The organism is Streptococcus sanguinis, from assembly GCF_003943735.1.
Lineage (GTDB): Bacteria > Bacillota > Bacilli > Lactobacillales > Streptococcaceae > Streptococcus > Streptococcus sanguinis_E.
Window position 1 is genome coordinate 173,014 of record NZ_RJMV01000004.1, and the last position, 57,671, is coordinate 230,684.

Annotated in this window: 45 protein-coding genes and 2 pseudogenes (2 of these 47 only partly in view); 11 read left to right on the plus strand and 36 right to left on the minus strand. The window is 44.9% G+C overall.

The window, feature by feature from the left end:
- A protein-coding gene (locus D8877_RS06585; RefSeq protein WP_101771220.1) for a DUF1694 domain-containing protein crosses the window boundary here: on the plus strand, positions 1-316 show its 3' portion. The gene continues 134 nt to the left of window position 1, outside the view; only the last 316 of its 450 coding nucleotides appear in the window; its start codon lies off the left edge, out of view; its stop codon occupies positions 314-316.
- Position 317: 1 nt separating this feature from the next.
- Positions 318-656: pseudogene (locus D8877_RS06590) on the plus strand (nuclear transport factor 2 family protein).
- Here the strand turns inward: D8877_RS06590 and D8877_RS06595 are convergent.
- The 9 genes from D8877_RS06595 to D8877_RS06635 all read right to left on the minus strand — a co-directional run bounded on the left by D8877_RS06595 (position 653) and on the right by D8877_RS06635 (position 12,541).
- A complete protein-coding gene (locus D8877_RS06595) occupies positions 653-1,771 on the minus strand; it encodes a glycerate kinase (protein ID WP_125352788.1) in 1,119 nt (372 codons plus the stop codon). The pseudogene D8877_RS06590 and the gene D8877_RS06595 overlap by 4 nt on opposite strands.
- A gap of 9 nt (positions 1,772-1,780) precedes the next feature.
- Positions 1,781-2,428 carry a phosphoserine phosphatase SerB gene (serB, locus tag D8877_RS06600; RefSeq protein WP_125352790.1) on the minus strand — a complete coding sequence of 216 codons (648 nt, stop codon included), beginning with the start codon at positions 2,426-2,428 and terminating at the stop codon, positions 1,781-1,783.
- Positions 2,429-2,578: 150 nt separating this feature from the next.
- The gene (ezrA, locus tag D8877_RS06605) at positions 2,579-4,303 is read right to left on the minus strand and encodes a septation ring formation regulator EzrA (RefSeq protein ID WP_011836769.1); all 1,725 of its coding nucleotides are present in this window, start codon (positions 4,301-4,303) and stop codon (positions 2,579-2,581) included.
- Positions 4,304-4,389: 86 nt separating this feature from the next.
- Positions 4,390-6,339 carry a DNA topoisomerase (ATP-hydrolyzing) subunit B gene (gene gyrB, locus D8877_RS06610; RefSeq protein WP_125352792.1) on the minus strand — a complete coding sequence of 650 codons (1,950 nt, stop codon included), beginning with the start codon at positions 6,337-6,339 and terminating at the stop codon, positions 4,390-4,392.
- A 12-nt stretch (positions 6,340-6,351) separates the two neighbouring features.
- On the minus strand, positions 6,352-6,918 hold the full coding sequence (locus tag D8877_RS06615) for an HAD-IA family hydrolase (protein WP_312023226.1): 567 nt from the start codon (positions 6,916-6,918) through the stop codon (positions 6,352-6,354).
- Between the two features lie 235 nt (positions 6,919-7,153).
- Positions 7,154-7,702: a DJ-1 family glyoxalase III gene (locus tag D8877_RS06620; protein ID WP_125352796.1), complete on the minus strand. Its 549-nt coding sequence runs from the start codon at positions 7,700-7,702 to the stop codon at positions 7,154-7,156.
- Positions 7,703-7,771: 69 nt separating this feature from the next.
- On the minus strand, positions 7,772-9,004 hold the full coding sequence (locus D8877_RS06625) for an FtsW/RodA/SpoVE family cell cycle protein (protein WP_125341642.1): 1,233 nt from the start codon (positions 9,002-9,004) through the stop codon (positions 7,772-7,774).
- A gap of 12 nt (positions 9,005-9,016) precedes the next feature.
- The gene (locus D8877_RS06630; RefSeq protein ID WP_125352798.1) at positions 9,017-9,997 is read right to left on the minus strand and encodes a YeiH family protein; all 981 of its coding nucleotides are present in this window, start codon (positions 9,995-9,997) and stop codon (positions 9,017-9,019) included.
- A 99-nt stretch (positions 9,998-10,096) separates the two neighbouring features.
- Entirely contained in the window at positions 10,097-12,541 is a 2,445-nt protein-coding gene (locus D8877_RS06635) for a bifunctional DnaQ family exonuclease/ATP-dependent helicase (protein WP_125352800.1), read from the minus strand.
- A gap of 135 nt (positions 12,542-12,676) precedes the next feature.
- Here D8877_RS06635 and D8877_RS06640 point away from each other — a divergent pair, with 135 nt between their 5' ends.
- The gene (locus D8877_RS06640; RefSeq protein ID WP_125341645.1) at positions 12,677-13,315 is read left to right on the plus strand and encodes an MBL fold metallo-hydrolase; all 639 of its coding nucleotides are present in this window, start codon (positions 12,677-12,679) and stop codon (positions 13,313-13,315) included.
- Between the two features lie 68 nt (positions 13,316-13,383).
- On the opposite strand, the gene ftsX is transcribed toward D8877_RS06640, so the two are convergent.
- The 3 genes from ftsX to prfB form a co-directional block, all read right to left on the minus strand.
- On the minus strand, positions 13,384-14,310 hold the full coding sequence (gene ftsX, locus D8877_RS06645) for a permease-like cell division protein FtsX (RefSeq protein WP_125341646.1): 927 nt from the start codon (positions 14,308-14,310) through the stop codon (positions 13,384-13,386).
- Positions 14,303-14,995, minus strand: a complete 693-nt coding sequence (gene ftsE, locus D8877_RS06650) for a cell division ATP-binding protein FtsE (RefSeq protein ID WP_002895890.1) — start codon at positions 14,993-14,995, stop codon at positions 14,303-14,305. Before ftsE ends, ftsX begins: the two co-directional genes overlap by 8 nt.
- 44 nt (positions 14,996-15,039) lie before the next feature.
- Positions 15,040-16,135, minus strand: a protein-coding gene (prfB, locus tag D8877_RS06655; protein WP_097677707.1) for a peptide chain release factor 2 whose coding sequence is annotated in 2 segments (ribosomal slippage) — positions 15,040-16,062 and positions 16,064-16,135 — 1,095 coding nt in all. Because the reading frame shifts where the segments join, the coding sequence is not laid out codon by codon here.
- A 310-nt stretch (positions 16,136-16,445) separates the two neighbouring features.
- On the opposite strand from prfB, the gene D8877_RS06660 reads away from it, so the two are divergent.
- Positions 16,446-17,306 (plus strand): metallophosphoesterase, encoded by an 861-nt coding sequence (locus tag D8877_RS06660; protein WP_002900641.1) that lies wholly within the window; start codon positions 16,446-16,448, stop codon positions 17,304-17,306.
- On the opposite strand, the pseudogene D8877_RS06665 reads toward D8877_RS06660, so the two are convergent.
- From D8877_RS06665 to D8877_RS06675, 3 genes and pseudogenes are all read right to left on the minus strand, one after another.
- Positions 17,300-18,090 (minus strand): annotated as a pseudogene (locus D8877_RS06665) (DUF2785 domain-containing protein). The gene D8877_RS06660 and the pseudogene D8877_RS06665 sit on opposite strands and share 7 nt — an antisense overlap.
- 88 nt (positions 18,091-18,178) lie before the next feature.
- Positions 18,179-20,875: a cation-translocating P-type ATPase gene (locus D8877_RS06670; RefSeq protein WP_185760188.1), complete on the minus strand. Its 2,697-nt coding sequence runs from the start codon at positions 20,873-20,875 to the stop codon at positions 18,179-18,181.
- Positions 20,876-21,160: 285 nt separating this feature from the next.
- Positions 21,161-21,547, minus strand: coding sequence for a YwiB family protein (locus tag D8877_RS06675; RefSeq protein WP_185760189.1), 387 nt, complete (start codon positions 21,545-21,547; stop codon positions 21,161-21,163).
- Between the two features lie 115 nt (positions 21,548-21,662).
- Here D8877_RS06675 and D8877_RS06680 point away from each other — a divergent pair, with 115 nt between their 5' ends.
- The 4 genes from D8877_RS06680 to D8877_RS06695 are packed head-to-tail and all read left to right on the plus strand — an operon-like array spanning position 21,663 to position 26,239.
- Complete coding sequence (locus D8877_RS06680; RefSeq protein WP_125341653.1) at positions 21,663-22,964, plus strand: HD domain-containing protein; 1,302 nt, start codon at positions 21,663-21,665, stop codon at positions 22,962-22,964.
- 1 nt (position 22,965) lies between these two features.
- Entirely contained in the window at positions 22,966-23,775 is an 810-nt protein-coding gene (gene yidA, locus D8877_RS06685) for a sugar-phosphatase (protein WP_125341654.1), read from the plus strand.
- Positions 23,775-24,989 (plus strand): aminoacyltransferase, encoded by a 1,215-nt coding sequence (locus D8877_RS06690; protein ID WP_185760190.1) that lies wholly within the window; start codon positions 23,775-23,777, stop codon positions 24,987-24,989. The genes yidA and D8877_RS06690 overlap by 1 nt, the downstream gene beginning before the upstream one ends.
- 14 nt (positions 24,990-25,003) lie before the next feature.
- On the plus strand, positions 25,004-26,239 hold the full coding sequence (locus D8877_RS06695; protein ID WP_125352802.1) for an aminoacyltransferase: 1,236 nt from the start codon (positions 25,004-25,006) through the stop codon (positions 26,237-26,239).
- Between the two features lie 34 nt (positions 26,240-26,273).
- Here D8877_RS06695 and D8877_RS06700 read toward each other — a convergent pair whose 3' ends face one another.
- The 7 genes from D8877_RS06700 to pcrA all read right to left on the minus strand — a co-directional run bounded on the left by D8877_RS06700 (position 26,274) and on the right by pcrA (position 37,637).
- A complete protein-coding gene (locus D8877_RS06700; protein WP_185760191.1) occupies positions 26,274-30,455 on the minus strand; it encodes a GBS Bsp-like repeat-containing protein in 4,182 nt (1,393 codons plus the stop codon).
- A gap of 65 nt (positions 30,456-30,520) precedes the next feature.
- Entirely contained in the window at positions 30,521-31,279 is a 759-nt protein-coding gene (tpiA, locus tag D8877_RS06705) for a triose-phosphate isomerase (protein ID WP_002900651.1), read from the minus strand.
- A 280-nt stretch (positions 31,280-31,559) separates the two neighbouring features.
- Entirely contained in the window at positions 31,560-32,414 is an 855-nt protein-coding gene (rfbD, locus tag D8877_RS06710) for a dTDP-4-dehydrorhamnose reductase (protein ID WP_002900652.1), read from the minus strand.
- Positions 32,415-32,486: 72 nt separating this feature from the next.
- Positions 32,487-33,413 carry a glycosyltransferase family 2 protein gene (locus tag D8877_RS06715; protein ID WP_125341659.1) on the minus strand — a complete coding sequence of 309 codons (927 nt, stop codon included), beginning with the start codon at positions 33,411-33,413 and terminating at the stop codon, positions 32,487-32,489.
- Positions 33,414-33,574: 161 nt separating this feature from the next.
- Positions 33,575-34,855 carry an O-acetylhomoserine aminocarboxypropyltransferase/cysteine synthase family protein gene (locus D8877_RS06720; protein WP_125352804.1) on the minus strand — a complete coding sequence of 427 codons (1,281 nt, stop codon included), beginning with the start codon at positions 34,853-34,855 and terminating at the stop codon, positions 33,575-33,577.
- Between the two features lie 98 nt (positions 34,856-34,953).
- Complete coding sequence (locus D8877_RS06725; RefSeq protein ID WP_125352806.1) at positions 34,954-35,352, minus strand: NUDIX hydrolase; 399 nt, start codon at positions 35,350-35,352, stop codon at positions 34,954-34,956.
- Positions 35,349-37,637, minus strand: coding sequence for a DNA helicase PcrA (gene pcrA, locus D8877_RS06730; protein ID WP_125352808.1), 2,289 nt, complete (start codon positions 37,635-37,637; stop codon positions 35,349-35,351). The genes D8877_RS06725 and pcrA overlap by 4 nt, the downstream gene beginning before the upstream one ends.
- A gap of 257 nt (positions 37,638-37,894) precedes the next feature.
- Here pcrA and D8877_RS06735 point away from each other — a divergent pair, with 257 nt between their 5' ends.
- Positions 37,895-39,082 carry a cation diffusion facilitator family transporter gene (locus tag D8877_RS06735; RefSeq protein WP_125341663.1) on the plus strand — a complete coding sequence of 396 codons (1,188 nt, stop codon included), beginning with the start codon at positions 37,895-37,897 and terminating at the stop codon, positions 39,080-39,082.
- A gap of 81 nt (positions 39,083-39,163) precedes the next feature.
- Here the strand turns inward: D8877_RS06735 and lepB are convergent, their stop codons facing one another.
- The 4 genes from lepB to D8877_RS06755 form a co-directional block, all read right to left on the minus strand.
- The gene (gene lepB, locus D8877_RS06740) at positions 39,164-39,721 is read right to left on the minus strand and encodes a signal peptidase I (protein ID WP_125341664.1); all 558 of its coding nucleotides are present in this window, start codon (positions 39,719-39,721) and stop codon (positions 39,164-39,166) included.
- A gap of 180 nt (positions 39,722-39,901) precedes the next feature.
- Positions 39,902-41,407: a pyruvate kinase gene (pyk, locus tag D8877_RS06745; RefSeq protein WP_002919310.1), complete on the minus strand. Its 1,506-nt coding sequence runs from the start codon at positions 41,405-41,407 to the stop codon at positions 39,902-39,904.
- A 56-nt stretch (positions 41,408-41,463) separates the two neighbouring features.
- The gene (pfkA, locus tag D8877_RS06750; protein WP_002906871.1) at positions 41,464-42,474 is read right to left on the minus strand and encodes a 6-phosphofructokinase; all 1,011 of its coding nucleotides are present in this window, start codon (positions 42,472-42,474) and stop codon (positions 41,464-41,466) included.
- An 84-nt stretch (positions 42,475-42,558) separates the two neighbouring features.
- Positions 42,559-45,669 (minus strand): DNA polymerase III subunit alpha, encoded by a 3,111-nt coding sequence (locus D8877_RS06755; RefSeq protein WP_312023227.1) that lies wholly within the window; start codon positions 45,667-45,669, stop codon positions 42,559-42,561.
- 180 nt (positions 45,670-45,849) lie between these two features.
- Between D8877_RS06755 and D8877_RS06760 the strand changes: the two genes are divergently transcribed.
- Both D8877_RS06760 and D8877_RS06765 read left to right on the plus strand, forming a co-directional pair.
- Complete coding sequence (locus D8877_RS06760) at positions 45,850-46,557, plus strand: ABC transporter ATP-binding protein (RefSeq protein WP_002900663.1); 708 nt, start codon at positions 45,850-45,852, stop codon at positions 46,555-46,557.
- 14 nt (positions 46,558-46,571) lie between these two features.
- Positions 46,572-47,405, plus strand: coding sequence for a lantibiotic ABC transporter permease (locus D8877_RS06765; protein ID WP_125352813.1), 834 nt, complete (start codon positions 46,572-46,574; stop codon positions 47,403-47,405).
- 42 nt (positions 47,406-47,447) lie between these two features.
- Here the strand turns inward: D8877_RS06765 and D8877_RS06770 are convergent, their stop codons facing one another.
- The 10 genes from D8877_RS06770 to asp1 all read right to left on the minus strand — a co-directional run.
- The gene (locus D8877_RS06770) at positions 47,448-48,143 is read right to left on the minus strand and encodes an LrgB family protein (protein ID WP_002897855.1); all 696 of its coding nucleotides are present in this window, start codon (positions 48,141-48,143) and stop codon (positions 47,448-47,450) included.
- On the minus strand, positions 48,136-48,516 hold the full coding sequence (locus tag D8877_RS06775) for a CidA/LrgA family protein (protein ID WP_002900667.1): 381 nt from the start codon (positions 48,514-48,516) through the stop codon (positions 48,136-48,138). The genes D8877_RS06770 and D8877_RS06775 overlap by 8 nt, the downstream gene beginning before the upstream one ends.
- Positions 48,517-48,689: 173 nt before the next feature.
- Complete coding sequence (asp5, locus tag D8877_RS06780; protein WP_061592767.1) at positions 48,690-48,911, minus strand: accessory Sec system protein Asp5; 222 nt, start codon at positions 48,909-48,911, stop codon at positions 48,690-48,692.
- 1 nt (position 48,912) lies between these two features.
- Entirely contained in the window at positions 48,913-49,095 is a 183-nt protein-coding gene (gene asp4, locus D8877_RS06785) for an accessory Sec system protein Asp4 (RefSeq protein ID WP_061592766.1), read from the minus strand.
- Positions 49,088-50,440 (minus strand): accessory Sec system glycosylation chaperone GtfB, encoded by a 1,353-nt coding sequence (gene gtfB, locus D8877_RS06790; protein ID WP_125352816.1) that lies wholly within the window; start codon positions 50,438-50,440, stop codon positions 49,088-49,090. Before gtfB ends, asp4 begins: the two co-directional genes overlap by 8 nt.
- Complete coding sequence (gene gtfA, locus D8877_RS06795) at positions 50,424-51,944, minus strand: accessory Sec system glycosyltransferase GtfA (protein ID WP_125352818.1); 1,521 nt, start codon at positions 51,942-51,944, stop codon at positions 50,424-50,426. Before gtfA ends, gtfB begins: the two co-directional genes overlap by 17 nt.
- Positions 51,945-51,956: 12 nt before the next feature.
- Positions 51,957-54,338: an accessory Sec system translocase SecA2 gene (gene secA2 / locus D8877_RS06800; RefSeq protein WP_125352820.1), complete on the minus strand. Its 2,382-nt coding sequence runs from the start codon at positions 54,336-54,338 to the stop codon at positions 51,957-51,959.
- Positions 54,331-54,810 (minus strand): accessory Sec system protein Asp3, encoded by a 480-nt coding sequence (asp3, locus tag D8877_RS06805; RefSeq protein ID WP_061592762.1) that lies wholly within the window; start codon positions 54,808-54,810, stop codon positions 54,331-54,333. The genes secA2 and asp3 overlap by 8 nt, the downstream gene beginning before the upstream one ends.
- Positions 54,807-56,336: an accessory Sec system protein Asp2 gene (gene asp2 / locus D8877_RS06810; RefSeq protein WP_125352822.1), complete on the minus strand. Its 1,530-nt coding sequence runs from the start codon at positions 56,334-56,336 to the stop codon at positions 54,807-54,809. Before asp2 ends, asp3 begins: the two co-directional genes overlap by 4 nt.
- On the minus strand, positions 56,326-57,671 hold the 3' portion of the coding sequence (gene asp1, locus D8877_RS06815) for an accessory Sec system protein Asp1 (RefSeq protein WP_125352824.1). Its footprint extends 235 nt past the window's final position; the window shows 1,346 of its 1,581 coding nt (coding positions 236-1,581); the start codon falls outside the window, past its right edge; the stop codon is at positions 56,326-56,328. The genes asp2 and asp1 overlap by 11 nt, the downstream gene beginning before the upstream one ends.

Genomic DNA, 57,671 nt, shown 5'->3' on the forward strand with positions numbered 1-57,671 from the left:
GACCCTCATTCGCAGTCATTTCAAGGAAATGCTCAGCAGCATCATGAAAAACTGCCAACCTGTAATTGTTAAAATTTCCCCAGAAGTCGAGTCTGGCAATCAAATCTTTTATCTAAAAACCTCCAAGGAACTGGGCTGCGAGGCTACTATCGTCTCAAGTGATTACCAGTCTTCTCCATTTGGCCTGATTGTCCATAGCGACCATCTTGTCCAAGTAGATGACAAGGACATGAGCCAACAGTTTGCAAGCCTCCTTCAGCCAGCAGAAAAACCAGCAAAAGAAAAGCGCTCTCTCTGGAAAAAATGGTTTGGGTAAGATGACAAATTTAGAAAAACTTTTCGCCTTCTTTGAAGCAGAAAATCAGCGAGATTGGCAAACCTATCAGACCTTTCTTTCTGATCATGTTAGCTGGGAATTAGAAGGTGACACAATTGAAATCATCAAAGGTAAAGCGGACTACCTGACTAAAATTCAAAAAGTCTACCATAAGAACCCCGTCTAATTTTCTTGCACTTATTATCAGCTTAGTCCCGACCAGAATCGGATTGTGACCATTTTAGAAAATGACTTTGGTGACCTGTCTTGTGACATCTTCTTCTTTGAGAAAGGCATAATAGTCAAAGAAATTGAATATCTACTAAAAAAAGCGGACTAACCGCTTTTTTTCATTTTTAGTACATTGCCAATATTTCTGGCTGTGCGAATCAAATTTTGCTCCGCCTGCTCTAGAATCCTATCCAAACTATCTGCTCGCGCAATAATCGGAAAAGCTGCCTGGATATTCTCAACTGGGAAATCCGGTAAATCATCTGCCAGGCTGCCGCAAATAGCCAGTACAGGAATGCCTTCAGGTGTTCGTCTTGCGACCCCGACTGGTGCCTTGCCCGCCAAAGACTGACGGTCCAGCCGTCCTTCGCCCACTACGACCAAGTCCGCTTTTTTAACTCTGTCATCAAAATCCAGTAAATCTAGACAGGTTTCAATACCCGAAACAATTTTTCCTCCAGCAAAAGCAACCAGTCCTGCTGCCATTCCGCCTCCGGCCCCAGCTCCATCCATATCAATCACCTGAGAATCGACCAACTGATAGAAGCTTGACATGGCTTGATCCACTTGAGAGAATAATAAGGGAGCTAGACCTTTCTGACCTCCGAAAACAGTTGTCGCACCGCGCTCACCACAAAGAGGATTGTCAACATCCGTCAAAATCTCAATCTCAACTTCTTTCAAGAAAGCAGGAACCTGCTCAGCCGATATTCGAGCTACCTTTCCCAAAGACGAGCCAATGGGGCGCAGTCTATGGTTATCCGCATCGAAAAATTCATAGCCAAGGCCATCTGCTAGTCCAATCCCACCGTCGTTGCTGGCCGAACCTCCAACACCAACTAAAATCTTTCTGACACCGTCTTCAGCCAGACGCAAAATTAATTCTCCCAATCCTCTGGTTTCTATGGCCAAGGGATTTCTTTTTTCCTTAGGAATAGAGGCAAGTCCTACCAAGTCAGCCATTTCAAAAAGCGCTTGCTGACCATTTCTGGCGTAGGGCATTTTTACTGGCTGGCCAAAGGGTCCAGTCACAGTGTGATGAAATTCAGCCCAGCCCAAGGCCGCTGTCAGCGCAGCCATTGTCCCCTCGCCGCCGTCACCGACCGGTAGCAAGTCAAAGCTGGCATCTGGCATGGCCTGAGAAAAGCCCGTCTGCAGAGCTTGAGCAACCTGAGCCGCTGACAAACTTTCCTTGAAAGAATCCGGTGCAATTAGAATATGCATATTACTCTCCTATGCTTTTCTATTGTCTAAAAGATCAATGACCCGATAGAGATTACATTCTTGAATCTGATAAGGAGCCTGCTCTCGCACAATTGGCTTGGCCATAAAGGCAATTCCTATTCCTGCTGCCTGAATCATAGGCAGATCATTGGCGCCGTCCCCCATAGCAATCGTTTGATTTAATTCCAACTTATTTTCAGCCGCCCATGCTTTTAGCATGGCGAGCTTGGTATCCTTAGTGACAATCTCTCCTAAGACTCGGCCTGTCAAAAAGCCATGTTGAATTTCCAAACGATTTGCCTTGACGTAGTCAATTCCAAGCTGCTCAGCCAGTCTGTCCACCGTCTCATGAAAACCACCTGACACCAAGCCTACTTTATAACCACGTTTATGCAACTCATCGACCAGTTCCTCGGCTCCCGGAGTGAAGTGAATCTTTTCTGCAATTTGAGTAAAAATATCCTCTGGCAGCCCTTTTAAAAGACCGACCCGCTCACGTAAGGCAGCTTCAAAGTCCAATTCACCTCGCATGGCGCGCTCTGTAATAGCCGCAACCTGAGCACCTACACCCGCCTCCTCTCCTAGCAGGTCAATCCCCTCTTCCATGATTAAGGTGCTGTCTACATCCATGACTAATAAGCCTTTGACAGTTTTCATTGTCCGACCTCATTCTTTCTATTTTTTTGTATTATACAGGAAATTCTATTTCAAAACAAGCTGGGAAAAATTGAAGTCTCAGAATCCTTGTTACTGACTGTTCTCTAGCGTTCCCTTTGTAAAAGAAAAAAGTTCCCGAAGGAACTTCTTTTAAAAACGAATATTCTCGCGTGTTTTTTCATAGGACGTCACAAAGCGCTCTGTCACGCCTGGCTCGACAAGATCCAAAGCTTTTGAAATGATTTCCAAGGATTGAGCATAGTCGTAGTCATGTTCAAAGACATACAAGGACTTGTTGAAAGCTGCTTGTACATTATCATCAAAGGAACGATAGCGGTTTGAATACTGCAGCAGCTGCTCAGTCAAGGTAGCATCTTGGACGATACGATAGGTTTCTTCTTCCAATTGCTCCATATCATTTCCTAGAATTTCCAGCCAACGGTTAACTGATTCGATATTGACTCGTGTAGCTTCCAATTCCTTCACCAACTCTTCAATATTGTTGCTGGTTGAGAAGAAAATTTCTAAGAAAGAGTCTGGAATCCCTGGCAAATTGCGTTTTTCCATATATCTCTTAATGGTATGCAATTTGTTAGCATAGATATTGACTTTCTGACGAGCATTAGCATCATCTTTTTCAATCTCTGCCAGTGCTTCGCCAAGAGAAATCTGTTCATCTTCGATTTCTTTCAAACGCTCTTGGATAGCTTCCAACTCTTCCTGAACCACAGAATAAGCTTGCTTGGTTTCAGAAGAATCTTCTACCGCGCTAAGTACCACATCTTCCTGGGCAGAAAGCTCGGCCTGCAACTCCTTGACATGAGAAGTTTCTGTATCAGAGATAAGGAAGGTTTGGGATAAACGTTCTATCTCTTTTTGGAGTTGCTGGTTGTTTTCCTTTGTATGAGCCAGATAGCTAGGCAAGTTTTTAATCAGCTTCTCCACTACTTTGTGGGCTTCAATTTCCCGCGTAAAAATTTCATAGAGAGCGTTAATCTCTTCTTGCGCCTGCTCATTTTCATACTCAGCATTATCCAGCTCTAACGCTGAAATGTTGGCTTCATTGCGTTTGAGGCTTGCATGAAGCTGCTGGAAGCGAGACTCTATATCTGTTTCGATAAAGTGATAACCAGATTCCAAGAGCTTACGATGACCAGATTCTAAGTCTTCCAACTGATCTGGCAGTTTCACAGTCAACTCTTCAACAATGGCAGGAACTTTCTCAACGATATGTGTCAGAGCAAGGATATGATCCTCTGCCTTATCCAAGATTTCAGCTGCCTCAACCGGGTCGCCTGAAGAATTAAGGGTCACAAACTGAGAAAACTCTGACTGGATATTTTCCAGCTGTTTTTCAATCTCAGCTAGGGCTTGCCCATATGAGTCCGCATTCTCCGCAACCTGGGTTTGCAGTTTTTCAAACAAATCCAAGGCATGAAGCACACGACCGCTGTTTTTAGACTCTTGCTCTTTAAGATCTTCCAAGGCAGCACGAATCATCTTGATATCTTCTTCAATCAAATCAATCTGACTCTCAATATTGCCGATAGCATGCTTGGCTTTTATGAAACGAAAAGAATTATTGTAGCCTTCTGCTTCAAATAGATTATTTTCGATATCAGCAAATGAATTTAAGGACAGGTCTACCCATTTTTGATTCCATTCACGGAAGGCTACCTGACTCTGTCCAATCAAATGCATATTTTTTACTTCTTCAACTTCATCATTCACAGGGAGATTATAGAGTGCTTCTTTTCTCTCCTCCAAATTTTGAAGTAAAGCTTCATTTCTCTTTCTCATCAGAACTGCAGTACCATAGCCGACAACCAAAAGCAGAGCTACCACAGCAACGAGAATAACTAGTCCAATAGACATATAGAACTCCTTCACATTGTTACTATAAAGCAAACATAATGATTATATCATATTTTTGCCCATAATGGTTGATTTTTCTGATTTTTTTAGACGTCGAGCGTACTGTATACAGCATTTTCTTCGATAAATTCACGACGAGGTTCAACGCGATCCCCCATCAGCATGTCAAAAATCTTGTCAGCTTCCGCTGCATCATCAACTGAAACCCGTGCCATCAAGCGATGTTCAGGATTCATAGTCGTCTCCCAAAGCTGATGGTCATCCATCTCTCCGAGACCCTTGTAGCGTTGAATGGTTGGCTTGGAGCGACCTTCACTGTAACGAGCCAAAGCAGCTTGAAGCTCTTCTTCTTGGTTGGCACCTGGCTGGATGTATTCTTTGACTTCACTTCCGACCTTGACACCATAGATTGGCGGCTGAGCGATATAGACAAATCCAGCTTCCAGAACCGGCTTCATATAGCGGTAAATCAAAGTCAAGAGCAGGGTCCGAATGTGAGCACCGTCTACATCGGCATCGGTCATGATGACTAATTTTTGGTAGCGGGCCTTGCTGACATCAAAGTCAGCACCGAAGCCAGTTCCCATAGCAGTAAAGAGACTGCGGATTTCTTCATTGGCCAAAATCTTATCCATGCTGGCTTTTTCAACATTGAGAATCTTACCACGAATTGGCAAAATTGCCTGAAATTCACGGTTACGGCCGGACTTAGCTGAACCACCCGCTGAATCCCCCTCCACGATGAAGAGTTCAGTTTCCTGCGGATTATTGGACGAACAATCAGCCAATTTACCTGGCAGATTGGAGATTTCCAAGCCAGACTTCTTGCGGGTTACTTCCCGAGCTCGCTTGGCAGCAATTCTAGCCTTAGAAGCCAAAATTCCCTTCTCAACGATTTTTCGAGCCACCGCAGGATTTTCCAAAAGAAAATCTGAGAAAGCTTCACTAAAGAGGCGATTGGTAATCTTGACTACTTCACTATTGCCCAGCTTGGTCTTGGTCTGACCTTCAAACTGAGGATTGGGGTGCTTGACAGAGATGACCGCTGTCAGTCCTTCACGAACATCTTCCCCAGTCAGATTGTCCTCATTTTCTTTGAGAAGCTTATTTTTCTTAGCGTAGTCATTGATAACCCGTGTCAGGGCTGTCCGGAAGCCTTGCTCATGCGTTCCACCCTCGTGGGTATGGATGTTATTGGCAAAGCTCATGACTGTTTCATGGTAGCCAGTCGTATACTGCATAGCTACTTCAACTGTAATGTCGTCCATTTCGCCGTCGGTATAAATCGGCGTTTCAAAGATTACATCCTTATTTTCATTGATGTATTGTACATAGCTGGCAATCCCACCCTCATAGTGGTAGTCCTTGACCTGCTCCATTCCGTCTCGCTTATCGGTGATGGAAATTCTGAGGCCACGATTGAGGAAGGCCAGTTCTTGTACCCGCTTATTGAGCTTTTCAAAGTCAAATTCTACTGTTTCAGTGAAAATCTCTGGATCTGGTGTAAAGTGAACTGTCGTACCAGTACGGTCTGTCTCACCGATGATTTCTAAATCAGCGACTACATGACCGCGACGGTATTCTTGGTAATGAATCTGACCGTTCTTATAAACGCGAACATCCAGCTGAGTGGACAGGGCATTTACAACGGAAGAGCCCACACCGTGCAGACCTCCGGATACCTTGTATCCGCCACCGCCGAATTTTCCTCCGGCATGGAGTACAGTAAAGACGGTTTCTACGGCCGGCCGGCCTGTTTTCTCCTGAATATCAACCGGAATTCCCCGACCGTTATCTACTACTGTGATGGAATTGTCTTTTTCAATAAAGACCTGAATGTGGCTAGCAAAACCAGCCAACGCCTCATCAATTGAGTTGTCAACAATTTCCCATACTAAATGGTGAAGACCTTCCTTGGAGGTCGAACCGATATACATTCCTGGACGCATACGAACGGCTTCTAGGCCTTCTAAGACCTGAATCTGACTGGCATCATATTCTTGGGCCTGTATATCTTGTTGCTTTTCTTCTGTCATAGTGTTCCTTTTCTAATCAATATCTATAAATTCTTCAAGATGCTGCATATTATCAAAGAGATAGGTGTCAAAGCCAGCTGCCTGCCCTGCTTCAATATCCAGCGGACGGTCACCAATGACCAAGCCAGAGGCAATCTGATACTTGTCTTTTAGATAGAGCATGGAGTCTGGAGAGGGTTTCCTTGGAAAACCATTCGCCGATGTCACCACTTCTGTAAATGCTGATGCAATCGCAGTTTTCTCCAAGATTTCCAGCACTTGATTGTCCCGGTGGGAGACCAGAAAGTTCCGACCACCCTTGTCCACAATCCGCCTAAGCAAGTCTGCCGCTCCGTCAAATAAAACAGGGTGACTCAACTCTTCTGCTTCATTGGCCTTATAAAACTTTAAAAAGTCTTTTTCTTGGGGAGCAAACTGCTGGACTGCATAGTCCGTAGACACCTTGAGGGCCTTATAAACTTCGTCGTGACCAGCTTGCAGACCAAACTCTTTCAAGGTTTGAACAAAAGCTGCAGTCGAAGTTTCATAATTATCCAAGAGTGTTCCACCTAAATCCCAGATGTAATCTTGATAATTCATACCTTTCATTATACCATAATTTTCATGAAAAAGGGGCTAATATTTGCCCGAACCCAGCACTTTTCCGACTTTTTTCAACCCTTTTTCTAAACAAAATATCTCAAAGAATCTAAAATTTAAAAATGGCTGCTAATTTCGTCCATTCCAACATCTCTGAACCCGTTCCATATAGAGGAGCGCAAATGTAAATTATACTTCAAAAAAGCTGGGACACATTATGAATCCCAGCATATTTTTAATTCCCAAATACATCTGTGTATAGCATGGCATCAGCCAACTGGTCAGCGTCTCCGCCCAGCTGACGAACCAGCTCATAGGCGAAAGCCAAGGCAGTTGATGGACCGCGGCTAGTAATCAGCTTCCCATCAACAAGAACTGTTTCTTTACGGTAAGTTCCATTTTTAATATTGTCTTGAGCACCATCATAGCAAGTGAAATACTTACCAGTCAAGATACCTGCGCGGTCAAGAGCAATGGGAGCGGCACAAATGGCAGCGATGAATTTGCCCTCCTGCTGAAAGTCCTGCAAAAGCTGCATCAGGCGGTCATCATCGCGAAGATTAGCTGATCCCGGCATCCCCCCTGGCAAGATGACCATATCGTAGTCATCCAGTCTGCCCTTCCAGACCTGATCCGCCTGAACAGTGATAGCGTGAGAGCCAGTCACTGATTCATCAAAACCAATCATATCACAGACAAGACCTGCACGGCGCAAGACATCCACAACCGTCAGGGCCTCGATTTCTTCAAAGCCGGGAGCTAAGAGTAAAGCTGCTTTTTTCATGAAAATATCCTTTCTGATATGAGCCAATCACAAAAACACATCTGATTTGTGAGTCAAAAACTTGCTTTTTTATTTTAATTTCTTCAGTACGACTTTTTTACGGACAGCTGGAATTCGCTCCTTCTTTTCATCCGTCAGGCTGTTCTGATAGGAGACGGACAGTAGGAGACCAACACCGATAAGATTACTGATGATAGAAGAGCCACCCTGTGAGATAAAGGGCAGCGGAATCCCTGTCAGAGGTAGAATCCCTGTCACCGCTCCAATATTTTCAAAGATATGGAAGAGCAGCATCATGATAAAGCCAGTTGAGATATAAGTATAAAACTGATTATTGGATTTAATCGTAATCTTGAGCATGCGGTAAATCAGCAATAAATAGAGCATGATAACCAAGGTTGAGCCCAAAAAGCCAAAATCTTCTGCAATGACGGTGAAAATCATATCGCTTTCCCGAACAGGCACCAAGAGATTCGAAACATTAAAGCCTTGACCAGTCAGACCGCCGCTTCCGACAGCGATTTGTCCCTGTGCTTGCTGGAAGGTGGTAGTCTGAGCGTAGTCAAAGGGATGAAGCCAAGCCAAAATCCGATTGATTTGGTAGGTTGGCATGCCTAGATTATGCAGAAAGGCACGGCCGCCATCGGAAATAAAGATAAAGAGAAATCCTCCCAACAGCAGTACTCCCGTCAGAAAGACCGGCAGAATAATCTTCCAAGAAACACCTGACAGTAGAACGATACCGCCATATATAGCAACAAAAACTAAAGCTGTCCCCAAATCACTCTGAAGGGTTAACAGAACCAGAACAGGCACTGTGTAGAGCCCAAGCTTCAGAATCAGAAAAAAGTCTAAAGCCAAGGTTCGCTCATCCTGCTTGTGCTGCTGGAGAAAATGAACCACCAGCCGCGACAGCATGAGAATATATGAAATCTTCATGAACTCCGAGGGCTGAAAGAGGGTCACACCACGAATAGCAATCCAGTTTTTGGCACCAGTTGAGGCTACCAGAGATTGGCTGTAAAAAATCAGAGGCAAGACCATGAGGCCAAGACCAAAAACATAGAGATAAGGCGTAATTTTCCAGAGAAACTTGGTGTTAAAAAACATGAGGATAAAGCTGAGCAGGAAGCCCACCGCAATCCAGGCAATCTGCTGACCAACCATGGGCCAGGCATTGTCAGGATAATCATGACTAACAGCAATGTAAATAGCCACAACACCGATTGAGAGCAGCATCAAAACAGGCAAAATTAAACTATAATCAATCCGAGACTCAAACGTCCGTCTTTGATAGGGCATAGTCCCTCCTTTTTAGAAAAAATACTGGATAATCAAGCTAGAAACAGCGACGCAAAACCAAGCGAAGGCACCAGTCAGCAAAGGCGCCGCTCCTGCTTGCTTAAACTGCTTAAAGGAAACCTTCGCGCCAATAGCTGCCAAGGCCATAGCCATCAGCCACTGAGAAATGAATTTTGTATAGGGGATGACAGCAGCCGACAGAAACCCAAGACTGCTGATAAGTGAAGCTAGGACAAACCAAGCTATAAACCAAGGAAAAATCTGTTTCAAGTTTGTCTTTTGTGATGACTGCTTAGACTTGATATAGCGATAAGCTGCGAAGATCAAGCAGGCCGGTACAATCATCAGAGCCCGACTAAGCTTAACAATGGTCGCCAAGTCTCCAGCTGACGAGCTATATGTATAGCCTGCTGCCACTACTGACGAAGTATCATTGATGGCTGTTCCAGCCCAAGTCCCGAAAAATGCATCCGACATCTGCAGCAAATGCCCTAAAAAAGGGAAAATGAATACTGCTAAAATATTGAAAAAGAAAATAGTGGAGATAGACAGAGCGATTTCCTCTTCATCAGCTTCCAAGATTGGTGATGCGGCCGCAATGGCAGAACCGCCGCAGATGGCTGTTCCAAAACCAATTAAAATAGTCAAGACGCGGTTCATCTTAAAGAAACAGCCAGCCAGATAAGCCGCCAGAAAGGCTATCACAATCGTGATAAGACTGATACGAAGAGAAGAAATCCCCGTCTCAGAAACCTGACCTATGGACATAGAAAATCCTAAAAAGATAATGGAATACTGCAGCAATTTTTTCCCCGAATAGCTGAGTCCTTCCTGAAAAGCAGCCGGCAGCTTCATGCTGTTATTCAAAACAATCCCAAAGACAATAGCCAAAACACTAGAGCCTATCAAGGGAAACAAACCGCCTAAAAAGATAGAAACAGCCGCTATGCCAAAGGATAACAGAATTCCTGGTAAATATTTTTTCACGAACACCCCTTCTTTCCTATGCCTCTCATTATAACAAATTTTATCCTAAAAATCTGAATGAATTTAAAAAATCAGCCGATAAAACTCAGCTGATTTCAGATAGTTTCAGTCAAAAAAGTCTCGTAACTCCTTCATAATGGCTGCCTCCGGCAGAATATCCAAAGAAGCCAATTGTGACAGATGATGCTGAATCTGCTTGCCATAGCGTTTACTAGAAATGCGATTGTCCAAAAGAATAACAGCTGACTTCTGATGTTCATTGCGCCGGGTCCGGCCAATAGCCTGCTTAAGCCGTAAGATGGCAAGAGGCAGTTGATAATCATAAAAGGCATTCTTACCTTCCCCTTTCAGGCGGCTGTTAATCTTTTGAACAAAGAAATCCTTTGGATTGTCAAATGGAATCCGAGTAATCAGCTGAATAATCTGGTCTTGCTCAGCAAAATCCGCCCCCTCCCAAAAGCTGCCAGAGCCCAAAAGAATACCTGCCTCTCCTCTATCAAAACGCCGCTTGATATTGCCAGCATCGCCATTTTTATATTGGGCCAAATGCGGCAGAGCCAGCAAGTCCGAAACAGTCAAAAGCAAGTCTTTAGAGGTGAAGAGGACGACAATAGGCAGACCAAGTTCTGCCACTTCTTGCAGGCAAGTAACAATCTCTTGCGCAAAATCCTCAGTTGACAAATCCACTACTGCTGGAAAATTCTCATCTAAAAAGAGCTTCTGCAGTGGTTTCTTCTTGGTTTTCAGCTTGTAAAAGTGATAACTTTCAAAGCCTAGCAACTGCGCCAGATTGACCTTTGAGCTGATTTCCAGAGTGGACGAAACCAAGATAACCTTAGCCCTTTCAGTTAAAAAGTCTGTGAAATGCAGTAATTCTGAACGGCCAGCATGCAGTGTCATCAAGCGTTGGTCTGCCAAAACTTCATCAACCAACCAATAATACTGGTATTTGCCACTGAACAAGTGCTGCAGCTCAGGCAGGGCACTAGTCTTTAACTCGGACACATCCTGAAGCAGTCGGGCAATCTTTTCCGGACTTAGCTCAGATGCTTTCTTGCGATGCTTCTCTGCGGCATCAGCCAGCTCAAACTGAATGCTTTGCAAAAGCCGTTGCTGCAGAAGTTCCCCTTCTTCCTGAAGGAGATGATTTATCTGCTGCAGGGTTTTAGATAGATTTATACTGGACTGAGAGAAGCTTTCCAAGGCGAAAAACATCTTCTGGGCTTCATCAACTACCAGAATACGATTGTCCAGCAAAGACTGGTCATCCTCTAAACGCGTCAGCAGGTAAGCATGATTGGTAATCACGACTCGACTGGTGGCCGCCTTGACCTGTCCCAGCCGCCAAAAATCTTCCTCATAAAAAAGAGAATGTTTGCTTAGCTTGCCATCATGACGGATTTCATTGAAGTAGCTTGAAAAGCGATGAGCCTGCCCGATTTCACTCAAATCACCTGTTTTAGTTTCTGTCAGCCAGACTAAGAGTTGTAGCTTGCAGCGATTAATCAGACGGTTGTCATATTCCCTGTCTAGTGTCTGATAGAAATGGTCAAGCTTGAGATAATTCTCCGGACTCTTTAGACTGTGAAAGGAAATACCAAAGACTTCCTCCAACAATCGTCCTTCCTTTTGCAACAGCTGGTCCTGCAGAATCTTAGTCGGAACCGTCACTAGTACTTTTTCCCGGCCTCTAGACAGAATGGGCAGCAAATAGCCAAAGGTCTTGCCCAAGCCTGTCTGTGCCTCTAAAAAACTAGGGACCTGCTGGTCCAGAGCTTCCTCCATAAAACGAGCAAATTTGAGCTGTTCAGACCGCTCTTCTAAGCCCAGCAGGTATAGATTGGTGAGGAAATCCTGCGACAGTTTCTTTTCCGAAGTCAGCTTTTGGGGAAGTCGCAGGAAAATACCATGGCAGGATTGCAGTTCCTTATCTTGCTGATCCGGCATCGTCTGATAAACTTCCTCGATAGCCAAGCGAGACTCATAGATAATGCTGTCCGCCAAAGTTAGCATTTTCTCAACCAAGGCCTTGGATAGACTCTTGATTTTGTCTTGTATTTTTAAAAATAGCTGAGCCGTTGCTTGAGCATCTGCCAGAGCAGTGTGGGCATTTTCCAAAGAAATATCCAGCAAATTACAGAGATTGCCCAAGGAATATTTATCAAAGGTCGGGTAAAAGACCTGAGCCAACTCCACCGTATCCACACGCGGTGTCAGCAAGTCAAACCCTTCCCAGAAAAGAGACTCTGCTAGTAGATTGGCGTCAAACTTAACATTATGAGCGACAAAAATCGCGTCCTGAATCAGCTCATATACCTCAGCTGCTACCTGAGAAAACTCCGGGGCTTTGCCAAGCCGCTCATCATTCAATCCCGTCAGCTCTTTGATATGCTCATCCAGTTCCTCATGAGGATTGACATCTGTTTCATAAGTCTTGGTAATGATTCCATTCTCAATCAGAACAATGCCAATCTGGATAATCTTTGCACTGCTGCCCGTTCCTGTAGCCTCCAAGTCCACAACGGCATACTTATAATCATTTTGTGTCATACTGCTATGATTATATCATAAAAGCCATTCTGAGACATCTGAAAATTTTCAGCCATAGTCTATGAAGCAATTCTGTGCAAAAAATTCTCTTTTCTGTTACACTCAATAGCAGAATACATTTTCCGAGGAAATCAAATGAAGATTCATAAAATTATCAACCTTGTTGCATTTGAAAACACCTATATATTAGAAAATAATCAGGGCCTCCTAGTCGTCGATCCTGGCAGTGACTGGAAAAAGATTGAACGCAAGCTAGAGGAATTAGCTAAGCCTCTGATTGCTATTCTCTTGACCCACACCCATTATGACCATATTATGAGCTTAGAAAAGGTTCGAGAGCACTATGCGGCCCCACCTGTCTATGTGGCTGAGAGCGAAAGCAGCTGGCTCTATACACCGACAGATAACCTATCTGGTCTGGCGCGCCATGCTGATATGGATGATATTATCTGTCGACCAGCAGAAGAGTTTTTCTCCTACGAAACAGACTATGATCTTAGAGGCTTTCACTTCTATGTGCTTGCAACACCTGGCCACTCCATCGGAGGTGTCTCTCTAGTCTTTCCAGATGACCGCCTTGTTTTGACAGGTGATGCCCTCTTTCGGGAAAGCATTGGACGAACGGATCTTCCTACAGGAAACATGGAGCAATTACTGACGTCTATTCGTGAGAAACTTCTGGTCCTACCTAAAGACTATGCTGTTTATCCTGGACATGGTCATGATACCACTATTTCACATGAAAAAATCTTTAATCCATTTTTAGCTCAGTAGCTATTAAAGCAATTACCTATAACAAAAACAGAGTTTGAAAATCTTCAAACTCTGTTTTTTATGATTTGTTAAATCTTCAAGAAGCGTCTCATAGAGATGATAGATCCCAATGATCCGATAAGAATTCCCAACACAAAGAGTGCTGCTATCATAATTGGACTAAAGAGTTTTGGATCAATCATAGAAAGCCCTTGACCTACCAAGCTCTTATTCATAGTCTGGAAGGCTATACCATATGTCAAATATACTACAAGTGACGGAACTGTTGCTCCTAGCAAGCCAATCCATGCTCCTTCAAACAGGAATGGTCCACGGATATAGCTATTCTTGGCACCAACCAAGCGCATGATTTGAATCTCGCGACTGCGGGAAATAATGGTAATCCGAATAGTATTGGAAATGAGGAGGATAGCAATGAAAATCAGAAGCGCTGTCCCAATCAATCCCCATGTTTGGATGAAATTAGAAAACGCAAAGAGATTTTTGGTATTGGTACCACCATTTTGAACCTCAGAAACACCATCAATCTTACGAGCATCTTTTGTAACAGATTCAACATACTTAGGTGCCTTGGTCTCAACAATATAAGCATCGTAAAGAGGATTATTTTCTTCATCAAAAACATCCCACTCACTACCCATGGTCTCTGTTAGCTTATTATACTGCTCTTGCTTGCTAGAAAAAGTAACCTTCTCTACATTTTTCATAGAAGTCAGAGCATCATAGACCTTGTGGTAGTCTTCATTCTGAACTGTTTGGCCTTCTTTTACAATCGTTTCGCTATTGTCGGCAACATCCTTACGCATGTATACCATAACGCGGACATTATTGGAAATATCATTTGCCAACTTGGCTGTATTTAAAATTACTGAAGCAAAGACAGCCACTAAGCTCAAGGTAATCATAACCGAGCTGACAGCCGCTACAGTCATCCAACCATTCCGCGTAAGACTCTTAAGCGACTCAATCAAATGACGAAAAAATCTTCTAATCATCGTATCCGTATTCTCCTTCCGCTTCATCACGTACCACACGGCCATTTTCAATGGCAATAACGCGGTGACGCAGAGTATTTACAATCTGGCTGTTGTGGGTTGCCATCAGGACAGTTGTTCCCTGAAGGTTAATCCGCTCCAGCAGGTTCATAATCTCCCAAGAATTATCTGGGTCCAAGTTTCCTGTCGGCTCATCCGCAATCAGGACTTTAGGGTTGTTGGCAATCGCACGCGCAATGGCAATCCGCTGCTGCTCACCACCGGAAAGCTCATTAGGGAATGAACGAACCTTGTGCTTCAGACCAACCAGATCCAGCACTTCCATAACCCGTTTTTTAATATTGCGGCGACGCTCACCGATAACTTCCATGGCGTAGGCAATATTCTCATACACTGTCTTTTTAGGAAGAAGTTTATAGTCTTGGAAGACGACTCCAACCTGACGGCGCAGCATTGGAACATCACGCTTCTTAATCTTAGCTAAGTCAAAATCAGCTACTTTCAGACTTCCCTTATCCAGCTTTATCTCCCGGTAAAGCAAACGAATAAAGGTTGACTTTCCTGCTCCTGAAGGACCTACAATATAGGCAAACTCCCCAGGTTCTACATTAATAGACACACTACGAAGGGCAGTGGTCCCGTTGCCATACTTCTTGACAACATCTTTCATTTCAATTATTGACATCTATTGAAATTTCCTTTCAATCTAATTCTAATCTCTTACATTTCCTAGTTCAAACGCCATTTCAAATAAGCGTCGATGAAACCATCCAAATCTCCGTCCATCACCTTGTCCACCTGTGCTACTTCGTAACTGGTCCGATGGTCTTTAACCATGGTATAAGGCGTAAAGACATAGGAACGGATTTGGCTGCCCCAGGAAATTTCCTTCTTATCTCCCTTGAGTGAATCGACTTCAGCTGCTTGTTTCTCTTGCTCTAGCTGATAAAGCTTGGCCTGCAGCATCTTCATCGCCCGATCACGATTTCCATACTGGGTCCGGTCAACGGTAGACTGCACCACGATTCCTGTAGGAATATGCGTCAGTCGCACACCAGTCGAAACTTTATTGACGTTCTGCCCGCCGGCTCCTCCCGAGCGGAAAGTGTCCATCTTAATATCGTCATCGCGAATTTCCACCTCAATGGTGTCATCCAGCTCTGGCATGACCTCTACTGAGGTAAAAGAAGTATGGCGACGCTTAGCTGAGTCGAATGGCGAAATCCGGACCAAACGGTGGACTCCCATTTCTGACTTGAGCAGACCATAAGCGTGCGGTCCTTCAAATGAAAGTGTAACCGACTTAATGCCTGCTTCATCTCCAGCTTGATAGTCCAAGACCTCAACTTTGAAGCCCTTGGCATTGCCAAAGCGTGTATACATACGCAGCAGCATATCTCCCCAATCCTGGGCCTCTGTACCACCAGAGCCCGGGTGAATTTCAAGGATGGCATTGTTATTATCATAAGGCTCAGATAGGAGCAGGGTCATTTCATAGCTGGTCATCATTTTCTCGAGTTCAGCCAGCTTTTCTTCCAACTCACCCTGAACCGACTCATCTTCAGCCAGAAAATCAAGCAAGATTTCCGATTCATCAAAAAGCTCGGTCATTTGATGGAAATTTTCATAGGTTTGCTTGAGTTCATTTAGCTCTTGAGAAGTCTTCTGGGCTGCAATGTTGTCATCCCAAAAGTCGGGTTCTGTCATCTTATTTTCTAAGATGGCAATTTCTTCTTCCAGACCTTCTAAGTCAAAGAGACCCCCTGAAAGAAGCTAATTTTTCACGATTTGCGTCAATCTTTTGACGAATTTCTGAAATGTCCATAAATACCTCTTTTCACATATCGTTTAATTATAACATAAATTAAACAGTTTGCCTAATCTCACATTCAGCAGCTTACATTTTATCGGATTTTCCCTAGCTAGGCAAGACAAGCGACTCCTTGTCACTTAATTGTTAGAAAAGTAATATAATGACATGGGGTTGGAAGAATTATTTCAAGCCTTCCTAGACTTCATCTATGGATAAACGAAATACAAAATTACGATAATTTATGAGGTGTTTAGATAAAAGGGAGAAACTCCATAGGACCTTAAGCATTTTCAAGTTTTGAAAAATATGCTAGACTAAAATTATGACAAGAATCGGATTTATGAGCGACCTCCATCTGGACTCCAACCAGTTTGGAGATTTTGAGCGGCAAGTTCTTCGCCAGCTTTTAAAAGAGGAAGGGATTGACCACCTACACATTGCAGGAGATTTGTCCAACGACCTGACCAAGATCAGTTTGCCCTTTCTTGAAACTTTGAAGCAAGAGATTCCCCTCTCTTTTAATCTGGGAAACCACGATATGCTGGGACTTTCTGAGCAAGAAATTTCAAACTATGATTTTCAGATCCAGCAATTTGGCCAGACCAAGCTCATCAGCTTTTCTGGCTGGTACGACTACAGCTTTGGTCCAGAAAAAAGCAAGGAAGAGCATCTGAGAACCAAGACTAATTTCTGGTTTGACCGCAGATTGGAGCGTCAACTCGACGACCCTAGCATTACAGCTCAGACACTGCAAGAGTTAGAAAAACTGCTGATGACTTTAGATGGTCCCATTATTGTTGCTCTGCATTTTGTCCCCCATCAAGACTTTCTATACGACCATCCCTACTTCCAGCGCTTCAACGCCTTCCTAGGAAGCCAAGCTTTTCATCGGCTCTTTGTCAAATACAGGGTGAAAGAAGTGATTTTTGGTCATCTCCATCACCGCCACCAAAGCCGTGTTATCGAAGGTGTCCGCTACCATATGCGTCCTCTGGGCTATATCCGCGAATGGGAACTGACTCGAAACTTTTTTAATGACTTTCCTCAGTATAAAATTCCCCAGATGTACCGCCTGCACAAGCGTTATAATGCTGTTAAAGATTTAGCCGAATTTCGAGACTATAAGAAAAAACACCTAGCAGACGAACTGCGAGATGCTTTAATGGTGATTGAAGTTCAGTAATGGAAATGTTGAATTGCAGCTCTCAGCTCATCTGAGAGCTGTTTTTGCTGTCCAACTGCACATAGACTTCTAATAAACAGGAACGAAAATTGGAAAAAGCAATGAAATCTTGGTTGTTTTCCAATGGAAAACTCTGTGATTGAAGCCACAGTCTAAGTTCATGCTGCGACAGTTTTTTCTTTAAGACAGCTTGATAGAGCACCTGGGCTAAGCGCCAATCCTCATCATTTCCGAAACGGACTGAAACTCTTTTAAAAACTTGATGAATGACCTCTAAAACCTCTGGCATCCTACTGGAGAGAAAGTCCGGATGACAAGCCACTTCTGTCAATAAGTCTGCTCCATGAGCGAAGGCATGAACCCAACCGTATTTTCTAGAGTAACCTCTTGTGTCTCTTTCTACTGACAAGTAGATTAGCCCCTTATCTAGTAAATATTTTCTTTCTTGCACTGATAAAGCTTGATAATACGAAGAGTTTGGATTGCCATCACAGTTTAAGAGATTGGCATAAAGTAAAGCCGTGAAGGAACGTGTTAAGGTAGCTTGCCCATTTTTATCACTCTCGTAAAAAATTCCTTGTCTTTTGACTGCTTCTTGAGCCAAGAAACGAAACTGTTCAGCTGAAAACAGGCCAGCCTGAAGTCCCCTCGCTAAGGACGAAAAGACTAACTCATCACGGATTGTCGCTTCTGGATGACCAATATGATCCAGTAACCATAAGATTTCTTCCTCATAATATAAAGGAGAAGCTTCTTCCAACTTCTTTCGTAAGCTTTGATACATACTTTCACCGTCCTTTCGAGTTGCTTTCTTTGAATTTGATTATACCGCCTTGTACGCAAAAAAGCCATCCGAAGATGACTTTTTGCTGTTAAATAGCATTCTTTTCCATACCTAATTTACGTTGGATGAACTTAACAATTTCAACAATGACAATCATGGCAAAGCTACCAATCAGAACAACTGTCCATTGTGACAAGTCCAGCTTGGTCACATGGAAAATCTTTTCCAGTGGATCAATTACAATGGTTGAAATCAATAGGATGAAAGAAACCAGGATAGACCAGTTAAAGGTCTTAGACTTGAATGGACCAACTGTAAAGATAGACTGGTAAACAGATTTTACATTGTAAGCATGGAAGAGCTGGATGAGACCAAGCGTTGCAAAGGCCATTGTCAGAGCGTCCGCATGGATAGCCTTGATATCACCGACATGGACGGGATTAGAGATAGCATAACCATAAACCGCCAGAACTAAAGCCCCTTGCAGGACACCCTGATAGATTATAGAGCTCATCACTCCACCTGAGAAGAAGCTAGACTTACGGCCACGAGGTTTATGACTCATGACACCTGGCTCAGCAGGTTCAACCCCCAAAGCAATGGCAGGGAAGGTATCCGTTACTAGGTTAATCCAAAGCAGATGAACTGGCTGCAGCACATCCCAACCAAAGAGGGTTGCTAAGAAAATAGTCAGCACCTCAGCTGTATTAGCTGAAAGGAGATACTGGATGGTCTTTTGAATATTAGAGAAGACCTTGCGTCCTTCTTCCACGGCTACAATGATGGTCGCAAAGTTATCATCTGCCAGAATCATGTCAGAGGCACCCTTAGATACTTCTGTACCTGTAATACCCATACCGATACCGATATCGGCTGTCTTCAAAGCTGGTGCGTCATTGACACCATCACCTGTCATGGCTACTACCTTACCTTGGTTTTGCCACGCTTTGACAATCCGTACCTTGTGCTCAGGAGAAACCCGGGCATAGACAGAGTATTGGCCAACAACCTTTTCAAATTCTGCATCAGAAAGCTCATTGAGCTCTGCACCAGTCAGGACATGGTCTTCAGTATCTCCTTCTTCGATGATACCCAAACGCTTAGCGATAGCTTCAGCTGTATCCTGATGGTCACCAGTAATCATAATCGGACGAATACCAGCTTCTTTAGCGACGCGAACAGCTTCTGCTGCTTCTGCACGTTCTGGGTCAATCATACCGATTAAACCAGTAAAGATTAAATCGTTTTCTAGACTTTCAGATGTCAAGTCAGTCGGAACTGCATCAATAATCTTGTAGGCGCCAGCCAGCACACGCAGAGCTTGGTGAGCCATGTCTGAGTTGTTAGACTTAATCAGCTGTGAAGTAGCGTCATCAATCGATGCAACATCTCCAGCCTTATCACGGGCAACACAGCGTTTCAATAGTTGATCTGGTGCACCCTTGACTGCCACAAGGAATTTCCCATCTGGCAATGGATGGACAGTAGACATGAGCTTACGATCTGAATCAAAGGGCAGCTCAGCTACTCGAGGATATTTCTCTAAAAAGGCCTTCACATCATAGCCCTTGTCCAAAGCATGCTGGATAAAGGCTGTTTCTGTTGGATCACCAATCAGCTTCCCTTCTTGATCAATCTTGGTATCATTGGCTAAGACAACTGAACGTAAGAGAGGCAGCTCCAAGCCAAGTTCAATATCTTGTCCAGCTTCATTCAGGACCCCGTCATAAAAGACTTTTTCGACCGTCATCTTATTCATGGTCAGGGTACCAGTCTTATCTGAAGCGATAATCTCAGTTGATCCCAAAGTCTCAACAGCCGGAAGCTTACGGACAATCGAATTCCGCTTAGCCAGAACCTGAGTTCCCAAAGCCAGCACGATGGTAACGATAGCAGGCAGACCTTCTGGAATAGCCGCAACTGCCAAGGCTACAGAGGTCATCAGTTCATCCAGTGGATTTTTCCCTTGAATGAAGACACCGACTACAAAAGTCACCGCAGCGATCACCAAGATAGCATAGGTCAGAACCTTAGACAGACTATTAAGATTTTGCTTGAGCGGTGTGTCCGTTTCATCCGCATCCTGCAACATACCCGCGATGTGACCGACTTCCGTATACATCCCTGTATTGACAACCAACCCAACCCCACGACCATAGGTCACATTTGAGTTTTGGAAGGCCATATTCACACGGTCTCCAATACCAGCATCTGCAGCTACCTCAACAGTCAAATCTTTCTCAACCGGCACAGACTCACCTGTCAGAGCCGCTTCTTCGATTTTCAGTGAATTAGCTTCTAAAAGTCGCATATCAGCTGGGACAACATCACCGGCTTCCAATCTAACGATATCACCAGGTACCAAGTCCTTAGAATCTACTTCTGTGACATGACCATCACGAAGGACACGCGCAGCCGGGCTGGACATAGATTTGAGTGCCGCAATTGCTTCTTCAGCCTTGCCTTCCTGATAGACACCGAAAATGGCATTGATGATTACGACTGCTAAAATGATTAAAGCATCTGCAATGTCTTCACCACCTGATGTGACAACAGACAAGACAGCTGCTACCAACAAGATGATAATCATCAAATCCTTGAACTGCTCCAAAAACTTCATTAAGAGAGATTTTTTCTCCCCTTCATCCAGTTCATTGCGGCCATAATCAGCTAAACGCTTGGCTGCTTCTTGACTGGACAAACCTTGCTCTGAAGCGTCCAAAGTTTTGAAAATTTCCTCAGGACTCTGGGTATAAAAAGCTTGGCGCTTTTGTTCTTTTGACAATGTATTCCTCCTCTTGGTCTCTTTTATTTCTGAAGTTTTCTGACCACTAGGACTCATCATCTCAAGCCGCACCAGCCATATCCAAAAAGTCAGAAACAAAAAAGAGACCTGTTTATTAACAAGTCTCGCTATTTCATACAAGGCCGGAAATTTCTTTCGTATTGACGACCTTGTAACGGTTATTCCGTTAGCTACTCCCTTGAGTTAGAAACTATTATACCAAATTTTCAAGCTTTTGCAAGGGGAAACATTATGATTTTCAAGAGATTTCTCAGAGAATTGCAGCTAACCCCAGCTAATCTCCATTTCATAGCTGGCAAAAATCTGCTCTCCGTCAACAGTTTTCAGCTGATAATGAAGTTGCAGAACCTGCTTGGTAAAATCAACCTTATAAAAAGGAGTATCGGTCACAAACTGCTGCAAGCCCACAGGTGTATGGATGCCAACCAACGCCTGCCCTTGACTGATGAAGCGCATGATGGACTTAGGCTCAGAAAAGCGCGTCATAACCAACTCTTTATCGTGGAACTTCAGAACTACTTTCTCTCCTTCTTCATTCTTATATAGCAGATAATGATAGTCTCCTTTTTGCGTCCAGTCCGTATCGTAGACCTGATCGATGAGCTCGGTATGCCCGTCCAGCTGGATTTGATTTTTTATTCTGATTTGCATCTTCATCTCATTTCTGTTTTTCTTTCCCTATTTTATCAAAAAAAGGACAAAATTGCTCTTCTTTCAGTTATAGCTTTAATTTTTTTCCTACTATGATTTATGGTATAATGGTAGCATGATTGAAAAAGTATTTCGGGACCCGGTTCATAATTATGTTCATGTGGACCATCAGGTTATTTATGATTTAATCAATACCAAAGAATTTCAACGGCTGCGCCGCATCAAACAGCTGGGCACTTCCGGCTATACCTTCCACGGTGGGGAGCACAGCCGTTTTTCGCATTGTCTGGGAGCTTACGAGATTGCTCGGCGCATCACCAAGATTTTCAATGAAAAATACCAAGACAACTGGGATAGCCATGAAAGCCTGCTGACCATGACAGCCGCTCTCCTGCATGACTTGGGGCACGGAGCTTATTCACACACTTTCGAGCGCCTCTTTGACACCAATCACGAGGACATTACGCGGCAAATTATCACCAGTCCTGAGACGGAGATTCATCAAGTACTGGTACAGGTTTCGCCAGATTTCCCAGAAAAGGTGGCTAGTGTCATCAACCATACCTATCCCAATAAGCAGGTAGTTCAGCTGATTTCCAGCCAGATTGATGTGGATCGGATGGATTATCTCTTGCGAGATTCCTTCTTTACTGGTGCTTCCTATGGGCAATTTGACTTAACCAGAATTTTACGAGTGATTTGTCCAGTAGAAAACGGCATCGCCTTCAAGCGCAATGGCATGCATGCGGTAGAAGATTACGTTGTCAGCCGCTACCAGATGTACATGCAGGTTTATTTCCACCCGGCCAGCAGGGCTATGGAAGTTTTGCTGCAAAATCTGCTCAAGCGGGCCAAGTTTCTCTATCCGGCTCAGAAGGATTATTTTGCGCTGTCATCTCCCAATCTCATTCCATTCTTTGAAAACAGAGTGACCCTGCAGGATTATCTGGCCTTGGATGATGGTGTTATGAATACCTATTTCCAAGTATGGATGACTAGTCCAGACAAGATTTTATCTGACCTGGCTCAGCGTTTTATCAACCGCAAGGTCTTTAAGTCTATCGTCTTTTCTCAAGAAAACGAAGCGCATTTGGATATCATGCGAGACCTAGTTGGACAGGTTGGTTTCGACCCTGATTACTATACTGCTATCCATCGTAATTTTGATTTGCCTTATGATTTCTACCGGCCTGACGTTGAAAAACCTCGGACCCAGATAGAAATCCTGCAAAAAGATGGCAGCTTAGCAGAACTGTCCAGCCTGTCTCCTATCGTTCATTCGCTAGCCGGAACTAGACAAGGCGATAATCGCTTCTACTTCCCCAAGGAAATGCTAGCAGAGACCGGACTTTTCAGCGAAAAAAATCAGACTTTTATGCACTATATCAAAAACGACCAATTTACCTACGGAGAATAATATGTCTATCAAATTAGTTGCCGTCGACATTGACGGCACCCTTTTAAATAACCAAAAAGAAATCACTCCTGAAGTCTTCAGCGCTGTTCAGGATGCCAAGGCTGCTGGTGTAAAAATCGTTATTGCAACCGGCCGTCCTATTGCGGGTGTTCAAAAGCTTCTCGAGGAGCTAGAGCTTAATCAGCCAGGCAACTATGTCGTTACCTTCAATGGCGGACTTGTGCAGGATACTGTTACAGGTCAAGAATTAATCAAAGAAACACTGACCTACGACGACTATCTGGATATCGAACTGCTCGGGCGAAAATTAGGCGTCCACATGCATGCCATCACCAAGGACGGCATTTATACTGCCAATCGCAACATCGGCAAGTACACTGTTTACGAGTCCAATCTGGTCAGCATGCCTATCTTCTACCGCACACCTGAAGAAATGACCAATAAAGAAATCGTCAAGTGCATGTATATTGATGAACCGGAAATTCTGGATGCGGCCATTGCTAAGCTGCCACCAGAATTAGCCGAAAAATATACACTGGTTAAATCAACTCCTTTCTATCTGGAAATTGTCAAAAAGACTGTCAATAAAGGGGCTGCTATCCTTCATCTGGCTGAAAAACTTGGCTTGAGCAAGGAGCAGACTATGGCTATCGGTGATGAAGAAAACGACCGTGCCATGCTGGAAGCCGTCGGCTCTCCTGTTGTCATGGAAAACGGCAAGGAAGAACTCAAGAAAATCGCCAAATATATCACCAAATCAAACGACGAATCCGGCGTAGCACACGCCATTAGAGAGTGGGTTTTAAAATAATGTTTAATTACAAAATTGGAATTTCAGCTCGGGAACACGACGATTTTGTCACGGCTCATCCGCAGGCCAATCTTCTGCAGAGCTCAGCCTGGGCTCAGATTAAGGATAACTGGGCCAATGAGCGCTTGGGCTTCTATAAAGATGACCACTTGGTTGCCGCAGCCAGTGTCCTGATCAAACCACTGCCCTTGGGGATGACCATGCTTTATATCCCACGCGGCCCTATCATGGACTATGGTGACAAGGAGCTGCTGGCCTTTGTTTTGGCGTCGCTCAAGAAATTTGCCAAGGAGAAAAAAGCGCTCTTTGTCAAGTTTGACCCTAGCCTCTTTCTGGCAGAAAGCAAGATGGGTGCTGAATTGCAAGACAAAGCAGAGACAGTTGAGCTGATTCAACAGTTGCAGCATGCTGGAGCCGTCTGGGTCGGACGGACTGAGTCTCTAGACGAAACCATCCAGCCTCGCTTGCAGGCCAATATCCATAAAGAAGATTTTAGCGAGGATCTGCTTTCTAAGAGTACTCGCCAGGCTATTCGTACAGCCCGTAACAAAGGCATCCAAATCCAATTTGGCGGAGCAGAATTACTGGATGACTTTTCAGCCCTGATGAAGAAGACAGAAAACAGAAAAAACATCCACCTACGAGGCAAAGACTATTACCAAAAACTCTTGGATACTTATCCTGAGCACTCCTATGTCACCTTGTCCAGTATTGATCTAAAGGCACGATTGGAAGACTTGCAGGCTCAGCTGACTAAGACACTCAAGGAAGCAGAGAAATTTACCGAGAAAACCAAGCCTGGCAAGATTGAGAATAACCTGCAAGAACAAAAACGCCTCCAAGAAGAGATTGACTTTCTGCAGGACAAAATCAGCCAAGGTGCTACTGTCGTTCCCCTGTCTGGCACACTGGTCTTGGAATACGGCAAAACCTCTGAAAATATCTATGCCGGAATGGACGAGGAGTACCGCCGTTATCAGCCAGCCATCATCACTTGGTACGAAACGGCCAAACATGCTTTTGAGCGCGGAGCAGATTGGCAAAATATGGGCGGAATCGAAAACGACCTCAAGGGCGGTCTCTACAGCTTTAAATCCAAGTTCAATCCAACCATTGAGGAATTTGCTGGTGAGTTCAACCTGCCAACCAATCCTCTTTACCACCTCTCCAACCTGGCCTACACTCTCAGAAAGAAACTGCGCAGCAAGCATTAACAGAAAGGAAGCCTATGACCTTTAAACTTCTCAGCCAAGAAGAATTTATCCAGCATACCTCAGCTAGCTCCCAACGCTCTTTTATGCAGACCGTGGAAATGGCAGAGCTACTGAGCAAGCGTGGCTTCAGTACCCAGTATGTCGGCTACACTGACCCGCAGGGACAGGTCGTGGTGTCTGCTGTCCTCTACAGTATGCCGATGACTGGCGGCCTCCATATGGAAATCAACTGCGGTCCTGTCTCTACCGATGCTAAATACCTGACTCCCTTCTATCAAGCTTTGCAGGCTTACGCTAAAAAAGAAGGCGCTCTAGAGCTCATCATCAAGCCCTACGAGACTTATCAGGCCTTTGACAGCAATGGCCAGCCCACATCTGATGAAAAAGTCGAGCTTATCCAGCAACTGACTGACTTAGGCTTTGCCTTTGACGGCCTACAGACAGGCTATCCAGGCGGAGAGCCTGATTGGCATTATGTCAAAGACTTAGCCGGTCTGACAGAGAAAGACTTGCTCAAATCCTTCAGTAAAAACGGCAAGGCGACCGTCAAAAAAGCGAATACCTTTGGCATCAAGCTAAAAAGGCTGGAACGTGACCAACTCAGCATTTTTAAAGACATCACAGCTGCCACTTCTGACCGGCGGGAATATGATGACAAGCCACTAGACTACTATCAAGATTTTTATGATAGCTTTGGTCAGCAGGCGGACTTTATGACTGCTAGTCTCAACTTCAAGGACTATCTTCAGAACTTACAAAAGGATCAAGAGAAACTGGGCCAAAAAATCCAGAAACTGCAGGCGGACTTGGAAAAGAATCCTCAATCTGAAAAGAAACAAAATCAGCTACGAGAGCTTTCCAGCCAGTTTGACAGCTTTGAAACCCGCAAAGCTGAAGCCCAAGAACTGATTGATAAGTACGGCGACCAAGACCAGATCCTGGCTGCCAGCCTCTTTATCTACACCCCCCAGGAAGCAACCTATCTCTTCAGCGGCTCCTATCCTGAGTTTAACAAATTCTACGCTCCAGCCCTGCTGCAGGAATACGTTATGACCGAAAGCATCAAGAGAGACATTCCATTTTATAATTTCCTAGGCATTATGGGAATTTTCGATGGTTCTGACGGTGTTCTGCGCTTCAAGCAGAACTTCAACGGCTTCATCATCCGAAAAATGGGAACTTTCCGTTATTATCCTAACCCTCTCAAGTTTAAGCTGCTTCAGCTCATAAAGAAAATTCTAAGACGTTAAAAAAACCAAGGTTCCCCTTGGTTTTTTTGTATGTTTATCTATAACGAGGTGTCGCAAAACCACGGATATTTCCATGACCGATGCGGTAAGTGTTGCGTTTAACTACGTTATTGCTGTTGCCTTCAATCGTGTGAATGATGCCATTTTCAACTTTTTCGACAATACCGATATGATCAGCCCAGCCATCGTTTTGCTGGGTATCTTTGTCCCAGTTAAAGGTGATGATATCGCCTGCGCTAGGAGTCGAATTACCATCTTCATTCCAGATACCTAGTCTTTGGAAAATATGAATATGGCGCTCTACACCACACTCACGGCCGATAAGATCGCTCAAGCCCTCTCTTTGGAAAATAACCGTCGTGAAAATGTCGCACCAGTCATCTGTGTTTTTCACAGCATAGCCAACTGGCAGCGGTCTGACACTGTTATAATCGTTGACCAAGCGCTGATGCTCAGCGCTGCCTCCCCTGACACCTACCATAGCAGCTGCCGCCGCAAGAACACGGTCTCGCTGACTAGCTGACTGAGGACGGTTCACAGAGATAGAGGTCTTTTCTCCGCCAGCTCCCTGCAGCTGATTTTGATTATTTAAGTAATACAAGTGAACATTGTATTCGCCTGCATTATTCTTATGGTCACGCGCATATACATGCTTACGATAAGTTCCATCAGCCTGACGATCCGCTGTGTACCACTGGACATCATCTTGGCCATTCGCCTCTGACCAAGTCGGCAGGTAAACTGTCTTGAGACCTTCTGGTGCCACAATGCCTGATACTACAATATCAAACTCTCCAGTATCGTTGTTCTTATTTTGAATACTGATTTTACCTTGCGGCTTACTGATGGAAACGTTGGTCTTGATGCCACCTGCTCCTACCAGCCTGCCATCATTTTGCACATAGTAGAGATGCACATTATATTCGCCCTGAACGTTGTTATGGTCGCTCGCATGAACTCGCTTACGATAGGTACCATCCGGCTGACGTTCCGCGTTGTACCACTTGATATCATCCTGACCGTTGGCCTCTGACCAGGTTGGCAGGGAAACTTCCTTCAGACCGCCTGGAGATACGATATCTGAAACCACAATATCAAAATCGCCAGTTTCGCTGTTGCGATTCTGAATACTGATTTTGCCCTGTGGTTTAACTGCTGACACATTGGTTGTAGTACCGCCAACACCGACTAACTGCCCGTCGTTACGGACATAGTAAAGATGGATATGATACTTACCAACTGAGTCTTTATGTTTACTAGATTCAACAGTAACTTTATAGGTACCATTAGCCTGCTGAGTAGCTGTATACCAGATAATATCGTCTTGACCGTTAGCTTCAGACCAAACAGGAACACTGACAGCAGACACTTCATAAGGGGCAGAAACGTTCGAAATCACAACATCAAAACTGCCGTTGACATTATTCTTATTTTGAATACTTATGTTGCCCTTTGGCTTGCCTAGAGAAACATTAGTCTTGATGCCACCAGCACCAACCAGCTTGCCATCATTTTGCACATAGTAAAGATGAATATTGTACTCGCCCTCAACATTTTTGTGATCACTCACACGGACTCGCTTACGATAGGTACCATCTGGCTGACGTTCTGCGTTGTACCACTTGATATCATCTTGACCGTTGGCCTCTGACCAGGTTGGCAGGGAAACTTCCTTCAGACCGCCTGGAGATACGATACCTGAAACTACAATATCAAAATCGCCGGTTTCGCTGTTGCGATTCTGGATGCTGATTTTGCCCTGCGGCTTGCTGATAGAAACGTTGGTCTTGATACCGCCTGCTCCTACTAACTTGCCATCATTTTGCACATAATAGAGATGCACATTATATTCGCCTTGGACATTGTTATGATCGCTCAGTCGAACTCGTTTCCGATAAGTACCGTCAGCCTGACGTTCTGCATTGTACCACTTGATATCATCTTGGCCATTGGCCTCTGACCAAGTTGGTAGGGAAACATTCTTGAGACCGCCTGGCGATACGATATCTGAAACCACAATATCAAAATCGCCAGTTTCGCTGTTGCGATTCTGAATACTGATTTTACCTTGAACTTTTGGTTTTTCTATAGAAATAGTCGTTTTAGTGCCATTTACACCTACCAAGCTGCCATCATTTTGAACATAATAGAGATGCACATTGTACTCACCCTCGACATTTTTGTGATCGCTCAGACGGACACGCTTGCGATAAGTGCCATCAGCTTGACGCTCAGCGTTGTACCATTTGATATCATCTTGGCCGTTGGCCTCAGACCAAGTTGGCAGGGAAACTTCCTTCAGACCGCCCGGAGATGAAATACCTGAAACCACAATATCAAAATCGCCAGTTTCTTTGTTTCGATTTTGAATACTGATGGTGCCCTTAGGTTTACCAAGAGAAACGGTCGTTTTAGTGCCACTTACACCAACCAAGCGGCCGTCATTTTGGACATAGTAGAGATGCACATTGTACTCGCCCTGCACATTATTGTGGTCGCTTATGCGCACCCGCTTCCGATAGGTGCCGTCAGCCTGACGTTCAGCAGTATACCATTTGATGTCATCTTGGCCGTTGGCCTCTGACCAAGTCGGCAGAGAGACAGTCTTAAGACCACCAGGGGATGAGATACCTGAAACCACAATATCGAAATCACCAGTTTCGCTGTTACGATTCTGAATGCTGATTTTGCCCTGTGGCTTGATGACAGATACATTGGTTGTAGTACCGCCGACACCGACTAATTGGCCGTCATTTTGAACATAGTAGAGATGGACATTGTACTTGCCAACTGAATCCTTATGTCTGCCAGAATCAACAGAAACTTTATAAGTACCATTGGCCTGCTGAGTAGCTGTATACCAGATAATATCGTCTTGACCATTATCTTCAGACCAAACCGGAACACTAACGACAGACACTCCATAAGGAGCAGAAACGTTTGAAATCACAACATCAAAGCTGCCGTTGACATTATTCTTATTCTGAATACTGATGTTACCCTTCAAAGGCTGCTTAGCAAGAGCAGACTGCTGGGTAAATCTCCCAGTGTAATCAACGCTATGGTCAAATACATGCTTGCCAGCTAACAGCTGAGCCTGAGCTGTAAACTGCCATGCTCCAGCACCACTATTGTATTTGAGAGATTTAGCTCCATCAAGATTTAAATTAGAAGACGGATACTGGGCTACCCAGAAGTTGCTATAGCCAAATTGCGATGTATTAACCGGTCCCTTGCTGCGAAGATTATTTTGATCCAGCCAGCTGGCGCTAGTATAATACATCAGGTTAGAATAACCCAGTCTGCGCATCTCATCCGCCCAAGCCTGGGTATGCTGGTTGATCCCATTTTGCATTTTGGGATCTTCCATGTCATTGACCATGACTGTGTTTTTAGGCAAACCTAGTCTATTAGCAAAGGCAACGTAATAACGAGCTTCTGCTCTCGCTTCTTCATCACTGGTATAGTGCGAGAAGGCATAGGTCGATACTTGTAAACCGGCTCCCTGCGCATTTCTCACTTGAGACTCGGCAAATGGATTAGTGTAATGGGTTCCTTCAGTTAGTTTGACAACGACACCGCCAACCCCTTGCTGGGCTAATTTACGATAGTCGTCTATGCTGATATGGCCATTGTGGCTGCTGACATCTACAAAGGAAGTGCCTTTTATCTCCGCTTGGGAATTCCCGCGGGCTGCCTGAGCCTTTGAACCAGCATTGTAAAATACAGTTTTTCCAGCATTATTAGCTTTTGGTGCTGATGCTACTGCAGGACTGGCCTTGGGCTCTGAGGCAGTAGCAGAATCTGCAACAGAAGAGCTTGCTTTTGCTGACTGATCAGCTACAGTTTCATTCTGATTAGAAGCATTTGCTTCTGACTGACTTTGCCCTTCTAGCCTATCAGGTGCTACCTGAGTTTCTACAGTGGCTGATTGAGCTGCTCCTCCAGACTCAACAGCTGTTCCTACAGCGTTCGTTACTTGCTCCTCTTGCTTAACAGCTTGAACTGACTGTTCTACAGTTGACACTGCTACAGTCGACTGATTAGACGTTTGTGATGCGGCCGCATTCACTGTCTGATTCTGGGAACTAACAGACCTTTCTGTTTTTAAAACTCCTGACTCAGCGACAGTATGTTCCTCGGCTTTTGCAACATTGGCAGTCGCTGCCAACAAAATAGCCGTACTCGCTAAATAAACTAATTCTTTCGATTTCAACTTTTCTCTCCAACTTTTAAAAAACTTGTCACCTTTGGGAGGACAAGTCTTTTTTCAACATTTTTTTATTTTACAAAATCAAGCAATGCCAAGAAGCTTTCAGCTTCAAGTGATGCACCACCAACAAGAGCACCGTCAACATCTGGACAAGCCATGTAAGACGCAACATTTTCAGGTTTTACAGAACCGCCGTACTGAACGCGAACCTTGTCCGCTACTTCTTGACCAAAGTCAGCTGCTACAACGTCACGAACTGCTTTACACATCTTTTGAGCGTCGTCTTGAGTTGCTGACTTACCAGTACCGATAGCCCAGATTGGCTCATAAGCGATAACCAATGATGCAACTTGCTCAGCTGTCAAGTCTTTCAAAGCAGCTGATACTTGGGCACCAACGAAATCTACAGCTTTACCAGCTTCGTAAGTTTCAAGCGATTCACCACAGCAGATGATTGGCACCAGACCATTGCGGAAGATAGCGTGCGCTTTTTTGTTGATGTCTTGGTCTGTTTCATGGAAATAATCGCGGCGTTCTGAGTGACCGATAACGATGTAGTCAACTCCAACTTCTGCAAGAACTTTAGGGCTGTTTTCACCAGTGAAGGCACCTGCATCTTCAAAGTAAGCATTTTGCGCTGCAACCTTAAGATTGCTTCCTTTAGCTGCTGCCAAAACAGTTGTCAAATCAAGTGCCGGAGCAGCGATACCAGCTTCTACCAAATCTGAAGAAGGAAGCTTAGCAGCAACCGCTTCTACAAAAGCCTTTGCTTCTTCAGGATTTTTGTTCATTTTCCAGTTACCAGCAATAAATGGTTTACGTGACATATTCACACACCTCTTCTATTTTATTTATAGTAACATTGTAACATAGTTGAATGAAATAATAAAGGTTATCCACAGAATTTCATCAAATTGAAACATCTTTATTTTAAGGGGATAAGATCTGTGGAAAATTCTTCTCATTATCATTTCCCACCCGCATCTTCAAGCCAGCTCTTTCTCCACCAGAGCACGCACCTCAAAATCACTTCTTGAGTCTGCTAGAAGAAAAAACAGAACCTAGTCTGAGACTAAGTTCTGTCGCTGTTATAAACTTCAAAGAAAATCACTGTTTCTTCTCTTGCTTGTAAAACTCTTTTAAGGCATCTTGCCAAGTCGGAATGACAAAGCCTGTAGCCTTAGCCTTGGTCAGGCTCATAGTTGAGTTGAAAGGTCGCTTAGCCTTGGCCGGGAATTTGCTGGAATCAACCGGCTGGACTTCCACATCTGTATCTTTGAGAATTTCCACTGCAAAGTCATACCAAGTGGTGTCCTCAGCCGCATCATTAGACAGATGGTAATAGCCAAATTCCTTTTGATTTTCAGCCAGATGAGTCATAAACTCAGTCAGCGTACGAGTCCAAGTCGGACGGCCATGCTGGTCATTGACTACAGTCAGAGTTTTGTACGTCTTAGCAAGATTTTGCATGGTAAAGACAAAGTTTTTACCGTAGTTACCAAAGACCCAGGCAGTACGGATAATATAGAAACGGCTGGAATATTTCTCAACCAGCTCCTCACCCATGCGCTTGGTACGGCCATACTCTGTCTGTGGATCAGGCCGGTCATCTACTTCCCACTCCTCACCGACTGGCTTTTGGCCGTCAAAGACATAGTCTGTTGAGATATAGACCAAGGTCGCTCCGTGAGCTTCTGCAGCTTTTGCCACATTTTCGGTCCCAGTCACATTGATGGCATAGTCCAGCTCTTTTCCTTCGTCCTCAGCAGCATCAACTGCTGTATAGGCAGCGCAGTGATAAACCAAGCTTGGTTTGACCTCCGCAAAGACATTGTCCACCACTTGGGTATTGGTAATATCCATTTCTGCCACATCAACAGCCACATACTCTTCATTACGCTCATCCAAAAGATAGCGAAGCTCTGTACCCAGCTGTCCATTCGCACCTGTAATTAAAATCATTTGTTTTTCCTTTCACATCATAAACATTCAATGAGTTTATTATAACAAAAAAAGCAGAAAAAATCTGCTATATTACTTACTCTTCTCTTTAATCACATAGATTGGGCGATTCTTAGTTTCCATGAAGATTTTGCCGATGTATTTGCCTAGGATACCGATAGTCAGCAGCTGGAAGCCGCCGATAAGGAGAATGACGGTCATAAGGGACGGCCAGCCCGATGTTGGGTCACCAAAAACCAAGGTACGGATAATAATCACCGCCATCAGGATGAAGGCTAAAATCCAAGACAGGATACCCCCTAAAAAAGCAATGTTGAGCGGCGCATCGGAGAAATTGACGATGCCTTCCAAAGAATAGTTGAATAGAGACCAGAAATTCCAAGAGGTCTTGCCAGCTACTCGTTCGACATTTTTGTATTCTAAGTACTCGGTATTGAAGCCAACCCAGGCAAAAATCCCCTTGGAGAAGCGATTATACTCTGAAACTTCCAGAATAGCTTCTACCATCTGGCGGCGCATCAGTCGGAAGTCACGCGCACCATCTACCATCTCTACCTGACTAATCTTGTTAATCAGCTTATAGAACAAATTGGCAAAAAAGCTTCGGATAGGCGGCTCTCCCTCGCGAGTAGTACGACGGGTACCAACACAGTCCAGCTCAGGATTCGAGTCCAGCAAAGCCTTCATCTCAATCAGGAGCTCGGGAGGATCCTGCAAGTCCACATCCATGACCGTCACAAATTCCCCACTCGCCTCTTGCAAACCAGCATAGAGAGCTGCTTCTTTTCCGAAATTGCGAGAAAAGGACAGATAGTGCACATCTGGACAGCGACTGCTGAGCTCACGTAAAACAGGCAAAGTCCGATCCGTCGATCCGTCATTGACAAAAATATATTCAAACTGGTCACGGATTTGATATTTGACCGCTTCCATGGCTTCATGAAACAGAGGAATAGACTCTTCTTCATTGAAACACGGAACAATCACCGAAATTGTCATTTTAATCTCCTACTATTTTTATATATTTCATCCTATTATAACAAAAAACTAGGCGAAATGCACTGCACCCTAAAAGTTAGATACAAAAAATCTAGCTTTTGGGGTGCGGCTTATTTCAAACCTAGTTTTATTCTTATTGCTTAGTCTAGAGACCTTGAAATTTAGATAGATTCCAAGGCGATTCTCAAATCCTCAATCAAGTCTTCCACATTTTCCAGACCGATAGAGAGACGAATTTGATTTGGTGTAATGCCTGCTGCCAGCTGATCTTCTGGCGACATCTGACCATGAGTCGTTGTAGCTGGATGGACGACCAGGGATTTAGCATCTGCTACATTTGCCAAGTCAGAGAAAATCTCCAAGCTGTCAATAACCTTACGAGCTTCTTTCTCCCCACCTTTGACATTAAAGGTGAAGATAGAGCCCACGCCTTTAGGGAAATATTTTTCTGCCAAAGCGTGGTAAGGACTGTCAGCAAGCTTGGGATAATTGACCTGCTCGACCTTGGGATGCCCTGCTAGGAAATCTACAATCTTCTCCGCATTGGACACATGGCGCTCTACGCGCAAAGAGAGAGTTTCCAACCCCTGCAAGAAGAGAAAGGCATTGAAGGGGGACATGGCAGCGCCTGTATCGCGCAAGAGCTGGGTCCGAACAGCAGTAACAAAGGCTGCTGCTCCGACATCGCGCGTATAACTGATATCATGATAGCTCGGGTCCGGATCAACAAACTGCGGAAACTTGCCAGAAGCTTCCCAGTCGAAACGACCGCTGTCCACAATCACACCGCCGATGCTGGTTCCATGACCGCCGATAAACTTGGTCGCAGAATGTACCGCAATGTCCACTCCGTGAGAAAAGACATTGATCAGATATGGTGTAGCAAAGGTATTGTCGGAAATCAGCGGAATTTTATGAGCATGAACCAGCTCTGCCAAAGCATCAAAGTCAGGAATATTAATCAAAGGATTGCCCAAGCTTTCAATCAGAACCAGCTTGGTATTGTCCTGAATAGCTGCTTCTACTTCAGCCAAGTTTTCGATATCCACAAAAGTCGTGGTAATGCCATAGCGAGGCAGGGTTTCCTTGAGCAGATTAAAGGTACCGCCGTAGATGGTGGAAGCTGCTACTACATGATCGCCAGCATGCGCCAAAGCTAAAATGGTATAGGTAAGGGCCGCCATACCAGAAGCTGTCGCTAGAGCTCCGACTCCACCCTCCAAAGCCGCAATCCGTTCCTCAAAAGCAGACAGGGTCGGATTGGTAATCCGAGTGTAGATATTGCCCGGCTTACGTAGGGCAAAAAGATCTTCTCCCTCCTGAGTATCGTCAAACACATAGGAAGTTGTCTGGTAAATAGGCAGAGCTCGCGACTTGGTTGTCGGATCAACTGTCTGTCCGGCATGAAGCTGCAGAGTTTCAAATTTAAATTCACGTGTCATAAGGTCACCTCACTATAGTTATGTGATAAGTCTACCACTAAACGCCCCGCTTGACTAATAGAATTTCCTTATCAAAAGAAATAAAGAGAAGCTATATCTTATAGCTTCTCAGATATAATCTCAAAAGTCGCCTGATTGCTGGGCCAGTACAACTGCGACGAAACTTTGTCTAAAGCTACCCACTGAGCTCCCACATGCTCATCAGAAATCTGGATTTCTTTCTGTTCTGTCAGAACTAGAAAGAGTTTTTTATGGATGGTCAGATTTTCATCAATCTTTACCGTAAAATCTCCAAGACTAGTCAGATTTGAACAAGCTAAGAGCAAGCCAGTCTCTTCTTTTATTTCACGAAGGCAGGCCTCTTCTGGACTCTCGCCGCTCTCAATCCCACCAGTAATAGGCTGCCAAAAGGAAACTTTCTCAGCTTCCACTTTCAAGAGCAAGATTTCTCGATCCTCTGGATGATAGATCCAGGCTTCAATCGACTGCCTCATCATGATTTTTTCTCAATCGGTGCTATGCTGGCCAGCACTTTCTTCAGACCGACTTCTGGGAAATTAATCTTGAGCTCTTGGCTATTGCCGTTGCCAGAGACTGCTAGAACTGTCCCATCGCCCCATTTCTTATGGTGGGCAATATCTCCAATAGCCCAAGCAACTTCTGGCTTAGATGGCTGGCTCTGACCGCTCTTTCCAAAAGGCAGACTGCCTGTAGAAATGGAACTTAGTGCTGCCTGACGCTTCCGTTCTTGCAGGGCCTGGGCCAGACTCATGCCTTGACCGAATTGACTGGTATCACTATTGGTATAACTAACCTTAAAGGAGCTATTTGACGGTCGAGCCAGTCCCTGATAGTCTAGCAAGTCTGAGCTGATTTCTCTCAAAAAGCGTGTAGGATGATTATAGTTGGTTTTACCATAAAGCATACGGGAATTGGCATTGGTCAGATAGAGAATCTTCTCTGCTCGGGTGATACCGACATAGGCCAGACGCCGCTCCTCTTCCAACTCATCTTCATCTTCAGATGCCCGGCTAAGAGGAAAGACATTTTCCTCCATTCCAACCAGAAAGACGACCGGAAATTCCAATCCCTTGGCTGCGTGGAGGGTCATCAAAGTCACTTCAGAACTCTCCGTATCTCCGTCATCTGTGTCTGCAATCAAGGCTAAGTCATTGAGAAAACGGCTGAGCTTATCAAGACCAGACTCATCAGTAGGATTGTCTGGACTTTCGTCAAAATTCTTGGTTACAGACAGGAATTCTTCGATATTTTCAATCCGTGCTTTGCTTTCCAAGGTTGCCTGCGCAGCCAAGGATGCAGTATAGCCTGTCTTTTCTAAAACGGCTTCTACCAGCTCCGTCACTGTAAAGTCGTACAAGCGCTCCCGCAAATCCAGAAGCATATTAGCAAAATCATAGACTGCCTGAGCCGCCTTACCCTTGACTGGCGAAAGCAGGATATTGGCTGACGCATTCAGTAAAGAGATTTCCTGACTGGACGCAAAATTCCGAATTTTCTCCACCGTTCCTGGTCCGACACCACGCTTGGGCTCATTGACCACGCGCTCATAGCTGATATTATCGCTAGGGTTGGCGATGAGATTGAGATAAGAAATAACATCTCGGATTTCCTTGCGGCTGTAGAACTTGGTACCACCGACCATGGTATAGGGAATATTGGATTTGAGCAGGGCTTCCTCCACCGTCCGTGACTGGGCATTGGTCCGGTAAAGAACTGCAAAATCCTTATGACTGTATCCTTCTCGACTCAGCTGATCAATAGTCCGGGCGACAAAGAGAGCCTCGTCCTGCTCGTCATTAGCCCGATAGTAGACAATTTCCTCACCGTCTTCGTTTTGAGTCCAGAGATTTTTAGGACGGCGGTTGCGGTTGTTTCGGATGACTTCATTAGCTGCCTGAAGGATGGTTTTGGTGGAACGATAATTTTCCTCCAGCAGGACTACCTTAGCTTCTGGATAATCCTTTTCAAAGTCCAGGATATTCTGCATATCGGCTCCCCTCCAGCCATAGATAGACTGGTCAGCGTCTCCGACCACGCAGATATTCTTAAAGCGGGAAGCCAAGAGCTTGACCAGCTGATACTGGGCATGATTAGTATCCTGATACTCGTCCACATGGATATACTGGTAACGTTGCTGGTAGTAGGTCAGAACGTCAGGATTTTGGTCAAAAAGCCGCAGGGTCAGCATGATTAAATCATCAAAGTCCATGGCCTCAGACTGGCGCAATTCCTTTTGATAGGCTGTGTAACACTTGGCCACAATCTCTGTATACATATCACCAGCTAGATTCGCATAGGCCACCTCATCAATCAGGTCGTTCTTAGCATTGGAAATGGTCCCCAGAATGGCACGCTCATTCCACTTTTTAGGATCCAGATTGAGATTTTTGAGAATCCGTTTCATCAGAGTCCGTTGTTCGCCCGGATCAACGATGGTGAAGTTGCGGTTGTAGCCAATATGGTCTGCCTCTCGTCGCAGGATGCGCACACACATGGAGTGGAAGGTGGCAATTAAGCAGTCTTGGGCCTCCGTTTTAAGTTTTTCAGCCCGTTCTCTCATCTCCCTCGCCGCCTTATTGGTAAAGGTAATAGCTAAGATATTCCAAGGATTGACCATCTTCTCATCAATCAAATAGGCAATGCGGTGGGTCAGGACACGGGTCTTACCCGATCCAGCTCCCGCCATAATCAGCAAAGGCCCTTCTGTTGTCTGAACCGCCTCAGCCTGACGGTCATTCATACCGTTTAATAAAGGATGCATGTTTCTTCCTCTTTCAAAGTCAATGCTACTATTATAACAAAAATCCTGATGAAGCTAAACCAGAAAGAAGAGGAATTTCTGATTTTAGATTAGATTTTAGGCAAAGCCATTTAAGCCCCCTAAGCCCGATAGAAATTGAAAATCAACTCTATTTTTGCTATAATATGCCCATATGAGACTTAGAATATCTTTCCAGAGATGACTTTTTCACAAGTCTCTTTTCCATTCTGCTGCCCCACATAGAAAGAAAGGCTGTCATGAAAAATCCTAGTAACAATCTGAAGCTAGCGGAGAGAGGAGCCATCCTGTCCATCGCTACCTATCTGATTCTCTCAGCGGTCAAGATTATCGCAGGCTCGACCCTCCAGTCCTCCAGTCTGACGGCCGATGGCTTTAACAACGTCTCTGATATCGTGGCTAATATCGCCGTTTTAATTGGCCTGCGTATGGCTAGAAAACCAGCCGACCGTGACCATCGCTTCGGCCATTGGAAGATAGAAGATTTGGCCAGTCTCATCACATCTTTTATCATGTTTTTCGTTGGATTGGATGTCCTGATTGAGACCATTCAGAAAATCATCTCCAACCAAGAAACCAAGCTTGACCCTGTTGGTGCCGTGGTCGGAATCCTCTCGGCTATCATTATGTTGGGTGTTTATTTTTACAATAAAACACTGGCTAAAAAAGCTCACTCCAAGGCTCTGGATGCTGCAGCCAAGGATAACTTGTCAGACGCTGTCACTTCTATCGGCACTTCAGTTGCTATCATTGCCAGCGCCTTTAACTTTCCAATAGTTGATAAGCTGGCAGCCATTGTCATTACCTTCTTCATTCTCAAGACGGCCTATGATATCTTTATGGAATCTTCCTTCAGCCTGTCCGACGGATTTGATGAAAGCCTGCTCCAAGACTATAAGCAAGCCATCCTAGAAATTCCTAAAATCACTCAGGTCAAATCCCAGCGGGGCCGGACCTATGGCAGTAATATCTATCTGGATATTATCTTGGAAATGAATCCCGATTTGTCTGTTTTTGAGAGCCATGAGATTGCTGATCAAGTTGAAGAGATGTTAATGGAACGCTTCGGGGTCTTTGACATTGACATTCATATCGAGCCCGCTCCCATTCCTGAAGATGAGAGATTGGAAAATCTTTACCCAAACCTACTCATGCGTGAGCAGCTCGTTGAGCAAGGCAGCCAACTGGATACACTTCTGTCAGCAGAATTTCTCTATATTTCCCAAGATGGCCGACAGCTGAACAAGGCTGAGTTTCAGACAGAAAGAGCCTCAAAAACACCTATCAAAAACTTTGAACTGCTCTCTGTCAGCCAGAAAACCAAGCTCATCCGCTATGAAATGGACGGTGTTATCCATACCAGCCTCTGGCGCCGCCACGAAGTATGGCAAAATATCTTTCACCAAGAGACACGAAAAAACAACTAGACAGGCTGTCTAGTTGTTTTTTTTTGTAAACAGTAATTTTCTTTCTAAAAAGATTTTTTTTAAAAACAAAGCAACTGTGGGTTACTTCGTTTCGATAAATCCGAATTTACTCAGCGGTGAGAGTCGGAACTCCACCACTCCCTTGATTTGACTGGCTTTGATGAGCCCAAATTCTCGGCTATCCTTGGTATTTTCACGTCGGTCATTAAGGATCAGATAAGAATCTTTAGTAATTTTATCAGACTTTGAGTCTTTTAAATCCATAATAGAGAAATCATGAGTGTAGTAACCAGAACTTCCTGCTGAAGCTAGATATTTCTCGCGCATTTTCTCAATATATTCTTCTGACATGACCTGGCCGTTCAGGTAAAGAAGATCATCCATATAGGTTACCTGATCTTTTTCCTGGGCAATGACCCGGCCGACATAGTCTTTGCCGTCCACTTCATAGAGGACAAAGTCTCCACGCTTGATGTCCTGCTTTCTCGTCGCCAAGACCAAGTCATTCTTTGCCAAATAAGCATTACTGTCTTGCTCAGTCACTCGATAAGGCGTATAAATAAAAACTCTCAGCCCTATAATGATGGCTGCTAGAACTGAAAAAATAATGACATTTCTTAATAAATCTCTCTTTAACATCTGTCTCTCCCATCTCTTTTATACCATTATATCATTTTTAGACGAAATAGACAAAGGGACAATCTTATTTCAAAAATCAAAACGCTGACGTGTCCTCCTTCTCAAGCAAGATAATGGTCATCACTTTGACAAGAAAAAACCGATGATTTTTCAATCAACGGTTCTTTTTATTGTCTTAGATTAACGTACTGTACGGATACGCATTGTGTTGGTACGAACTGCTTCACCAAGCGGCACACCAGCAACGATAACGATATCATCGCCAGATTCAACCAAGCCTTGCTCAACCGCAATCTTTTCAGCGATGTCAAACATATCATCTGTGTTAGATGGAGTGTTTGTAGTCACCGGAATCACACCCCAGTTCAGCATAAGACCGCGTTGAGTCAATTCGTCAAAAGTGATAGCCAAGATATCAGCATTTGGACGGTATTTAGAAATCAAGCGAGCTGTGTGACCTGTCTTAGTAAGGGTAACTACCAACTTGATATCCATTGAGTTTGTAGCATCTTTAACTGCTGAAGCCATAACTTCAGTCTTAGAGTTACGCTCAAAGTTATCAGTTGTCAAACGGCCATATTCGTTAAGAAGGGTTTGAGCATTCTTATCGATAGTAGCCATTGTTGTTACTGACTCAAGTGGGTATTTACCGTTTGCAGACTCACCTGAAAGCATAGTTGCGTCAGTTCCGTCGATAACAGCGTTAAATACGTCTGATACTTCTGAACGAGTTGCACGTGGTTTTTCTGTCATGGTTTCAAGCATGTTAGTTGCTGTGATAACCACTTTACCAGCTGCATTTACCTTAGTGATGATCATTTTTTGGTAAACTGGAACCATTTCGAATGGTACTTCGATACCCATGTCACCACGGGCAATCATGATACCATCAGCAGCTTCAATGATTTCGTCCAAGTTATCGATACCTTGTTGGTTTTCGATTTTCGCGAACAATTGAACATGGCCATTACCAGTTTCTTCACAGATTGCACGAACTTCGTTGACGTCTTTTGCAGTACGTACAAATGAAATCGCGATGAAGTTGATTCCTTGCTCAAGACCAAAGCGGATATCGTCATTGTCACGCTCAGCAAGCGCTGGGAAAGGAATCTTAGTGTTAGGAATGTTCACACCTTTTTGCTTAGCAATGATGCCGTCATTTTCAACTTCTACTTCAAATTCACGAGTAGCATCGTCTTTTGCGATAACACGAAGACCAAGTTTACCATCGTCAACCAATACTTGACGGCCAACTTCAACATCATCGTAGATGTCCAATCCACCAGCAACGTTCAAAGCAATTACTTCACGAGTAGATTTGATACCTTGCTTAGTAGCAACTCGGATTTTTTCACCAGTCTTGTATGAATACTCTTTTGCATCGCCTTCGAACAATTCTGTACGAATTTCTGGTCCTTTTGTATCAAGAAGGAAACCAACTTTTTGACCGGCAATTTCTTCTGCACGTTTAACAGTTGCCATGCGCTCTCCTTGCTCAGCATGGTCACCGTGTGAGAAGTTGAAACGGAATGTGTTTGCGCCAGCTTCAATCAACTTAGCAATGTTTTGAGCTGATGCTTCAACATCCAGCTTTTCTCCCCAATATCCGTCATCACCGAATTTTTTACCACCGCGGATTTCTACCGCAGGACCTAATGTTGCAACGATTTTTACACGTTTATTCATGATTGTATGAAACTCCTTCTTCTATTTGGCCTCTTGGCCTGAATAACAAATAATAATTAAATATTGATGCTGCGGTTCAAATCAGCCAAGTCCAGATCAGCCTTGTGCGGATTGTTGACGACAATCTTACCTTCAGCAGTCAAGCTAAAGAGTGCTCCTTCTTCAGCAGTTCCCAAAATTGGGCTTTCAACCATCTGCTCATTGCGGATTCCAACAGCAACTCCGCCGATACCTTCTTTAAGCAGTTTAACAGCATGTGCTCCCATACGAGATGCAAGAACACGGTCACGCGCAGTCGGTGAGCCTCCACGCTGGATATGTCCGAGCTCTGTGACACGCAAATCGCTCATATCTCCAGCTTCTTTCAGCTTTTCAGCAAATTCATCCGCTGACATGACACCCTCAGCCAAGACGATGATGTTGTGCTTCTTACCCTTGGCATAGCCACTCTTAATGCTTTCAACAACTTCTTCGATCTTGAAACCTTCTTCAGGAACGATGATTTCATCCGCACCAGATGCAATACCTGCCCAAAGAGCAATATCACCAGCATTACGTCCCATTACTTCGATAACGAAAGTACGGCGGTGACTGGATGAGGTATCCCGAATCTTGTCAATCGCATCCATAGCTGTAGTAACAGCTGTATCAAAACCGATAGTGAAGTCTGTTCCGACGATATCATTGTCAATGGTTCCTGGAACACCGACAGCTGGGAAGCCGTGCTCTGTCAAGCGCATCGCACCGTGGTAAGATCCATCTCCACCGATAACAACGACACCTTCAATGCCATGTTTTTTAAGCTGCTCAATCCCTTTCAGCTGCCCTTCAACTTGGGCAAACTCAGGGTAACGTGCAGAGTGAAGGAAAGTCCCACCGCGAGAAATAATGTCACCAACTGATGTCGCATCAAGTGGGTAAATCTCGCCAGCTACCATTCCAGCGTAACCATCATAAATACCGTAAACTTCCATTCCTTCGGAAATTGCTTTACGAACAACTGCACGGATAGCAGCATTCATACCAGGGGCATCACCACCACTAGTCAAAACAGCAATACGTTTCATTTCGCTTTTTGCTCCTTTTTCTTTTTAACATTCTTATAGATTATACCACAATCATCATGAAAATTCTCTTATTTTCCATATTTTTTAACGAAAAATCGTTTTCATAGTATAATTCTTCAATTCCTCTTGCAGCTGCTCCAATTTCTCCACTCGGAAATGAGGTGCAGATATGGTTCGCTTCTCATCTTCATAGCGCAGGACAACCGGAATATTGCCGGGGTATTTCTGCAAAATATGAGATATTTCTCGATCATGCTCATGTCCAGCCAGTTTTATCCAGAACCGTTCTGTAGTGACTTCTTCTATATCTGACAAGACCAACTGTAAGCGCCCATCCCGTTCCTGCACCTTGCCAGTCAAGTAGTAAATGCCCTTCTCCTTAATACGCTCGGCCAACTGACGATAGGTATCAGGGAAGAGGGTAACATCCAGTTTTTTCTTCGTATCTGAAACCTGCAAGAAAGCCATATTCTCGCCCTTTTTGGTCCGGATAGTCTTAATAGACTGGACTTCAGCCAGAATCCTAGCTCTGCTATTTTCCGTCAAATCACTAATCCAGCTAAAGGGCTGGTCCGCTTCTTTGGCCAGTTTAACCAAGGGGTGATCACTAAGCCCCACACCGATAATGCTCTGTTCCAGCTCAAACTTTTCGGCATCGCTGAAATCCTGAGCCTCTGTCCAAGAGTAGGTCGTATCCGCGAAGAGGCTGCCCAGCTCATCCGCAAATACAAATAGATTAGGCAGATTGGCTAGAATTTTTTGGCGGTTTTTCTCAAAACTGTCAAAGAGTCCCAGCTGAATCAGAGGAGTCAGCAGCGGAATCTTATGGTAATTCTGAGGCAGGCGCAGAATAAAGTCTTCTACCCCAGTAAAGGCAGCATTTTGTCGCTCTTCGATAATCCAGTAGGCCAAATCCCTAGGCAGGCCTTTGATATTTTTCAGACCCAAAAAAATCTTCTTATCCTGAAACTTATCATGGTAGGGAATATTGTTGATACTGAGCGGCGCTGTCTCAAAGTCAAAACTCAAGGCATCGGTGATATAGTCACTGCTTGAATAATTGAGCATGACATCAAAGAAAACATCTGGATAGTGAGCCTTGAAATAAGCCAGTTGAAAAGCCAGAGCTGAGTAGGCATAGGCGTGGCTGCGATTAAAGCCATAACCAGCAAACTTCTCCATAATAGCAAAGACTTCTTTGGCTTTGGATTCCGAGTGACCCAGCTTGAGAGCACCTGCAACAAAGTCCTCCTGCATGCGGTGCATTTCAGCAGCACTTTTCTTCCCCATGGCCCTTCGTAAAATATCGGCTTTCCCCAAACTAAAGCCACCAAAGCGCTGGGCTACCTGCATAACCTGCTCTTGGTAGAGCATGATACCGTAAGTCGGAGCTAGAATATCAGCCAAACTGTCATCAATCAACTCCACCTGCTCCAGTCCATGCTTTCTCTTGACAAAATTGTCGATATAATCGCTGGCTCCAGGACGGTTGAGAGAAGTTGTGGCCACTACTTCCTCAAAGCAAACTGGCTGAACCCGCTTAAGCAGGCTGATAGCGCCCGGCTGCTCAAACTGGAAAATCCCCTTGGTCTGTCCGGCTGCAAAGAGTTTCAGAGTTTCCACATCCTCCAAGTCAATCTCTGCAATCTTAATATCTACCTTATATTTTTCCAGGGTTGCTTCCTTCATCCGCTGGACAAAGGTTAGATTGCGCAAGCCCAAAAAGTCCATCTTGAGCAGGCCGTTGCTCTCCACACCGTGGGCATCATACTGAGTGATATACATGTCCTCACCGTATTTGAGCGGTATCTGGTCTGTCAGGTCATTGTCACTCATCACAACGCCGGCTGCGTGGATAGAAGTCTGACGGGGATGACCTTCGATTTTTTTAGCAATCTCAAAGGCCTTTTGATATTCCAGCTTACTATTGATAATCTGGCGAAAGGCCATATTTTTCTCATAAGCAGAAGCTAGACTATCGCCGAAGCGGATTTTCTTGGTGATATTGGTCAGTTCATACTCTGGCAGACCGAAGCGCTTGAAGACATCGCGAATGGCCTGCTTGGCTCCAAAGGTCGAGTAGGTCACAATCTGAGCCGCATGCATGCTGCCATAGCGGTCGCGAACATAGCGGATAAACTCCGGCCGGTAAACATCAGGAATATCAATATCAATATCGGGCATGGTATAGCGCTCTAGATTTAGAAAGCGCTCAAAGAGCAGGTTATTCTTGACTGGGTCAATCCCAGTAATCTCCAAGGCATAGGCCACCAGACTGCCAACAGCAGATCCTCGGCCCATGCCCATATAATAGCCCTGACTGCGACCAAAGCGCAGCAAATCCCAGACAATGAGAAAATAATCATCAAAGCCCATCTGATGAATGACAGCCAGCTCCTGGTCCAGTCGTTCCTGATAAAGTTTACCTGTTAGACCACGTTTTTTTAAGCCAGCTTCGGAGCGCTCCCTTAACTCTTCCACGGCTGGCCGCTCTCGATTAAAGCGTGGCAGTTTCAGCTCCCTATTGATATCATAGTGAACATGACGGACTAGCTTCTCAAGGTTAGCCAGACTCTCTGGGAAAGTTTCCTTAAAAGCTCCTGCCAGAGCAGCTGGAGTCATTAGAAACTCATGATTGGACAGGCTACCAATCTCTCGCAGACTGACATTCTCTCGAATGGCTTGGAGCATCTGCAGGGTTTCCAGATCTCCTGTGTCAAAATATCGGACGGTATGCAGAGGCAGGGTTGGTCGACTAAACTCCTGCTGGGGCGTTGCTGGAAAAACTCCAACATAAAAATCCAAACCCAAATCCAGATCTGCTACTCCGTCAAAAGCAGGAACAATCACAGCCAATCCCTTAAAGAGATGCTGGAAATCCTCCCAATTCTTTTGTCCCATCATCTTGAGAGTCGAGACTTTCATCAGATTGCGATAGCCCTGACTGTCTAAGGCCAGCAGACGGAGATGAAGTTCCTGCTCTGCCTTAATCAGACTCAGCTCCAATCCTAAAAGCGGCTGCAATCCCGCAGATTCGGCTTCCTCTAAGAAATGATAAGCCCCATAGAGATTGTCCACATCCATCATGCCCAGATGACTGTATCCTAACTCCTTGGCTTTCTGCACATATTTCTTTATCGGGATCAAGCTATCCATAAAACTGTAAACAGTCTTGGTATCAAGTTGTATTACCACATTATTCTCCTTGAACACGCTTTGCTTCTTCTTATAACTATTATACCGCAATTCACTGAATGAGGGAAATAGGAGTTTGACTGAACAGAAAGATTCCATTCACCCTTTCCGGCTTTCTTTGCCATTTTCCTAAGGAAAAGGTATAATAATTGTAAATTGAAGAAAATAAAGGAGATATGTATGAATCAGTATCCTCTGGTCTATCTTGACCATGTCCATAAAAATTATGGCGACGCACCTGCCCTGTATGATGTAAGCTTAAACATCCAGCCTGGCAGAATTATCGGACTTCTAGGTCCTAATGGCAGCGGCAAGACAACTATTATCAAGCTTATCAATGGTCTCTTGCAGCCGACCTCTGGCCATATTTATCTCAAAGGCGTCAAACCTTCTCCTGATACCAAAAGAATCGTTTCCTATCTACCAGATACGACTTATCTAAGCGACAGCTCCAAAGTAATCGAAGCTGTAAAATATTTTCAAGATTTTTATGATAATTTTGACAGCGCGAAAGCCATGCAGCTTCTAAAGGATCTTCATATCGATCCTCAAGCGCGCATCGGAAGCCTTTCAAAAGGAAACAAGGAAAAAATGCAGCTCATTCTGGTCATGAGCCGCCATGCGGAACTGTATATCCTAGACGAGCCTATCGGTGGTGTTGATCCGGCTGCTCGTGACTATATCCTGCAGACCATCATTCAAAACCGCACACCTCAGTCTTCTGTCATCATTTCCACCCACTTGATTGCGGATATCGAGCCAATCTTGGATGAAGTAATCCTGATTAACCAAGGTCAGATCTTTTTGCATGAAAATGCTAATCAGCTGCGTCAACAGTACAATCAATCCATTGATAATCTCTTCCGCAGCCAGTTTCGCTTTTATTAGGAGGTCTTCATTATATGTTTGGAAAACTGTTTAAATACGACTTTAAGTCTAATTACAAATGGTATTGTATCACCTTTGCCATTCTTCTCACTCTATCAGTCTTTATGGGAATCATAGCTGGCAGCATCCTAAGACCTGAGGCAATGAATCGCTATAGTGAACATCCATTGTCTATTAGTGGTGTTATTATCACTTTCTATCTACTATTTCTCTTGCTGTTTTCTGCATCTTGCGCAGTCTTTCTATCCAATACCATCATTATTATCCGTCGATTTTATAAAAATATCTTTGGGAGAGAAGGCTACCTGACTTGGACCTTGCCGGTCACCCCGCATCAGATTCTTCTGTCCAAGCTTCTTTCCGCATTTGTTTGGACCCTCTTGTGTATGCTGACTATGTTTATTAGTGGTTTAGTCATCTTTGGCATTGCTCTTCCCCTTGTAGGTTTTTCATTCAATGAGATTTTCAAATTTATTGGTGAAATACCAGATTTGTGGCTATGGATTGTCAAATACGGCTTCCTTAATCTCCTTCAAATCCTTTCTGGTATCCTCTTCTTTTACCTAGCAATCTCAGTCGGACAGCTTTTCAAGAAGAATCGGATTATGATGGCTGTGCTCTTCGGATTTTTAATTTGGACTGTTCTGGCAGTCCTGTCACTCTTATTACCTAGTTCTTTTGATTCATATGGACTACTTAGTTTATATGATTATAGTTACTCCTCTTCGGAATTTGAACAGATGCTAGATGGTTTCATTATTATCCGAATCGTCTTTGAACTCGTCAAAATTTTCGGTTTCTATTTTACAATCTATGCCATCGTAAAAAACAAACTAAATCTGCAATAAGCAAAACAAGGTTGAAACAAAACGTTTCAACCTTGTTTATTTTTACTTCAGAATAATGGCTGCCACGATGGGGCTGACCAGAACGTACATGAGGCCGGTCACGCCAATCGCAAGTCCTGCCATAGCTCCTGCGACCTGGCCGTATTTAAAGGCGGTTCCCGTTCCTACCGCATGGCCGGTTCCCCCTAAAGCTAGACCAATAGCTACCGGGTCTGTGATTTTTAAAAGCTTAAGAAGCGTTGGTCCTAAGACACTGGTCAGAATGCCCGTCGCAACCACCACCACTAATGTCACTGTAGCAAGACCTTGCAGCTTGTCTGTGATACCGACAGCCATGGCCGTTGTGACAGATTTCGGAAAAAGAGAAACAGCCAGAAAGAAATCCATGCCGAAAAACTTAGCCAGCAGAGCCGTAAAGCTGGTATTGACTACAACCGCCGCAAAGGTCCCAATCAAAATACTGCGCGCATGGTGCTTCATCAAATGAAAAGTCTTGTAAAGCGGAATCCCCAAAGCAACCGTAGATGGCACAATTAGGTTGTTTAAATAGGAGCCGCCGACATAGTAATCCTTGTAGGAAATACCGGTTAATTTCAAAAAAGCAATAACCAAAACTGCTGCAATCAGCAAAGGAGTTGTCAAGGGATGAGGAAATCTCCGAAAAATCAATAGGCCGAACAGATAGGCCAAGATAGACAAGGCAAGGCCAAAGAGAGGGTTGCTCCATAAATCAGACATTGCTGGCGTCTCCTTCCTCATAATCTCCTTCGAAACGAGTCTTAATCAGCTGCACCACAACTGCAATCACGCAGACATTAAGCACAATTGCTCCTAAAACAATCAAAATAATCGGCAGTAGATAAGGCGCGATGACCTGAAATTTATCCATGATACCAACTGCTGGAGGCAGAAAAAGAATGGTCATATTTGCCAAAAGAAAATTGCCAACCATGCTGATATGACGCAGGCGCAGAAGCTTGAACTGCAGCGCCAAAAACAGCAAGACTAAACCAATGATACTGCCCGGAACAGGCAGATGGAAAACACTTGAAATCCCTTCTCCAACGAGGGAAATCATAAAAATAATCATCAACTGAACGTATAATTTCATACCAAACCTCCATCACTTGTATATCCAGTTTACTCCTTTTCAGAAAAATATCAAGGTTCATTCAGAAATTAAAACCTTTACATCCAAAATTTGCTTATAAAAATTCCCTCTATTGTCTGCAATAGAGGGTCTTTCTTATTTAGCAGTCGTCTGAGTAACTTCCTAAACAGATGCTAGAGGGATTGAATCATAAAGAAAATCATGAGCACAATCAGGGAAAGGCTTGCTAAAAGAACTAGGATTTTCTTTGCGAGGTGGGTTTCCCAGTAGCCTGACTTGCCAATCGATGTATTAGTTTCTCTATAAAATTGCTGGTTTTCTCTGGGAAGCAGACTAACCAGCAAAATCAAGACAAGGGCTGCTACAATGGTAAGTGTAATCAATATTGTTTGCATTTTATTTCCTCAAGGCTCCAATCAATGTAAAAACCAAGCCAATCAAGATCATCAAGCCCAAGGCAATGACAAAAACCTTGTTGAGATTTTCTCCCAAGCTAGCCTTTTCTTTCTTGGGCTTGCCATGCTTAAGCTCATCTAACCGTCCCTCAATATCCTTATGAAATAAATCTTTTTTAGCCATGCTGACCTCCTAATACGCTTTGGAGAGCCTCCTGATAAAGACTGACGGGCACATCGTTGGCATGTCGACCTTGAGCTTGCAAGGCTGACCGCATCTGCTCGACACCAGATAAGGCTTCTTCCAAAGTTGATGCCAGTTGAGCTGGCTGGCTGCTGTCAAAAATATGCTGCTGGACAATGTAGTGCCTGTCATGCAGGGTCTGCTCAAAGCCTAGGATCAAGAGATTATTCTCAAAAGCCTTGCGCACTGCCTGCAGAACCTGTCCGCCGTGATTGATATCCAGATAGATGTCTGATTCCAAGTAGAGCTGCTCAATTTGCTTGAGACTGGCATTTTGATAAAGAACAACATTCTTGTAGGACAGCATAGACAAGAGCTTGGGCGACATTTCCGTGAGAGCTGCAATGCGAAAAACTATCTGCGGCAAGGCCTGAACCAAGGTCTCTAAGCCTTCAATCTGATCCGAATGAGTCAAGATTAAAGCATCTTTTCGTAGGTAGTTGTCCCGCTTGAAGTCATAATGATAGCCCAGATGCAGGAACTTCTGCTGCTGGTCAGCTGCAGCCAAACTCTTGGCCTTTTCATAGGTTGCCAAATCTGGAATGACAATGGTCTGCGCCCGCAGCTGACTATTTCCCAGAATCAGCTGCATATTGCCGGGCAGCTCGTCATACAGGGGCTCCTGCCAAAAGAGAATGTCCTGTCCAGCTCGACCCGTCAAGCTGTGAGAAACTAGGAAAGAATAGGCCAGCGAATTAAAGAGAATGTGATCCAAGTCAAAGTCTAGCCGTTCCAAGAAGAAACGGATAAAATCCACTCGGCTTTTAAAAATTCGCAAGGGCTCTTGGTCCAGAGTCAGGATGATGTCACCGGTGGCATGATTTTCCACGATACGCTCCTGGCCATCAGTGCTGTAGTAGGTCGTGTTGAAGGCTTCCTGACCTGATTTATAGGCTGTTTTTGCAAAGCAGCGGCCTTGCTTATTATAGCGCTCACTCAGTCGCAGCTGGCCTTTTTTATCAAGCCAATCCACCTGCTTGACCAGCCGGCCCTTGGCCTGACTGGCATAGTGAATCCGTGCCCTTTCTTCCCCCATGTCACTGACACGCGCCGACTGATGGTCGCCTGTAATTTCCCAGAAAGGCGGCACTGGCACTTGATTGAAAAAGAGTGGGTGGTCTACTCCCTCTTCATCCCCTAGAAAATATGTATAGGGAGATATCATGTCGTCAGGCAGAAAGCCATTTGCCTCAATGACAATGGTCGGACAGTCATAGCCAGCTGCAAGGAGGGAATCATGCAGATCCTGGGTTTCCTGATTGTAATAATCAAAGAGCTGAATCATCTCTGACCTCCTTTAAAAGCTGGGACCAAGCCGCTTCAACCCGGTTGGTCAAATAATTCTCAGCCACTTGATAAGAGTGTTGGCTCATCTCCTGCTGGCGTCCTTGGCTAAAGAGAGCTACTATTTTCTCCACAAAAGCAGCAATAATCTGATCCTCGACCTGATTGGAACTGACTGGCAGCAGATAGCCATTTTTACCATCATCAATAAAAGTCTGATTGCCATAGCGGACATCAAAGCCGATGAGGGGCAGACCTGATCCGACCGCTTCCATGAGAGTCAAACCAAAGCCTTCACTGGTTGAAGCTGTCAGATAAAGCTCATAGCCTGCATAAATCTGGCTCAAATCCGCATGCCCTTTAAGCCGAATGTAGTCCTGAGCTCCTGCTTCCTCAATCCTGCGGCGCAGCTTCTCCTCTTCGCCCCCCTTACCGTAAATATCCAGAGTCAGTTCAGGCAGCTGGGCTTGTGCTTGGACAGTCGCTGCCACTAGCCAATCGATATGCTTTTCCGTAGCGAGACGCGAAGCCGTAATCATGGAGAAAGGCTTGCGAGGATCTTTGGGATAAGTCAGCTGGTCCAGACTTCCCACCGGTATGGTGACAATTTTGGGCTGCTTGTTCGAGTAATGCTGGAACTGCTGCTCTAGAATCGTTTTCTGAGCCTCTGTTGCCACGATGAAAAAGTCCACCTTGTCAGCATTAGTAAACTGGTAGTCATAAAAATTATTCCAGAGAATGTAGTCGTCACTGCTGGCATTTTCACTAAAATGCTCCGCATGGACCACTACTCCCAGCTTAGCCTTCTGACTCTCCTCAAAGACAACCTGACCAATCCCTGTCTCCCTATCCAAGATGACCACATCATCTGCCTGAAGCTGCAAACATTGGAGAAAATAGCGGACCAGCTCAGCCTTGGAATAGAAAATCCGATCTGGAAAGCGATAGAGCTCTTCCTGACCATCCTCTATCAGCATGTCATAGGCCACACTGCCGTCTTCATGGTAGAAACGGCGCTGGTAGAGGGTTGCAGCATCATTGTGGGGTGCGAAGTATTCACTGGCATAGCGGACATAGGAGAAATAATCCTTGCGAATCAATCTCCCCCGCGAGACATACTCCACATGCTCCACAAAGTCCTGGTCTTCCTGCCGCAGATAGCAAGTGATAAACTGATCATCCTGCGGATAGAAATAACGGACAATCTTGCCCTCTCTCTCCGAGCGCTCCGGCTGACCTGCGACTTGAGCCAGCACCTGGTCCAGCGTCACCGTCGTCGGTGCAATCTTGATATCAGTAAAATAGTTATAAAGCCAGATAACTTCCTCATCCAGAAAACCAATATTTTCCGTCAGATGCTGGATATTATCCGCTAAAATCATATCCATAAAGATAAACTTAGCCGGCTGCTGGATCCTGCGCAGAAGCTGAGCCCGATAAGCTTGGGCGTATTCTACACCGCTGCTGGCCCAACCGATGCCTAAGTTGATGTTATATACTGTCATATTCTCCTCGTCTTACGGGAAGTACATGATGACTTCTCCTTTAGGGTTGAGTGCTAATTCACTCATCAAAAGATTCTTGACAATCTGCTGTTTCATGCGCTCCTTCATATATTCAAAGCCATCGTAAGCCTCTTGGTAGTATTCTACCAGAGGATTTTTCATAGAGAAATGCTGACCGCTCAAGGCTGTCTTGAGCTGCTGCAGATAGTCTACCTGCTCGACCCAGTTCTCATCAATAGCCTTGAGAACGGACACCCGCTGAAAATGGGTAAAGAGCTTGTCAGACTTGAGATAGGCTTTCTTTGCCTGCAATTCCTGCTCGGCAATATCCTGCAAGAGCTCTGCAATTTTCTCTGGCGAATAAATATCGAAATCATAAGGAATACGCTCAGCATGATAGCTGAAATGGTCTAAGATAAAGCGATAGAGGTCAGCCCGTGTCGCATAGGACTGCTCATAGGCTGCCTGATGGATGACCTGACTAAGGACACGGTTGATTTCCTCGTCAATCCGCTCTTCGGCTTGAATCAGACGGTTGCGCTCAGCATAGGTAATCTCCCGCTGAATCTTCATACACTGGGCATATTCCAGCGTCATCCGACGGGACATCTTGGCGCTGCTCTCGCTGGCTCTCTGTGCCTTGGCTACTAAGTGTCTAAAGCGGCGCTGCCCCAGCTGGACTGGATGCTGCTGAACTTCTTCAGTAGAGTAGTCCTTATAGAACTTCTTGAGCCAGTCTGGCCCCCACTTCCTGAGCAGGTCATCCTCTAGCGAGATGAAGAACTTACTAATCCCAGGATCACCTTGGCGGCCGGAACGGCCACGAATCTGTAGGTCAATCCGCTGGTTCTCCATCCGTTCAGTACCAATCACCACGAGACCGCCCAAATCTGCGACACCTGGTCCCAGCTTTATATCCGTACCGCGGCCGGCCATGGATGTAGCTACCGTCACCGCACCTTTCTGCCCAGACTCAGCGATGATCTGCGCCTCACGGGCCGCATTGTTGGCATTGAGCAAATTGTGGGCGATGCCTTCTCTCAGCAGTAGGGAAGAGTAAATCTCTGACATCTCAACTGAGCCAGTAAAAATCAAGAGCGGATTGCCTTGGGCATGGTAGTGCTTGACCTCGTCCAGAGAAGCAAAGACTTTTTCTGGCAGGGTCTGGTAAAGCTGGTCTGGCAAATCCTGTCTAATAACTGGCTGGTTGGTCGGGATCTTGATGACAGACATGGAGTAAGTCTCCATAAACTCGCTCTCCACCACCTTGCCGGTTCCAGTCATACCAGAGATTTTCCGGAAGAGCCGGAAAAGATTCTGATAGGTAATGGAAGCCATGGCCCGCGTTTCCTCCGTCAGCTTGACATGCTCCTTGGCCTCAATAGCCTGGTGCTGGCCTCCCTGAAGCCGAGTCATTTCCAGCAGACGGCCGGTTGAGCGATCCAGAAGCACAACTTCTGCCTCTTTGTCACCCTGACGAACAACATAGTCCTTGTCCTTCTTGTAGAGCTTGTGAGCCCGCAAGGCTAGATTGAGGTGGCGGACCAACTCTTGATTTTCCTTGGAGAAAAGATGCTCCAAGTCAAGGAAAGACTCCGCCGCCAGAATACCTTTGGATGTCAGCCAGACTTCATTTTTCTCGTCATCGTAGTGATAATCCTCTTCTTCTTTCAGGGTAGTAATGAAAGTATCCAAAATGGCATAGAAGTTAGACTGAACCCGAGGGGCACCAGAGATAACCAGAGGCGTCTGTGCGCTGTCCAAAAGGATGGAGTCAATCTCGTCTATGATGACATAGTTGAAAGGACTAAGGTATTGACTATCCTTATTCTCTGCTAGATTTTCAATCAGATAGTCAAAGCCCAAGGCACTATTGGTCGTATAGACAATATCTGCCTGATAAATCAGCCGCTTCTGCTTGGGAGTCAAATTTTCAGTCTCATCAGCTACCACCGCTGCCTCAATAGTCAACCCCAGAAAACGATAGACCTGCCCCATTTCCTGAGCGTCCCTCAGAGCCAGATAGGTATTGGTGGTCACCAGCATAGCTCCTTGACCAGATAAGGCATTAAGATAGAGCGGCATGGTAGCCGTCAGAGTCTTGCCCTCCCCTGTAGCCATCTCAGCGACATTGCCCTCATGGAGAACAATCGCCCCCATGACCTGCACATCGTAGGGAAACATGCCCAGCACCCGCTTGTCCGCTTCCCGCACCACAGCATAAGCCTCCGGCAGTAAGTCGTCTAAAGTCTCACCTGCGGTCAGTCTCTTCTTAAATTCCTGAGTTTTCTTTCGCAGCTCAGCATCTGACAAGCCAGCCATTTCTGACTCAAAGCTTTTGACTTTGGCTAAGATTTTCTTTAAGCGCTGAATTTGAAAATGATTTTTAATCATCAGACTCCTCTATGATTTGGTCAATGTTTAGGCAATGAAACTCTAAGGACTCAACTCCTGCACTCAGCAGCTGAACCTTATAGCTATAGGCTTCCTTTGGGTAGGTAAAGATCATACTCTCCGAGCGCTCCACTTGATTGCTGATTTCTTTCTCATAGCGGTCAAAGAAGATGATTTTCAGAAAGACGCTGGATTCAGGATAGGTGGTCATATCTCTAGACAGACAATAGCGAGCTCCCTTTTTGAGCAAGGGGAGAGCAGGCACCTGCCGGTCTCGCTGATAGTTCCATTTGGAAGACCATTCATGGATGGTCTGGCCGGAGGCCATCAGTTTATTTTCAAAAAATATATGTGAAGGGGAATGAATGATAAGGGTAGTGCCATAAAGATAGGTAAAATCAATCATAGTACTAGCCGCTGAAACCCCTCTCAGCTCTCCCCAGTATATACCCTTTCTTTTTTGAATGTTCATTTCTTTCTCCCAAATTCTTTTTCCAATATCATTCGATAGTAATTCATGAACCAAGATATGGCTATAGTGGAGTCATCATTATGGCGGCCAGGGACACCTCTGCTAATCAGCTTGGCCTCAGTCAGATGAAGAGCTGCCACCAGGTCCTCATAGGCCGTCGGATCATAGTCCTCTTCTTTCATATAGGCGATACCAAAGGTCGTCCGGCTGAAATCAGCCTTCTCAAACTTACGCCAGTAGCGTTGATTCAACTCCTCTACATGCTCCTTATCTTTGCCACCCGTGTGACGGTGAAGGACATCTAGAGCCGTCGGAAAGACCTTGGGCAGGCGTAAACGACCACGTTGGGCAATAGTCCCTAAATTTCCCAAGGGCTTGGACAAAACGATGGCTCGCGGACGAAACTCTGATCCGTAATAAACCGCACCGTAGGTTCCCATAGACATGCCCGATAGGATCAAATCACGCTCGGTAAAGCCCAGAAAATCTAAATGCTCTTGGATAATCTTATGAATACTGCTCTCCAGCTCCTGACTGCCCAGATAAAACATACCGCCATCCACGCGCGGATCTGAAAACAAGAGAAAAGGACAGCCCAGACTCCGCATCATCCCAAAGCCCTCGAAGCCTTCCGCCCGACGGTAACCAGAAAAATAAACAGCCAAAGGCGGCTTCAAATCACCCGGATAAAAGAAATAATTAATCTCCTGACGGTGGCTATCGCGAAAAATCTTTCCACCCAGAACATACTTACCAAACTCAAAGCGGGTCAGACGCTGATGCAGAGCGCCGACCTGAATCCGTCCCTCGCCTCTAGCCTCCAGACTGACGCCCAGATAGGAAGTAAAGTCATTGTCCAGAACCATGGATTCCCGCATATCCTCTTCTGCGAAAACAGTCTCGCGAGCAATGTCCGCAGTCGAGCCTTCTTGGATATTATAGAGACGCAACCGCAGCTCACAGCTGCCGGACTTTTCATACTCAAGCCAGAGCTCAACTGGATTGGAGGCATTGGCCACGACATTGTATTTCCAAGAGAGGACAGGCTGAAAGTCCTGACCAAAGTCACCTTCCAGCTCTAGATTTTCATATCCATTGTAGCAAATCTTGCCCCGAAAGCCGGGACTGACCACCATATCGAGCGGTGTCATCTTATCGCCATACTGACCGGAAAAGAGAGCCTTGGACAGCTTGCGGACCAGGTCAGCTCGATCACCCATATCCGTTGGCTGAGCGCAGTGACGCTTGAGGAAATATTCAATATCCGCTTCCTGGGTTTCCTGTTCTTTGTCATAGAAAACCGTATGGGGGACAATCCTGTCTTCAATCATAAATAAATCCGGAATCAGACGCAGGTCATCAACCAAAATCGCATCGAACTTGGCAATCTTATCCATTTCCATGACCTTTTTAAGAGCCAGACTGGAATTTGGAAAGAAATAATACCAAGCCATATTGTCTGGAATGGCAAGCTCCTTGCTCCAGTCGCTTGAGCCAATCTGTAAGATTTTCAGCTTATTTTGCATTCTCAGCCTCCTTGAGCCACTGCTCCCACCGGCCAATCAGCTCCAGACCAGTATTATGATGGATTTTTTCAATAGAATAAATCAGGGCCTGGTTCCAATTTTTCAAACCTTCCAAGTAATAATCTGCAGCAGTCGGAAGATCAGAGATAGAATCCAAGATATAGCCATTTTGCAGATGGGTCACATAGTCCGAGCCCACCAGATTGATCTGCGGAATCCCAGCAGAAATCCCAGCAATCTGTGTATAGAGATTGGGCTGCTCACTTAGGTCAATGATTAACCGCGTATCGTCCAGCTCTTGAATCAAGCTGAGCTCGTCCGTGATATTCTTAATGGTGAAGCGGAGGTCCTGCTCCTGATTTTCCAGCAGGGCATTCTCAGCCTGCTCACTGCGACGGTAGTTCTTGACAAATTCATACCGATTCAGATATTCATCAATAACCTCCTGCACCTTGGTCTCCACCTTTTGGATTCCTTCCTGCCAAGCATTATAAACACCGATAGTCAGCTCTGTATCCGGATGCTTGGCCACATAGTGGAGAACCTTGAAGATGGCATAGTCATTAAGCCCTTCTTCCAGATTAATCTGATAAAAAATCTTGGATTCACGGCGGCGTTGGCTCTTGCCCAGCTGCAGACGGGTATCAAAAGGCGACAGGTAATGCACCTTCTGAGCCTGCCTAGGCAGGTAGCGCTGGATAGCCTTCTTGAAATCCATACGATCAGTCAAGACTAAATCTGCCTGCTGCAAATCTGCTTCTAGAGCTGACCAATCCACTGTATGATTGCGCTCGTGGAAAAAGCTGAGAATGATTTGAACATTCTTGGGCAATAAGCGCAAAATGGCTTGAGTGTATAAGGGATGCGTTGCTAGGACAAACCGGCTGTCCTCTCCTGCATTGCGCTCGATATAGTGTCCCAATTTCTCCAAGATTAAGTCCGGCATCCGCTCATACTCCAGCTTATCAAAGTCCAGTAAGTAAGCAGGGTTGACCTCTACCCGACTGTCGTCAGGCTTGAGATGCTCACGAATCCGCCAATCACCATCCGGCTGCAGGTAGTCCTGATAAAGGGGCTGCCCCTCTTCATAATAGGTGATACTGGAGACAAAGCCCCGATCATCAAAGATATAAAATTTCTCCAGCTGGTCATCCTTGAAAAACTTGATGAAGCTGACAAAGCCTTCTACTCCAAACTCGACATGGGCATAGAGCTGTTCCTGCCTGCGAACCATGATTAGAAAGGGCGTATAGACAAACTCGCAGTCTGGTTCCCAGTCCAGATCCTTGATTTGCAAGACCTGCATTTCTTTAGACTGGATTCCCTGAATCTCAT

Excerpts from the sequence above, each read along its gene's own strand:
- D8877_RS06595 (WP_125352788.1), bottom strand. The coding sequence starts at position 1,771 with ATGCATATTCTAATTGCACCGGATTCTTTCAAGGAAAGTTTGTCAGCG.
- serB (WP_125352790.1), bottom strand. The coding sequence starts at position 2,428 with ATGAAAACTGTCAAAGGCTTATTAGTCATGGATGTAGACAGCACCTTA.
- ezrA (WP_011836769.1), bottom strand. The coding sequence starts at position 4,303 with ATGTCTATTGGACTAGTTATTCTCGTTGCTGTGGTAGCTCTGCTTTTG.
- gyrB (WP_125352792.1), bottom strand. The coding sequence starts at position 6,339 with ATGACAGAAGAAAAGCAACAAGATATACAGGCCCAAGAATATGATGCC.
- D8877_RS06615 (WP_312023226.1), bottom strand. The coding sequence starts at position 6,918 with ATGAATTATCAAGATTACATCTGGGATTTAGGTGGAACACTCTTGGAT.
- D8877_RS06620 (WP_125352796.1), bottom strand. The coding sequence starts at position 7,702 with ATGAAAAAAGCAGCTTTACTCTTAGCTCCCGGCTTTGAAGAAATCGAG.
- D8877_RS06625 (WP_125341642.1), bottom strand. The coding sequence starts at position 9,004 with ATGCCCTATCAAAGACGGACGTTTGAGTCTCGGATTGATTATAGTTTA.
- D8877_RS06635 (WP_125352800.1), bottom strand. The coding sequence starts at position 12,541 with ATGACACAAAATGATTATAAGTATGCCGTTGTGGACTTGGAGGCTACA.
- D8877_RS06640 (WP_125341645.1), top strand. The coding sequence starts at position 12,677 with ATGAAGATTCATAAAATTATCAACCTTGTTGCATTTGAAAACACCTAT.
- ftsX (WP_125341646.1), bottom strand. The coding sequence starts at position 14,310 with ATGATTAGAAGATTTTTTCGTCATTTGATTGAGTCGCTTAAGAGTCTT.
- ftsE (WP_002895890.1), bottom strand. The coding sequence starts at position 14,995 with ATGTCAATAATTGAAATGAAAGATGTTGTCAAGAAGTATGGCAACGGG.
- D8877_RS06660 (WP_002900641.1), top strand. The coding sequence starts at position 16,446 with ATGACAAGAATCGGATTTATGAGCGACCTCCATCTGGACTCCAACCAG.
- D8877_RS06675 (WP_185760189.1), bottom strand. The coding sequence starts at position 21,547 with ATGCAAATCAGAATAAAAAATCAAATCCAGCTGGACGGGCATACCGAG.
- D8877_RS06680 (WP_125341653.1), top strand. The coding sequence starts at position 21,663 with ATGATTGAAAAAGTATTTCGGGACCCGGTTCATAATTATGTTCATGTG.
- yidA (WP_125341654.1), top strand. The coding sequence starts at position 22,966 with ATGTCTATCAAATTAGTTGCCGTCGACATTGACGGCACCCTTTTAAAT.
- D8877_RS06690 (WP_185760190.1), top strand. The coding sequence starts at position 23,775 with ATGTTTAATTACAAAATTGGAATTTCAGCTCGGGAACACGACGATTTT.
- D8877_RS06695 (WP_125352802.1), top strand. The coding sequence starts at position 25,004 with ATGACCTTTAAACTTCTCAGCCAAGAAGAATTTATCCAGCATACCTCA.
- tpiA (WP_002900651.1), bottom strand. The coding sequence starts at position 31,279 with ATGTCACGTAAACCATTTATTGCTGGTAACTGGAAAATGAACAAAAAT.
- rfbD (WP_002900652.1), bottom strand. The coding sequence starts at position 32,414 with ATGATTTTAATTACAGGTGCGAATGGACAGCTGGGTACAGAGCTTCGC.
- D8877_RS06715 (WP_125341659.1), bottom strand. The coding sequence starts at position 33,413 with ATGACAATTTCGGTGATTGTTCCGTGTTTCAATGAAGAAGAGTCTATT.
- D8877_RS06720 (WP_125352804.1), bottom strand. The coding sequence starts at position 34,855 with ATGACACGTGAATTTAAATTTGAAACTCTGCAGCTTCATGCCGGACAG.
- D8877_RS06725 (WP_125352806.1), bottom strand. The coding sequence starts at position 35,352 with ATGATGAGGCAGTCGATTGAAGCCTGGATCTATCATCCAGAGGATCGA.
- pcrA (WP_125352808.1), bottom strand. The coding sequence starts at position 37,637 with ATGCATCCTTTATTAAACGGTATGAATGACCGTCAGGCTGAGGCGGTT.
- D8877_RS06735 (WP_125341663.1), top strand. The coding sequence starts at position 37,895 with ATGAAAAATCCTAGTAACAATCTGAAGCTAGCGGAGAGAGGAGCCATC.
- lepB (WP_125341664.1), bottom strand. The coding sequence starts at position 39,721 with ATGTTAAAGAGAGATTTATTAAGAAATGTCATTATTTTTTCAGTTCTA.
- pyk (WP_002919310.1), bottom strand. The coding sequence starts at position 41,407 with ATGAATAAACGTGTAAAAATCGTTGCAACATTAGGTCCTGCGGTAGAA.
- pfkA (WP_002906871.1), bottom strand. The coding sequence starts at position 42,474 with ATGAAACGTATTGCTGTTTTGACTAGTGGTGGTGATGCCCCTGGTATG.
- D8877_RS06760 (WP_002900663.1), top strand. The coding sequence starts at position 45,850 with ATGAATCAGTATCCTCTGGTCTATCTTGACCATGTCCATAAAAATTAT.
- D8877_RS06765 (WP_125352813.1), top strand. The coding sequence starts at position 46,572 with ATGTTTGGAAAACTGTTTAAATACGACTTTAAGTCTAATTACAAATGG.
- D8877_RS06770 (WP_002897855.1), bottom strand. The coding sequence starts at position 48,143 with ATGTCTGATTTATGGAGCAACCCTCTCTTTGGCCTTGCCTTGTCTATC.
- D8877_RS06775 (WP_002900667.1), bottom strand. The coding sequence starts at position 48,516 with ATGAAATTATACGTTCAGTTGATGATTATTTTTATGATTTCCCTCGTT.
- asp5 (WP_061592767.1), bottom strand. The coding sequence starts at position 48,911 with ATGCAAACAATATTGATTACACTTACCATTGTAGCAGCCCTTGTCTTG.
- asp4 (WP_061592766.1), bottom strand. The coding sequence starts at position 49,095 with ATGGCTAAAAAAGATTTATTTCATAAGGATATTGAGGGACGGTTAGAT.
- gtfB (WP_125352816.1), bottom strand. The coding sequence starts at position 50,440 with ATGATTCAGCTCTTTGATTATTACAATCAGGAAACCCAGGATCTGCAT.
- gtfA (WP_125352818.1), bottom strand. The coding sequence starts at position 51,944 with ATGACAGTATATAACATCAACTTAGGCATCGGTTGGGCCAGCAGCGGT.
- secA2 (WP_125352820.1), bottom strand. The coding sequence starts at position 54,338 with ATGATTAAAAATCATTTTCAAATTCAGCGCTTAAAGAAAATCTTAGCC.
- asp3 (WP_061592762.1), bottom strand. The coding sequence starts at position 54,810 with ATGAACATTCAAAAAAGAAAGGGTATATACTGGGGAGAGCTGAGAGGG.
- asp2 (WP_125352822.1), bottom strand. The coding sequence starts at position 56,336 with ATGCAAAATAAGCTGAAAATCTTACAGATTGGCTCAAGCGACTGGAGC.